A 42,027-nucleotide genomic window follows, 5' to 3' on the forward strand; every position below is an offset into this window, starting at 1 on the left:
CGGCATCGTTCCATCAAATTGCGCAAGCCTTTGCAAATACACAATAATGAGGAGTTCAGCATGCAAACATTTGTGCTGGTAGTACATATTATCTTAGCCATTTTAATGATTGGACTAATTTTGGTTCAGCATGGTAAAGGTGCAGATGCAGGCGCTTCTTTTGGTGGCGGTGGTGCGGCAACCGTATTTGGTGCGTCAGGCTCAGGTAACTTTTTAACCCGTTTAACGGCAATTTTAACAGCCTTGTTTTTTGCAACCAGTTTAACTTTAGCGGTGTTTGCCAAGAAACAAACCACAGGTGCATATAGTTTGCAGACTGTACAAACGACTGCACCTGCACAGCCAGTATCGCCTGAAACTTCACCAACTGCGCCTAAAAGCGCTGAATAATTTTATTTAGCACTTTCTTTTTTCGCATGATGCGACTAGAATGCGTCACAGCTGCGGTGGTGGTGGAATTGGTAGACACGCTACCTTGAGGTGGTAGTGCTTTCGGGCGTGGGGGTTCAAGTCCCCCCTTCCGCACCAACTTATAATCCAGAAAACATAAGTTGGTGTTAAGCAGCAAATCTGTTGATGCGGGATGGAGCAGTCTGGTAGCTCGTCGGGCTCATAACCCGAAGGTCGTTGGTTCAAATCCAGCTCCCGCTACCAATCAATCCTAAGCTTATCGTGAATTAAGCGTAGGCAACTTAAATTATTTTAGGTTGAGATAAGTATTTACATGTTGTTGCGGGATGGAGCAGTCTGGTAGCTCGTCGGGCTCATAACCCGAAGGTCGTTGGTTCAAATCCAGCTCCCGCTACCAATATTTTAAAAGTGTGATTATGCTCTAATATGAGTTTTACGCTTTATACTGACTAAGGTGCAACTTAAGTCAGGCAAAAATGCTAAGTTTGATTGAAAACTTATTCATATTTGTATATAATTTTTGCACGTTGATGCGGGATGGAGCAGTCTGGTAGCTCGTCGGGCTCATAACCCGAAGGTCGTTGGTTCAAATCCAGCTCCCGCTACCAAGTTTCTAATGGTGTGGTACGTTAGTTTTAGTTGATTGAATTCAGCATAATAAACTAGCAAAGATGGTTAGATTTAGTCTAATCCCCGCAACCAAGTTTCTAAAGAGGCTCACAACTAGGTGGGCCTTTTTGCACAGTGGATATTGGTTTTACTGTGCAAGAATAGGGGCGATTACGCCCTTTTTTATTGGCTATCGTGTAGTGTCGATACAAGCCGTGCGCGGCCTAAAGTCAAAGTGTCATGTTTCACTACTACTATAGTTTGTATGAATGTGTAGTGGTCAAATAAGACCATTGAACCGCAGCAGAATGACGAGAGTAAATGAAGCTATCAAATAAAACTCAAGCACTTCAGGACTTAATTGCGCCAGCAGTGCAAGCATGTGATGTGGATCTTTGGGGAATCGAGTTTATTCCACAAGGTAAGCGTTCTTTGTTACGTATTTATATCGACAAAGCTGTCGATGAAAATGCAGAACCTGTCTTAAATGAAGATGGCGAATTAGAGCAAGGTCGTGGTATTGGTGTGCAAGATTGTGTACGTGTAACCCAGCAAGTTGGTGCAATGCTTGATGTGCATGATCCAATTTCAGGTGAATATGCACTTGAAGTATCCTCTCCGGGTTGGGATCGTCCATTTTTCCAATTAGAGCAATTGCCTGCATATATTGGGCAAACCATTGCGTTACGTTTAATCAGTGCTGTAGAAAACTGTCGTAAATTTCAAGCGAAATTGGTTGCTGTAGATCTGGAAAATGAAACCATTCAGGTCGAAGTGGAAAAACAGCAGGTATTGGAGATTGACAGTCACAATATTGATAAAGCAAACCTGATTTACCAAGATTAATCAAATTAATAAGAATCTGAACGAATAGGTGACTTATGGCACGTGAAATTCTTACCGTCGTTGAAACGGTTAGTAACGAAAAAGGTGTAAGTCGTGAGGCAATTTTTGAGGCGCTTGAACAGGCTCTTGTTGCTGCGACGAAAAAGAAATTCTACGAAGGCACAAACTCAGAAGAAGCACGTTTACGTGTGGAAATTGATCGTAAAACAGGTGACTACAGCACTTTCCGTCAGTGGGAAGTGGTGGCAGATGAAGATCATGAAATGCCTGCATGCCAAGATGCAATTTCTGATGTAGACCCTGCAAAGTGGTCAATTGGCGATATTCGCGAACTTGAAGTTGAGTCAATTGACTTCGGTCGTATTGCTGCGCAAATTGCCAAGCAAGTGATTGTGCAAAAAATTCGTGAAGCAGAACGCGCATTGGTTGCAGATGCTTATGAAGCCAAAGTAGGCGAGCTGATTTACGGTGAAGTGAAAAAGCAAACCAAAGATGGCTTTATTATTGATTTGGGCGACAATGCAGAAGCATATTTGGCGCGTGAAGAAATGATCGCCAAAGAAATTTTGCGTCCTAAGCAGCGTGTGAATGCAATTTTGTACAGCGTGAACCGTGAAGGTCGTGGTGCACAATTGTTGTTGTCACGTGCCAAGCCTGAAATGCTGATTGCATTGATGAAAAAAGAAATTCCAGAAATTTCTGAAGAAATCATCGAAATTAAAGCAGCAGCGCGTCAGCCAGGTGTACGTGCAAAAATTGCAGTAAAAACCAACGACCATCGTATTGACCCTGTAGGTGCATGTATTGGTATGCGTGGTACACGTATCCAAGCGGTACAGCAAGAGTTAAATGGTGAGCGTATTGATGTTGTGGTGTGGTCTGATGATCCAGCACAATATATCGCCAGTGCTTTAGAGCCAGCCGATGTATCGGGAATTGTGATTGATGAAGAAGAACGTACTGCCGACATTATTTTCGCAACCAGCGATCAGTTGGCACGTGCAATTGGTTCACAAGGTCAAAACGTACGTTTAGCCTCTGAACTCACAGGTTATAAGCTGAACATGATGCTTGAAGAAGAGTATCACGCACGTCAGCAAAATGAAGCGCAACAATACTTAGACTTGTTTGTTTCACGTCTAGACATTGCTGAAGATTTGGCGATGGCATTGGTAGAAATGGGCTTCACTTCATTAGAAGAAATTGCGTATGTTCCTGCGGAAACATTTGACGAAATTGATTTAGATGAAGAACTTGTTGAAATGTTACAAGGCCGTGCCAAAGAAGTGGCTTTGGCAGAAGCATTGCAACAGCAAGAAAATATCCAAGATCCGAGTGAAGAACTTCTAGCAATGGAAGGCATGACACAAGAGATCGCTTATGCGCTTGCCGCTCGTGGTGTCATTACAGTTGATGATTTAGCTGACCAAGCGACTGACGATATTGAAGATATAGAAGGTTTAGGTACAGAAAAAGCGGGTCAATTGATTATGAAAGCGCGCGAATCATGGTTTAACTAGGAGGTAATATATGACGGACAAGTCGATTAAAGAGTTAGCGCTCAGTGTAGGTCGTCCAGTTGAGAAACTCCTGGAACAGGTTCGTGACGCAGGTTTACCACAGCGTAACGCTGACGATATTATTTCCACGGAACAACAAAGTACCCTAGTGAACCATTTAAAAAAGGTTCACGGTCAAGAGGGTAAAGCAGGACAAATCACGTTGAAACGTAAAACCACCAGTACCGCTAAAGTGGCAAGTACTTCGGGCAAAGCGAAAACGATTAATGTAGAAGTTCGTAAGAAGCATACATTTGTAAAGCCTGATCCTGAACAGATTAAAGCGGAAGCACTGGCAAAAGCACAGGCGGAAGCAGCTGAAAAAGCACATGCAGAACAGCAAGCACGTGACGTGGCAGAAAAGAGCAAAGCGAAAGCAGACGCGCCTCAAGCAGGTGCTGCAAAAGCGAAACAAGCTTTAGATGCAATGCGTGCAGCAGCGAAGCAAGAAACAGCCAAGCAAGAAGTTGCGAAAGCTGCGGTTGTGGTGAAACGTAAGTCAACCAACAAGCCAATTGTGAAGCAAGCAGTGAAAGTCACTGAAACACCTGAGCAAAAGAAAGCGCGTGAAGCGCAAGCAGCTCAGTTGAAAGCGACTGAAGAAGCAGCACGTCGTAAAGCTGCTGAAGAAGCGCAGCAACGTACGCTTGAGCAAATGCGTCAGATGGCATCTAAATACTCAAATGAAGATGCAACCGCTACCATTCGTGTGGTAGATGATTCTCCATTGGCGGCTGGTCTTGTGGGTCAGGCTTATGAAGATTCATTTGCCAAAGAAGACCGCGAAATCAAGCGTGGTACCAGTACCACCAATACACGTTCACCGAAAAAAGGTGGTCGTCGCGGTCAGGAAGAGCAATCTTTCAGCCAAAACCCACATAAACGCGGTTTGAAAACGAGCCAAGCCAACAAGCACGGCTTTGAAAAACCAGTTAAAAAACAAGTTTATGATGTTGAAATTGGTGCAACGATTGTGGTTGCAGACTTGGCTGCAAAAATGGCAGTTAAAGTACGTGAAGTGATTAAATCACTCATGAAAATGGGTGAGTTAGTTACGCAAAACCAAGCGATTGAGCAAGAAGTTGCGGCACTTGTAGTTGAAGAAATGGGCCACAACCCAGTTCTAGTATCGGATACGCAAGCTGAAGATAACTTACTCGAAGCGGCTGAAGAGGCACGTGGTGTTCAAACGACACGTCCACCAGTGGTGACCATCATGGGTCACGTTGACCATGGTAAGACATCATTACTTGACCGTATTCGTCGTGCCAAAGTGGCTGCAGGCGAAGCGGGTGGTATTACCCAGCACATTGGTGCATACCACGTACAAACCGATAAAGGCATTATCACCTTCTTAGATACACCAGGACACGCAGCGTTTACTGCAATGCGTTCACGTGGTGCGAAAGCGACAGATATCGTGGTATTGGTCGTTGCGGCAGATGATGGTGTGATGCCACAAACTGCAGAAGCCATTGACCATGCGCGTGCAGCGGGTACGCCAATTATTGTTGCCATTAACAAAATGGACAAAGAATCGGCTGATCCAGACCGCGTATTGAATGAATTGACCACCAAAGAAATCGTACCTGAACAATGGGGCGGTGACGTACCTGTTGCAATGGTTTCGGCGCATTCAGGTCAAGGTATTGATGAACTTCTTGACTTAATTTCAATTCAAGCAGAAATGATGGAATTGAAAGCATCTGAAGAAGGTGCAGCGCAAGGTGTGGTGATTGAAGCGCGTGTAGATAAAGGTCGCGGTGCAGTGACGTCAATTCTGGTACAAAACGGTACTTTGAATGTAGGTGACTTGGTACTTGCAGGTTCATCTTATGGTCGCGTACGTGCCATGACTGATGAAAACGGTAAGCGTATTAAATCTGCAGGTCCTTCAATTCCAGTTGAAATTTTAGGTTTACCTGAAGCGCCAATGGCAGGTGACGAAGTTCTTGTTGTAAATGACGAGAAGAAAGCACGTGAAGTTGCCGATGCGCGTATGGATCGTGAGCGTCAAAAACGTCTAGAGCGTCAAAGCGCGATGCGTCTTGAAAACATCATGGCATCAATGGGCAAAAAAGACGTTCCATTTGTCAATGTGGTATTGAAGACCGATGTACGTGGTACTTTGGAAGCCTTGATTGTTGCATTGGGTGAGTTGTCTACCGATGAAGTACGTGTACGTGTGATTGGTTCAGGCGTAGGTGCGATCACCGAGTCTGACGTTACGCTTGCAGAATCTTCAGAAGCCGTATTACTGGGCTTTAACGTACGTGCTGACAATACTGCGCGTCAAAAAGCCGATGCGGATGGTATTGACATTCGTTACTACAGCATCATCTATCAATTAATTGATGATGTGAAAGATGCGATGAGCGGTAAGCTTGCACCTGAACACCGTGAAACTATTTTGGGTGTTGCAGAAGTGCGTGAAGTGTTCCACTCAAGTAAGTTTGGTGCAGCTGCAGGTTGTATGGTACTTGAAGGCGTACTTCACCGTAACAAACCAATTCGCGTATTACGTGATGATGTGGTGGTATTCCAAGGTGAGCTTGAGTCACTTCGTCGTTATAAAGACGTGGTGGAAGAAGTTCGCGCAGGTATGGAATGTGGTCTTGCAGTAAAAGGCTATAAAGACATCAAACCACTTGATAAGATTGAAGTGTACGATGTTCAATTGATTAAACGGAGTCTTTAATGGCGGGTAGTCAACGTCTGAAGCGTATGGCGGATACAGTACAGCGTGAGCTGTCAGAACTGATTCGCCAAGAGCTGAAAGATCCACGCTTAGGTGGTCTTGTGACCATCTCTGCAGTGAAGGTGAGCCCAGACTTAGGATATGCGGAAGTGTACGTGACCGTCATGGGACGTGAATTAGGCGATGAGCAAAGCGAAACGGCAAATAAAGAAACCTTGGATGTGTTGAATAAAGCATCAGGCTTCTTGCGCCATGAGTTAAGCCGTCGTATTAAGACACGTATTACCCCGCGTTTGCGTTTTCACTACGATAAAACCAATGCCTATGGTAACTATATGTTTGGTTTGATTGCAGAAGCGGTAAAAGATTTACCTCCTGCAGCACCTAAGCAAGATGAAGAATAAATCAGTGATGATAAAAAATGCCACCTTCGGGTGGCATTTTTTTGTCTATCATGTTTGAGCTTTTGCAATGTAAGCAAGGTTATATCGGATACGATGCTTTTTTTAATGCCTGACTAATATTCTAGACCAAATCATCATGGGACTTTTTTTCATAACGACGTAAATTACGACGTTGGCGTTGCCACGGTAATGGACGGTCTAAGGTTTCAGGCACATTGCCACTCATCGAACGTAAACGTAAATGCAGTGCTGCCTGTGCCATTAAATTGGCAGAAACAGGCGCGGTAATAAACGCAAATAGGGTGATTAATACTTCTGCAAAGCCAAATCGTCCTTCAAATGCCGCATAAATAATGGCTGCAATTAAGAAACTGCCTAGTCCTAAAGTGCTGGATTTTGTAGGGGCATGCAGTCGCATAAATAAGTCGGGTAGGCGAACCATGCCAATGCCGCCCACCAACATGAAAAATGCGCCAATAATTAAAAAGAATGACACTAAAATTTCCATGAGTAATTGCATGTTCATTCTCCTTAATCAATCACATGACCACTGGTGAAGTAACGCGCCAGTGCTGCAGTAGACACAAAGCCTAGCATCGCCACCAATAACGCACCTTCAAATAATGAGGTACTGGTCCAATAGATACCCAGAACCACCACCAAGCAGGTCGCATTTAAAAACAAGGTATCCAAGGCCAACAGGCGGTCTACAATTGAAGGGCCAATAATCAGGCGATATAGGCACATAAACATGGACAGTGTAATCGCAACCATGCAGATTCCAAGTGCATAAGGCAGAATCATCATTGCTTTTCTCCTGACTGTGCACCAAAAATTTCAATCAGCGGTTTTTCATAACGATTTTTGATGTCTTGAATATCTACACTTTCATCTGCAGTGTTTAAGGCATGCACCAAAATATCGCCACGGTCTTGGTCAATACCTGCTGTAACCGTGCCTGGTGTGGTGGTAATGATCATCGCCAAAATACTGTTGACCTGTTCGTGTTGTGTTTCGAGAGGGACACGGAACCATTTTGGCTGCATACGGTCTGTTGGGCCAAGTACCAGTTTTGCGACACGAATATTACAAATCATAATATCCCAGACCACCACGAAGAATAAGCGAATGGCTGCAGTCCAGTTGATGTCTGGTGTACGCGCAATAAAGGGCTGGATCAGTTTGGGAATCAAGAGCGCCAAGACCAGTGCCATCAACAGATTCCCTGCAGAAACACTATGCGCCAACATCAGCCAACTCAGTGCCACCAAGACAGATACAAACGGGTGTGGCAGCAGGTTATCCCAAAACGAAGTTTTTGGTCTCGTTTTTTGCATGTTTAGGGCTCCGCAGGTTTGAGTTGAGTATCGCTAGGTTGCTGTGCTTCCTCACGATTTTGCTGTTGAATCTGACGTTGTTTATAGTCAGAAATATGCTCGCCTTCCAAGGTGTTTGGATCAATCACATAGGGAATTAAATGTGCATTGGTGTCAATTGCTTCGCCACCGTACTTGGTTTCAGGTAAGTACAATGGATCATAAGGTTGTACGCTAATCACATTTGCAGCACGGTCTTTTTTCAGAATCAGTGCTTCATAGGCCGCATTATGTTGAATCTGCTGTGCAGTATTCAGCATATATTGTTGAATTGGATTGGCAAATACCACGTACAGCACTAAACCCGTCAGCAGTAAATAAATGACACGGTCATTGCGGGGCGGTGCAATCGCAGGTAGTGCCTGATATTCATAATAGGCTTCAGTTTGCGCATCATCTTCAGGTTTGGTCGCGCGCCAAAATAAAATAAAGCCGACACGGGTGAATGCAATAATACTCAGCAAGCTGACCAAGAGAATAATGCCAATAATCCAGCCTTGATGTGCCATATTGGCGGTGGCTTGCAAAATAAAGACCTTGCCCAAAAAGCCACTAAACGGTGGCAAACCTGCCATCATTAAGGCAATCATGAAGTATGTGATTGCCAGTACTTTGTGTTGCTTCATTTGCGGGGCAATATTGAAGTGATCTTTAAATGCGCCACGTTGTGAGGTAATCCAGCCACACAGCAAATAGAAAGCCGCTGCAATTAAGGTACTGTGTACTAAGTAATACAGTGCGGCTGACCATGCCTGTGTGTTCAGCATCGAAATGGCAATCAGGATCGTACCAATTGAAGACAGCACCATAAAACCGACAAAACGACGTAAGCGCTCTGCACCAATTGCGCCTATGACCCCATACAGTGAGGTAATTAGACCAATCGGCAGTAACCAGTCTTGTAGGATTTTATGGCTCAGCGCATCATCAAATACGGTTCCATTGACCCGCAAAATGGCATACACACCGACTTTGGTCATGATGGTGAATAAGGCTGCCACAGGGGTTGTCGCCACGGCATAGGTTTTAGGTAGCCAGAAACCGACAGGAAGCATGGCGGCTTTAATACCAAACACCACAAATAACAGTAAGCCACCTGCCACCGCAATTTTATGTGCATCAGCATCGAGTAGCGGAATCAGACGCGCCACATCGGTCATATTTAAACTGCCGACACTGCCGTAAATCATCCCTAAACCAATTAGGAACAGGGCAGAGGCTAACAGGTTGATGGTGACGTAATGAATCCCGAGTTGAAAACGTGCTTTGCCCTGACCGTGCAATAACAACACATACGAGGCGAGCAACAAGATTTCAAAGAATACGAACAGGTTAAATAAGTCGCCTGTGAGGAATGCACCGCAAAGTCCCATGAGTAGGAAATGCACCATGGTATGAAAATAGCGACCACGTTCATCCCATTTTTTGCTGGAAAACCACAGTAATGGCAAGGCAAGTGAATAAGTCAGTACCAACATGAGGGCAGACAGTTGATCTAGCACTAAAATAATGCCAAACGGGGCGGCCCATTCGCTCAAATTATAAATAATAATTTGCCCACTGCTGACCTGAATTAAATAGCTGATCGCCGTGATTAAACCGAGCGTGGCAGAAAGATAACTAATGCCACGACGCCATGGCTGACGCCAGTCATGTGAGAGTGAACCAAAGCCCGGATTGCCTAATAGCACTAAAATAAATGCGGTAAAGGTTGGAATCAGGATGCTAAAAATAGGTGAATGCTGTAGCCAAAATTGGAGGAAATCAGTCATTATGGCTCATCCTCACGTGGGTCGAGCAGTGGATGTTCTTCTTTGGCATCGACGTGGTCTGTCCCTGTTTCATAACGGCTACGCAGCGCCAATTGCACAATAAATGCGGTGGTGGCAAAACCAATCACAATTGCGGTTAATACCAAGGCTTGTGGTAATGGGTCGGTGACTTTTGAAGCTTCAGTCAAAATTGCAGGTGCATTGAGCTGAATACGCCCCATGCTGAATAAGAAAATATTGACGGCATAACCAATCATCGCCAAGCCCAAAACCACTGGAAAGGTACGGGCACGTAAAATTAAATAGATTCCTGTCGCGACTAACATTCCAATGGCAGACGCAATTAAAAACTCAATACTAATCATTGCATTACTCCTTTGGAAGTGGGCCAGACATGCCTGAGTGACGTGAGTCGCCCAAGACAGAAATCATCAACATTACCGCACCAACCACCGTGACATACACGCCTACATCAAATAAGGCAGCCGAAGCGAGGTGCATTTCACCAATAATCGGAGGATTGACATAAATATGTGCGCTGGTGAGGAATGGACGTCCCCAGAACCATGCGGCAAGTCCTGTCAGACCTGCAATACTTAAACCCACGCCAATCCAGATTTCGTATAAACGTCCAGATTTAGCTTTGAGCATTTGTTCGGTGTGGTCTTGACCAAGCGCAATGTATTGGATGATCAACGCCATTGCGGTAATTAAGCCCGCAATAAAGCCACCGCCTGGTAAGTTATGACCGCGCAAGAAAATATACAGGCTGACCACAAGGGCGATAGGTAAAATCCATGAGGCGGTAATCCGCAGCATCAACGGTGAAGGATTAAAGCGATAGGTTAAACCTTGGGTCATGATAGTGCCGTGCGCACGCATACCATCCATTAAACACAGCGTACCAATCGCAGCAATGCCCAAGACGGTAATTTCACCAAAGGTATCGAAACCACGGAAGTCCACCAAAATGACGTTGACCACGTTGGTTCCGCCACCGAGTGGAATGGATTGCTGATTAAAGAACCATGAAATTGAATTGTGGTTGCGAGTCATAACCAGCCACGCAATCCAGCCGATACCAATGCCGCCACCAATCGCAATGAAGGCATCTCGCCAACGACGTGAACGGCTAGATTCATACGGGGTCAATTGTGGGAGCAGCGATAGACTCATCAGCAATAAAACAGTGGTGACGACATCAACCGTGATTTGAGTTTGTGCCAAGTCGGGAGCAGACAGTCCGACAAACATCATGGTGACGACCAAGCCAACTGCACCGCTGATTAAGACAGCTTTGATGCGCTCATGGTGGAACCACAGCATCATCCAGCAGGCAGAGAACAGCAATAACCATAAAACAATGGCAATCATAGGCGCATGTGTGAGTTCACGTGTGCCAGTTGTTAATCCCTGATTGAATAATGGTAGCGCGACCATGAATACCGTAAAAGCAATGATCCACACCAAATAGCTTTGCAGTGAACCATTTTCGGTTTTACGTTTGATTTTGCGTGAAACCTGTAGCAAATGTTTTAAGAATAATTCAAACAGCAGTTTGCCTTGGAATTGACCTAAATGTGGGTCGAGGTCAATTTCACGGATTTTTCCACCTTTGGCGAGCGAGAAATAGAAAATGATCCCGCCAAGCAGTGCAATAACACTCATCAGCAGGGGAAGATTAAAGCCATGCCAAATTGCCAGATGTATGCCTTCAAACTGCGACAGTTGGGTACTGGCACGAGTCGTGCTATTGACAATATGCTCGACCAATAAGGCAGGCATCAAGCCGACTAAAATACATAAAACAGCCAATAAAGTTGCGGGTGCACGCATGCCAAACGGAGGTTCTTGAGCTTCTTTGTTTGGGACATCTTTACCAATTGGACCATCAAAGAAAACGCCGTGTACCAAACGTATTGAATAGGCCACTGCAAAAATACCCGCCAGTGTCGCAACAATTGCAGAAACCAACAGTACAGGGCCAGATAAGTTTGCTACCAGTTCAGTGAAGAACATTTCTTTGGACAAAAAGCCGTTGGTCAACGGTACGCCAGCCATAGAGGCCGCGGTAATCATAGTGAGGGTGGCGGTAAAGGGTAATAGTTGCCATAAGCCACTAAGTTTGCGTAAATCACGTGTGCCTGATTCGTGGTCGATAATTCCTGCAATCATAAACAGGGCCGCTTTAAAGGTGGCGTGGTTGATGATGTGGAAAATTGCAGCAGCTACTGCTAACGGTGAACCAATGCCGAGTAAGCACATGATCAGACCTAAATGACTGATGGTGGAATACGCCAATAAGCCTTTTAAATCTTCTTTGAAAATGGCAAAGAATGCTGCCATACACAGGGTAAATAGACCAATAAAAGTGACTAGGTTGTGATATAACGCTGCGCCTGCAAAAATTGGCAATAAGCGCGCCAGCAAGAAAATCCCTGCTTTGACCATCGTTGCCGAATGTAGATAGGCAGAAACAGGCGTGGGTGCAGCCATGGCATTGGGTAGCCAGAAGTGAAACGGAAATTGCGCACTTTTGGTAAATGCACCCAATAAAATCAGCAATAAAGTTGGTACAAATAAATGATGACTTTGAATTTGTTCAGTCATCATTAAGATTTGGTCAATTTGATAGGTGCCTGTGATTTGCGCCAATAACACAAAACCACCGAGCATGGCGAGTCCGCCCATGCCTGTAATGGTCAGTGCCATACGTGAGCCGCGTTGTGCTGCCTCGTAATTGCTCCAATAACCCACCAATAAGAAAGAGGAAATACTGGTCAGTTCCCAAAAAGTCAGCAACAAAATCAGGTTGTTGGAGAGCGAAATTCCCAACATGGCAGCCATAAACAGCATGAGGAGAACATAGAGTTTACTGAGCGAGTTTTGTGGACTTAAATAATAATAGGCATAAATAAAAATGAGTGTGCCGATCCCCGTGATCAGCAAGGAGAATAATAAACCAAGCGCATCTAGACGGAAGCTTAAATCAATCCCCAACTGTGGCAGCCAAGACCATGTTTGAATGATCGTTTCGCCATTAAAGACTGCTTTTGCTTGAGTCAGGAGCAGAATAAGACTGCTCAGACTGACGCCAATCGCCCCTAAAGCCGTTACCCCGCGTGAAAATTGTTTCAGCCACGAGACAAGGGTTGTGCCCAGTACTAACGGTAACAATATAATAATCGGTAGCACACTCATATCCATTGTCGTGAATAGGTTGAAAACCTAAAGGATGAATCTTATCTTCCAAGGATTACAGGACAGCAACACACCATCCAAAAGATTCAATCTTGAAAGCCAATCAGTCGTGTCAGTAAACACGTAGTCTATTGTTTTGATGAGCGTATTGTCGCAACTTAAACTCAAAACAAGATCATGCAAAAATAATTTTACATGGCTAGGCGGCTCAAGCAGCAAAAAATATGCTGATCTTTCGCTGACGATGCAGCGAATAAGGTTGTGCTTGGTTTGGTTAAAGCTGTGTTAAAAATATTGAGATGCGTCAATCTACAACCTAGTTGAACTATGGATGAAGTTGATCTGCATCTGCTGCATTTTTACAGCATTCACCGTGTTTGAAAGGTCAATAGACACTATTCAAGGTATAAAAAAAGTTGTATTGCGCAACTTTAAAAACTACAGCAAAATCGGATTTTACTATAAAAGTTCAAAATTAATCTGATTTTATTACATGAATAAAACAACATCAATTTTTTTTGCATACAGCAAAGTCATTATATACCGTCTGTTATATGCGGGATAAAGTATTTCCTTGCTTTTTGCCCAAGTATGCGTTGAAAGACTTCGGCAATTAAGATTCAGGCAATTGATCAGGTGTTGGCTCACTATCCAATTGCTGTAAGCGTTGCAGCAATTCCTGTTTTTGTTCGGCAGTTAAATGGTTTTGAATCTGCTGCAAAATTTCAGCCGTGCATAATTGTGTTGGGTTTTGTTCTTGTAGGCTGACGTCTTCTGTCGTGTGAGTGGTTTCTAGCACATCAGCATAAATTTCTGCAAACTGCGGTTGTAAACTTTGCCATGCGATGGGATGCAGCTGTTGATGTTCCAGTTTTAAACATTGAAAGCGTTCCGCTTGTTCCAAAAGTTCGCTGCGGTTGCCTGTGGCAATAATTTGTAAGCGCGGAAAAGCTTGATGTAAACGAGTCAGTATTTGTGCGGCCTGTTGTTGATCGAGCTGATGATCAATCTGGTCAATCAACAAAATACCATCTCCCTCGCGACACGGATACAAACTGTTTGGGTTTAGCAAACAGAGGCGACGTACAATATCGCCTACTAGAGCAATCCAGTTGCGCTGACTGTTCGACAATTGCTGATACAGCATATCTTTGCCCTGACAGCGCACCATGAGTTGTAATTTAGGCAGATGTTGTAGATATAGGTCTTCAATTTCAGGCAGCACGATTTGTAAGGCATCTTTCAGTGCTTGTAAACTCGGTGCATGCATTTGGGTATAGGCATGCAATAAGGACTGATTCAGGGTTTGTGCGAGTTCGCTTTGTTGTTGCTGATATAGCTTGTGTAAAAGCTGCGCACTTTGGGCATTTTCAATATCGGAAATTTCCCGCAACCATTCAAAAAAACGAGTAAATGTCGTGAATGGAATCGCAGCAATTTCGTAGGCATGTCCAGGTTGTAAAATCAGCGGATTATTTTTATTGAGTAAATTAACTTCATTCACGAAGCGTTCTGCAGGGTAGTAGGCAATCAGCGGTAGACCTTGCATCGGGTCATGTTTAATGGCGTGTTGATAGAGCTGCACCATTTTTTCAAGCTTGGCGGTTTCTGCTTTGCTTACTCCTACGCCGCTACTATTCAGGGTTTTATATAATTGCCAGTCACAATGTTGGGTGCTTTCAATTTGCGTGTTGCTTGATTCTGCCAAACTGCCTATTTCTGCTGGAATTTCCACACAAACATCAATTTTAGCTTGCAAGCGGTTGAACAAAATATCTTGATCTTGCATCACCAAACCCGCAGTGCGTAAGTCTTTATAGCGAGCGGCAAACCAAGTCAGTGCTTGATAACTAAATCGTAACAGCGAGGTTTTACCCGCGCTTTGGTCTGCCAAAATAAGCGTAATGGGCAGGTCGTGATAATTGAGTTCGAGTTTTAGGTCTGCAAAATGGGTGATGTGTCTGAAATGAACCGATGTAATTTTCATAGCGCACCTGCTGCAATTACCCCACCGCTTTGCGTAACGATGTCGGCATTTTTATTTTCAGTTGTTGTACCAAATCGTAAATATGATGAATATTTAAACTGACTTTAGCACGTGTGCATGCCACGTACAGTAATCTTAATTCTTCATCGCTAATTTTATGCTCTTTGTCGTTCAGTTTAAATTGGTAGTCGTCTTCAATATGTACCCGATTCCATTCTAAACCTTTGGCTTTATGCGCTGTCGAAATAATATAGTCGGCTTGGTCAATTGGGGTGATTTTTGCCAACGCCCGTTTGAGTGGATTAGTACCATGATCATCCACCAGTTTGACCAAAGGTTTAATGTCGCTGCCATCGTTGGTTTCACAATATTCATGTACATCATGCCAAGAGTTAAACCATGCCAGTTCCGGAACGTCGGTCACACGTTTGCCTTGTTTGAGCATCGCGGCAGCATCCACAAAACGGTTTAAGCGCACATGGTCGGCTTGCAGACTGACTTTATCGCCATGCACTAAACCTGCCAGTAGCAGTTCCATGGCACGGGCGTTGGTACGGCATAAAATCGCATCACGCATTTTGGTATGCGGTTTGTTGACCACTTTGGAATGTAATTCTGGATTGCCCAAGAGTGGCACGGTTTCATTCAGCCCACCTAAAATGGCATTGGCGGTCAGGGCAATTTCTTCACCAAAACGGAACGATGTGGTCAGTCGTGATTCAGGCAAAGGTAATTGCTGCATGGCATTGATTGCACCACGCCAAGCATAGATTTGCTGATGCGCATCGCCCACATAAATCACTTGAGTATTACGTTGCTTGAGTAAAATGCCCAGCATGAGCGGGTCGGCATCTTGAGCTTCGTCAAACAGCACATAATCGGCAGGAATGTTGGGTTCAGACAAGGCCCAAAGTTTCAGATAAATATCGTGTCCAATGCCTGCCTGATGATTCGGGTCAATTGACTCCAACCAGCGTCGTTCTACCGCAGGATAAAGATGCTTTTGTAAGGTGTCGATGTCATCTGGATGCAACCAACTGGGTGCTTGTAAATGTCGTGGGGCAGGGTATTGCGAACTGGTCGAGCAGAAATGACTCACGGCATTGGCCACCAAACTGGCTAAACGACTTGGCATCAACACATATTTTTCATAGCGTCCGCCCATCATACGTCTAAGGGTAATCGGTTCTAAACGATACTCTTTGGCAATAAAACTTGGACTTAAACGGGGTAGGCGTAATTTGTCGGTGACTCCACGTGGAACGCTGCGATATGCAAGCGAGTGAAATGTACGACAATCGACCTGACGATGAAATTTACTTTGTGCTTCTGCGGCAATGGCTTTGTTAAATGCCAAGTACATGCCACGCCGTTCTGGCATGGCATCACTGATCATTTGTAAGGTCGTGGTTTTACCTGTACCTGCATAGGCAATCACTTTAAAAGATTTGCCCAGACGTGCATTATCTATAGCAGTGGCTTGCTCATAGGTCGGGCGAGGCTTGGTGATTACAGACACAGATCAGGGTTGGCTTTTCGCGTTAATGGCTACGGTTGGCTTTTTCAACCAAGCCTGATAAACCTTGACGACGAGCCAATTCATTCAGTACCACTTGCGGTTCAATATCGAAATAACCCAACATGACAATGCTGTGGAACCATAAATCGGCCACTTCATAAATCAGGTCATTTTTGTTGTTGGCATTGGCTTCGGTGTTGAAATCTTTGGCGGCAATAATTGCTTCCACGGTTTCTTCACCGACTTTTTCCAAAATTTTATTCAAGCCTTTATGGTATAGCTTGGCTACATAAGATGAGTCAGGATTAGCGGTTTTGCGCTCGCTCATCATTTGCCCTAAATAAGCCAAAACTTCAACCTGTTCAGCTTGTGCCTTTGATTGGCTCATGGCTAAGGTGTGAGCATTGGCGGCTTGTTCACCATAAATTTGATTCGGGTCTTTCAGCTGTGCATCTACAATTTCCCAACCATTGGCGGTGAGTTTGCGATAGAAACAAGATTCACGCCCTGTGTGGCAAGCAATTCCACCATGTTGTTCAATTTGCAGTATAATCACATCGGCATCGCAGTCCAGACGAATCTCGTGCACAGTTTGAAAGTGTCCAGATTCTTCACCCTTGTGCCACAATTTATTGCGTGAACGTGAAAAATACACCGCCTGATTTTTTTCGGCAGTCAGTGCCAAGGCTTCACGGTTCATCCACGCCACCATCAACACACGTCCTGTTTGATGATGCTGTGCAATGGCAGGCACTAATCCTTGTTCGTTAAATTTTACTTCATCGAGCCATTGCAAGTTATTCATGAGTTGTTCACCAAAATTAATTTAAATTGTATGGACGCTATTTTCTGAGCGCACGATTTTGCATCGTCCCTATAGTGTACGTGATTCAAGACAATTTACCTAAATTATCTTGCCAGATTTGTACTGTCAAAGCGTTTGCATAAATTGAGGGAAGTTTTGTTTTTCCACCATTTCCAGAAATTCATCGCCCAAACGCTGACTTTCTGCCACCGATTGTTTCCATAAGCGAATGCGCTGTGCCTGATCTAAACCTTTTAAGGTGAAGTCTTTACGATCGGGCAAACGGCCTAAAGGCAAGCTGCTTAAATATTCTGCCGAAGGTGATAGCAAGAGTGTCCGGGCCTGATTTTCAGGATTGGCTTTACGATGCTTCAACATTTTATCAAACCAGCCAGGGGTAATGCTGTCGGTAAAGTGTGGGTACAGCACAATGCCCTGACTTTGGTAAGGTAAATCTAGATGGTAGTCAATTAAGCCACCATCCCGATAACTGCCCACGGGCGCATCAGGAATGTCACGAATAGCAGACATCACCCCGGGAATAGACGCTGAGGCGAGCAGCCACGGTGCGACATTCTGCTCATTCAGGGCTTGGTAATGGGTGACAAAATCATCCTCTACCATAAACTGCTGACCTTGCGCAGGTTGGCTGATGACGCGTTGCATAAATAAGCGGTTGTGTTTGCGCGCAATGGCATTGCTACCAATAATTCCAGCCACAGATGCTAGCAAAGGCAAGGCTTGGTCACTTTGGAAAATATGTTGAGCTTTGACGGAAATGACCGTGAGGTGATAGTCAGGATGCTGAATCAGTTGTTGTTGCTGTCCCTGAATCAGTTCAAACAGCATATTTTGACAAATCTCAGCGACTTCTTGGCGCGACATTTTTTTATGAAAATACAAGTTGGTATATAAATCGGACAGGCGTTCAGTGCCTTGTTTTGCGCCCCACGCCAAAATACTGGCAAAGCGCCAACTGCCAATTGAAGAACCGACCACAGTACGACGCTTTGGGGCTTGGGCAAAAAACTCGCCAAAAATAGCTTGGTCTAAGCCTTGAATGCCAATACCTTTGGGGCCGCCTGCTGCACCTGGAATAATATCGACGTGTTGGGCATGTAAGCCTTCTTGTTCAATCAGTTGGCGTGCCAGATGTCCTGCGCGAATACTGAGTGCAGGGGCACGTTTATGCAAAAGCTGAGTCATGCTTGATCTATAACGCTACAAATGTGCATTAATTGTAGGCGTGGTGATTTTTGCAACAATGGCGAGAGGCATCATTTGGTGACTGATGAGTCATGCGGTAGTTTTTAGGATGAGTTAGAGAAAATCAGCGTGATAAAAAAGCCTGCTTTAAAACAGGCTTTCTAATTTTTTTATCGTCTAATCAGTTTGTTATCAAGCAATGTGGCTTTATTTAGCTATACGCCAAATCGCCAAGAAACTTGCCAACGCGATTAAAACAATAGAGACATACCACGGTGCAATAATCGCAATGGAGAGGAAAATGGCCATAATGCTGCCAAAAATCCAGCTGCGTTTTTGCTGATGTTCCATTTGTAGACGCATGCTTTGTAATTCATGCAATTGTTTGGAATGCCAAGCCGATTGGTTTTTTAAACCATTTAAACTGTCAATCATTAAACTTGGTAAGTCTTGCGCACCCAGTAACAGGTCGGGAATTTGCTGCCCAATTTCTTTGACATTTTTGACTGGATTCATATTGGCTTTAATCCAATCCGTTAAAATTGGTTTTGCCAGTTTCCAGATATCCAGTTCTGGATATAAGTCTGTGCCCAAGCCTTCAACATGCACCAATGTTTTCAGGAGTAGCATCAATTGCGGTGGAATTTCCAAATGGAAACGACGTGCAATATCCATGACCTGAATCAGAATGCCTGCAAAGTCCAATTCGTGCATCGGTTTAGACACCATTGGCCCGACAGTACGGCGCATTTCACGGGCGAGAGCATCTTGATCTGTGCCCGGTGGAATCCAGCCAGCTTGGTGTACCACTTGAATCAGCTGCATAAAGTTGCTGTTCATCACCGCCAGCAACATACGTGCTACGGTCATTTGGTCATGCTTGGACAGCTCGCCCATAATCGCACAATCTAGCGCAATAAAACGCGGATTATTCGGATTGATGGTTTCCACAAAGACGTTGCCAGGATGCATATCGGCATGGAAAAAGTTGTCACGGAACACTTGGGTAAAGAAAATCGTGAGGCCTTTTTCTGCCAAATCGGCACGATTCATCCCCAAACGATCAAAGGTTGCCGTGTCGGAAATTGGCACACCTGTAATGCGCTCTGCCACCATCACATCTTTACTGTCCATATAGACTTCAGGCACGTACATCATGCTTGAGCCTGTAAAGTAGTGACGCATGCGGCGGGTGTTATCCGCTTCTAAGGTCAAATCCAGTTCGTTGAGAATAATTTGACGATAGTCCTGAATAATTTCAGATAAATGTAGAGCGCGTGCCGCTTCCAGACGTTTTTCCAGTGCTGCACCGAGCCATTCCAGAATTTCAAAATCTTGTAGAATTTGCTGGCGAATATCGGGACGGGTGACTTTAACGACGACTTCACGACCATCATGCAAGGCAGCGGTATGGACTTGCGCAATGGAGGCTGCTGCTAAAGGTTGCTCATCAAAACGGGCAAACAGGGTGTTGATGTCTGCCTTGAGCGATTGCTGAATTCGCATTTGTGCCACGTCAGAACCGAATGGTTTGACACGGTCTTGTAGCAACACCAATTGCTGTAAAACTTCAGGCGGAATCAGGTCACGACGCGTAGACAGCAATTGCCCAAGTTTAATTGCCAATGGTCCCATTTCTTCTAAAGCTTCTTTGAGCTTCAGCGGGTTTTTACGTTCTTTACTTGACCAAGCCGCAGGGTGCATGCGAATAAAACTGAGCGCATGACGTGCCTTTTCTGGTAGTTCTTCCGCAGGAAACAACGTGTCGAGTCTATAGTGCGCGGCAATGCGCCAAAGTTCGAGTAAACGTGAAACGTGCGGAATCATAAAGACTTATTCCCTAGGGTTGAGTGGAGTTTAAGGTGTCAGAAGCGGTATCTGGCTGTGCATCAAGCTGCGCTTGTAGCTGTTGAATTTTGGCTTCGGCGCGGTCTAAATTTTGTTGAAAAATGCGCGTGTCTTGTTGTAAGTCATCCATTTGCCAGCGTGGGGCAAATAGACCACTGTCTTCTTTTAGGGCATCTTCAGCAAAGAACAAATGGCTGTGTAGACTGCGTTTTAAATGCTTGGGTGCAAGCTGAATTTTGCCAACTTCATGAGCCAAAGCAGGACCAATCCAAGGGCTTAAATGTGCGGCCAAGTCTAGTTCAGCCTGCTGCATAATGCGCTGAATATCTTGTAAAAGATGATAGTCACCTTGTAGGGGAATATTGCCCACTTCATCGGATAGCAACAGTTTGAGCAATTGCACCACATTTTTAACATGCAAAGTGGTCGTTGCGGGGCTGATATTTTGCGCTTGATCAAACCTTGCGAAGCTAGAGCGCTTCTCATGCTCAAAAATAGAAGGCTGCTCGCTGTGACCTGTTGCAGTAGGTTCTAAACGAACTTTGTTGTCATCAAAAAAGACATCTACAGAAAGCTGTGGCGAATCGAGCACCACACGCAACATTTTGCCGTGTAGTTGGTTGAGCTGGATGCGAGTAATCGCATCCAAATCAATAACATGATGAATCAGTTTCTCAACTGCACCAAGGGCGAGAATTGACCACATTGCGGTACGCCTTAGAGTTTAAAACCACGGTGAACGGCAACAATACCACCAGTCAGGTTGTGGTAATCACAGTTTTGGAAGCCTGCCTGTTCCATCATGCCTTTTAAAGTGCGTTGATCTGGGTGCATACGAATAGATTCAGCCAAGTATTTGTAGCTTTCTGAGTCGTTTGCGACAATTTTACCCATCAATGGCAATGCTGTGAATGAATATAAATCGTAGAGTTTTGAGAACGGTTCAAATACTGGTTTTGAAAATTCTAAAATCAATAAACGACCACCCGGCTTGAGTACGCGGTACATCGCTGCCAAAGCTGCATCTTTATCGGTCACGTTACGTAAACCAAATGAAATAGTCAGTAAGTCAAAGCTGTTGTCTTCAAATGGTTCTAAAGTTTCGGCATTCGCCAACACGAAATCGACATTGGTACAGCCTGCATCAATTAGACGGTCACGGCCAACATTCAGCATAGATTCGTTAATATCTGACAGTACCACATGACCTGTAGGGCCAACTTCACGGCTAAAGACTTTGGCTAAGTCACCCGTACCGCCTGCAATGTCCAGTACGCGCTGACCACGACGTACACCTGACATATTAATCGCAAAGCGTTTCCATAAGCGGTGAATACCAAATGACATTAAGTCGTTCATAATGTCGTATTTGCTTGCAACCGAGTGGAAGACTTCTGCGACTTTCTGGGCTTTATCTTCACTGCTGACGGTTTGGTAGCCGAAGTGTGTGGTTGCACCGACATTGCCTGTGTTGGCACCGCGCGGCAAATTATATTTTGGCACTGAACCCGTAACAGGTGTATCCGTTAATTTTTGTTCTAAAGATTGTTGCTGACCTTGTGGAGCGCCTTGCGGTAGAGGTTCGGTTAAGAATGGACTCACTTTGTCTGTTGGTTGTGCCGACTCGGGAGTAGCGGTAGGCGTTTGATTTTCATTCGACATTGGAGTCACTCCTCAGGATAAAAAGGCTTAAGGCTGCAGTGTATGCATGATGACAGATTCTAAGCACTTGTACAGTAATCATCATGCAATTGTTATGAATAATATACAGAAAAAACCAAAGATAGCGTAAGTGTGCTGAATAAGTGTTGGTTATTTCACACATTGGGATTATGAAAATGGATGTAAATCACCTGCATGTACTTTGGCAATAATTTCCCGTTCTGTGGTAGTAAATTGCTTCACAAATTTCTCTGCAGACTTTAATGGTTTCATGGCTAAAAAGCCATCTTGCATGAACTCATACATAATTTGAAAACTGTATTTTTGCGCCGCGCCTTTACACATTTTAAAAGCGGTATAGACCACAAAAGAGCGCATATATTTATCTAGGTTTTTACCCAGTTCATCCAACATATTTAATTGTTTTAAGCGTGCTTCGCCCTGATCGAGCTTTAAATAAGTCAGACGCATCATCTCATCATTTAAAGGCATATTTTCAGGATAGTCCTGTAGCAATTGTATCGCGACTTGTTCATCTAACTGCACTGCCAAAATCGCCAGACTTACCCCAGAAGTCCCTGTTTTTATTGCATTTTCAGGGATGATTTTTTCAGCTTTGTGTGCATATTTCAGTAGGCGAGCAATTTGACCTGCCAAAGCGTCAAAATCTGGACCGCCATATAAGCGGTTTAAAAAATATTCGGCCATCAAGACATTGTGCTTTTCGGCAAACTGTGTGGCATGGGTGCGTTGCATACGCTGTTTTTGCCATGCTTGAACATCTTGTAAGCGTTGAAAAAGCATAGGATTTTTATGATATTTAAATTGATAATACAGTTCTAACAGCTCATCTAAAGCAGCAAGTTTAGACATAGGGTGTCTCATTATTGAGTTGAATGGGCAAATCTTAATGTGAGTTTGATCTCGTCGCTATGACAAATTACACAGAATTCCAAACGGCAAAGGTCAGTGTGTGAGATTAATCTACAAAAATAAGCGAAAAGTTGTTAAAAAATGGGTCGATATTCGTATACTGATCAAAGTCTGTCGCTCATTCTAATATCGTAAATATAGATGAATGATCAGCAGAGCTTAAATAACACAACAATAGGGTAGATGATGTCACAAGCACATACTGAATTTAAACTCATGGAAGAAGAACAACTTTCAGTCGAGCTAATTGAAGCCCAATATGCTTTAAAAAACACCAAAGGTGAAAAAAATGCCAAAAGTTTGCTGATTTTAGTGAGCGGCATTGAATTGGCGGGTAAGGGTGAATCGGTTAAACAATTAAGAGAATGGGTCGATCCGCGTTATTTAAGGGTAAAAGCCGATGCGCCGCACCCGTTTAATCCCAAACAGACACTTTGGCAGCCTTATGCACGTTTTATTCCTGCCGAAGGTCAAATTATGGTGATGTTTGGCAATTGGTATAGTGACTTATTAAGCACAGCCATGCATGTGTCTAAACAAATTGATGACACCATGTTTGATAACTATGTCGAAAAAATGCGTGCCTATGAAGAAGACTTAAAAAATAACCATGTGGATGTCATTAAAATCTGGTTCGATTTATCGTGGAAATCACTACAAAAACGACTAGATGATATGGAACCGAGCGAAGTGCATTGGCATAAATTGCACGGCTTGGATTGGCGCAATAAAAAGCAATATGACAGCTTGCAAAAGCTGCGCCAACGCTTTACCGATGACTGGATTATGATTGATTGCGAAGATGAAACCATCCGCGATCAACAATTTGCACAGCATATTTTACGTGCTTTAGAGCATTGTCCTGTGCATCCGACCAGTTCGGGCATCACTTGGCAAGCTGCAGAAATTCCAGAAGTTTTGCTTAATCCTGTATCTGAATCGGTCAATGAGGATGACTATAAAGCAGAGTTAAAGAAACTCACGAAAAAAGTGGCAGATGCACTGCGTTTAGATAACCGTAATGTCAGCATTGTTTTTGAAGGAATGGACGCAGCAGGCAAAGGCGGCGCGATTAAACGGATTGTAAAAAAACTGGATCCGCGTGAATACGAAATTTACACCATTAGTGCACCTGAAGCCTTTGAAATCAGTCGTCCTTATTTGTGGCGTTTTTGGACGAAAATTCTGCCTGAAGAAAAAATCAATATTTTTGACCGTTCTTGGTATGGGCGGGTATTGGTAGAACGTGTAGAAGGTTTGATTAGCCCACTGGAATGGCAGCGTTCTTATGACGAAATCAACCGTTTTGAAAAAGACTTAAATGATCATCAAACTGTCGTCATCAAATTTTGGTTAGCCATTAGTAAAGATGAGCAGGAGCTGCGTTTTAAAGCACGTCAGGAAACCGCACATAAGCGTTTTAAAATTACAGATGAAGACTGGCGCAACCGTAGCCGTTGGGATGATTATTTGGTGGCAGCGGCAGATATGCTGCAACGTACCAGTACCGAATATGCACCGTGGCACATCATTCCGAGTAATGACAAAAATGCAGCACGTTTGGAAATTTTAAGAACCATCTTGAAACAACTCAAGGCAGAATAATCTGCCTCGAGGATGCAAAGACTGCGTGTTAAGTTAGCTGAATTTGAGCCTGTTTAGTTTAAAAATTAAGCATTCACAACTTTGGCTTGTTTAAGCTGAATGCTTTTTGCCAGTTTATAGCTTTCTTCAACATGCGTTTCGGCAATTTTTTTCATAATAAAATAACCCAAACCTGCTGCCACCATTTGTCCACCCAATGGAATAAACTTGGTGACTTGTTTGGTGATGTACTTGGCTGCGACATTATTCAGGGATTTTTTTACTGCAGTACGCGCCACGACTAAGCCTGAAAATTCCACACCGCGTTTACGCAATTCGCTCCAGTGGACTTTTCGGGTTTCAGGATCATACACGCTGACTTGCTCAGGAGATAAGCCAAAACGTGCATTAATTTCTGGAATCAGTTGCGACAAGATGCCCACATCAATGACAACGTCTAAGAACGGCACAGGAATGATGGCTGCACCTGCAGAAAAATAGGCACGTTTTTTGACCAGTTCTAGGCATTCTGCACGAATCATTTCCAAGTCTAGGCTTGGATCAATACTGTCTGGAATTGTCTCTCTTTTTATCATAAGTACAACCTTAAAATGGCGGATAATCGTATGCTGTTTGGTAAATTAAACCACTTTATTCAAAGCACTTTTTGAATAAAGTAGGCAATAAAAGTATGCTTGTAAAGTGTCATACACCGTTGTAAGTGTATAGCCAATAATCTTTATTCTTTTGTTGTGCTTGAGGCAAATGATAGATCAACGGCCTTCTAGTACATTTAATACATTCTTATTCAAAATAAATTAAAGGATACCTTATGGCGATTCATGTCATACAAAGCCAACGTATAGAAGTTTTAGTCAATGAAATGCTGAAAACCATACGTCAACCGACATCGAATCCGCTTCAGGTGCTACAAACCCAGCATTTTATTGTGCCTTCAGTGGCAGTAGAAAAGTGGCTGACGGAAAAAATAGCCGAGCAAAAAGGCATTAGTGCCAATACTGAATTTCATCATCGTATTCGTGCCTTTCAATGGGCCGCTTATCAGGCAGTTTTAGACGATAAAGATCGGGTGCGTCAGGCAAATATTCCGCGTATTGTGATGCAATGGCGTGTGTTTTATGACTTACAACCGTGGATACAACACGAACAAAACCCACTTCCTGCCGAGCATGCTTTACATCGTTTGATTCAGCGAATTTATGACAGCGCAGAGCAATTGTCACAGGGTTTAGAAAAGCAGCTCAAAAAGCAAAACATGCTGTATTGGGTGGCAGATAAAGTTTCACGTTTATTTAGCAATTACATGGTTTATCGTGGTTTTTGCCAAAAAGGCTGCGAGGGTGTCTGCCAATGTCAAAGCAATTGGTTAGCGGTTTGGGGACAGCAGAAACGCCTGAACTTAAAGCAGCAAATTTATATCCCTAAAAACTTTGAGAGCGAAGAAGAAAAACAAGCGGCATTGGAAATAGCCGCATTTACTCAAGAGCAAGCCGAAGAATTAGAGCAATGGCAAAGTTGGTTGTGGTTGCATATTTTTCATGCAGATTTTGAAAAAATGCAGGAGATTGATCTGCAATTTTGGCAAGCTTTGGGCGAGCCTGAAAATCCAAATTCGTGTATTAACAAATTACCCAAACAGTTGGTGATTTTTACCTTATTGGATTTGCCGCCAAGTCAGTTGCTGTTTATCCGCCGTTTGGCGCAGTATATGGATATTTTTATTCTGCATTACAACCCATCGCAAGAATATTGGGCAGACATGGTCGATCCTAAGTGGAAATTAAACATGGATGCGCGAATCAAAAGTCGTTTTATTCGTGAGATGGAAAGTCAAAATAAAACCGTAAGTGATGATGATATTGCTGCATATATCAAAAAATATAATGGCGAATTTAATGCCGATATGCGCGAGTCACATCATCCCTTGCTGACACGCTTTGGTAAGCAGGCACGCGATCACTTTTCTTTATTGGCGGCGTTGTCGAGTGGTGATGAAGGCGAGTGGTATGATCTTTTCCCTGAAGAAGAGCCGCAACATTTACTTGGCAAAATTCAATCGGATGTATTGAATTTGGTTGAGCCAGTCGCGCAGGCGTATGACTTAGACCCTGCCGATGAGTCATTGCAAATTCATGTGTGTCATTCAAGTTTACGTCAGCTTGAGGTACTTAAAGATCGTTTAATTGCATGGCTAGGACAAGATGACAGCCGCCAAGCCAGTGATATTTTGGTGTTGAGTCCGAAACTCAAAGAACAAGAATCTTTAATTCGCAGCGTATTTGCTGCACCGCCAAGTGAACGTGATCTCTATCAGAAAGGACAACAAAAATCACAGCAGAATCAAGCCGCTTTAGGGCATCAACTCAGTCAAGATAGTGTGTATTTGCCTATTCAAATTGCAGGCATCAGCTCTTTAGACATTCATAATGCTTGGCGTGCGGTGGTTGGGCGTATAGCGCTAGTACAAGGACGTTTTAGCTTTGAGGAGTTTGGCGACTGGTTGAGTTTGGCTGCCACACAACAGCGTTATGCCTTGAATTTAAACAACATTGAGCGCATGAATGAGTTGTTGGCCAATGCGGGTTTTAAACGTGGTTTAGATGCCGAGCATTTAAAACGCAGCCTGAGTGCAGATGATCAAGATTATCGGTTCAGCTTAAAGTTTGCTTTAGATCGTTTGGCTTTGGGTGTTGCAGTGCCAGAGCATTGCGTGGTTCAGCACACTTTAAGTTATGCCGATGTGCAAAGTAGCGATTTTGAATTGATCTTTAAACTGATTCAAATTTATCAGGATTTTGCACAGCGCCGTGATTGGCTGATTCAGCATGAATTGGGGCAAGCCAAAACGGTGGAATATTGGCTCAAACAACTGATGCAAGACTTGAGTGAGTTTCAGGATGCAGGAGTAGATGTGTTGGCATCGGTGTTTAGTTTGGTGCAAAAACATGACCGTATGCTGACCTTAGCCAGTTATTTTGATGTGCAGTCGGGTCAAGATTTGCGTCATTTAAGCTTACCGCTGGATTATATTCTGCAAGAAATTTCAGCCCAGCTCGAAACTCAACTCGAACAAGCCAGTCCATCGGGCGCCATTACCTTTAGCCAAATTGGTGCAATTCGTCCACTGCCGTATAAGCTGATTGTGATGCTGAATTTGGACAATGGCGTGTTCCCAAGTCGTGACCAGCAATTGGCTTTTGATTTGATGCAATTATTAAAACCACAACTCGGAGATCGTTCACGCATTGAGGATGATCAAGGGGCATTTTTAGATAGTTTATTGTTGGCGCAAGACAGTGTTTGGTTATTTTATAACGGTTTTGATGTCAGCGATGGTGAGGTACGTGATCCATCCGTGCTGGTGCAGGAATTTGTGCAGCATTTGGAGTTGATTGTGAAACATCCCGATGAAGCTAGCGATTCACGCTTAAATTTGAATGGTGTCGAGATTCCCGCACAATTGAAATCTCTTTATCACTTACATAGTTTGCAACCTTTTGATCAACTGCGTTTTGCCGAAAGCCGTGAAGTTCGCTTTAAAGATCAATGGTATCGGGTTGCCAAACAAATGCAGCAAGAAACCACACCACGCGAAGCATGGTTTGGTGAATATCCATTATTGCCACAAGACGTGGTGGTACTCGACAGTATGCAATGGATTCGAGATGTATGTTTCCCTGCACGTGCCTATTTAAAAGCGATTGGAGTCGAAAATTTACAATCCGACACTGCTGCAATGAACCATGAGCCATTGATTTTAAATGGCTTGGAAAAATATAGTGTGCGTGATTTTTTACTCCAACATGGCACGCAAGATGCAGAAAGCTTGTTGCAAGATACTTTACCTGTGGGCAAAACTTTAAATGCCACGTTTAAAACGGGACTGCAAGAACAGCAATATTTACGTGACATACTGCAGCAGTTTGCAGATGAGGCAACCGCAACAACGCAACAGCTTTGGAAAATGAATCCGCATTTGCATATCCGTATTCAAGTGCCTGAACAGCCTACAAAGCTTTGGTGTAGCGTGGTGGCAGCGAGTGCCAGACCAAAAAAATATGCCGAAGTATGGTTGGAATATCTGTTCTGGGTGGCTTATCAGAACACAGAACAGCAAGATTTAGAGCGGATTGTGGTGTGTAAAGATGCGGTGATTCATTTTGCCAATATCCATGCACAGCAAGCACACGAGTATTTAGCCCAGTGGTTTGAGTTCTGGAAACACGCACAGCAATATCCTGTGTTATTGCCTGCGGCTTTGGTTTTAAAAATGAAAGATAAAAAAGAATTTGAAATTCAGTGGGATGAAGCTCAGTCCGATCAAGTTTTGAATATGGAAAGCTTCGTAAAACATTGGCATGACGGTGCTAGGAGGAGCTTTATTGATGAAAGTGAGAAAAATCACCCAGACTGGTCATTTATTTTTCAAGACAGTGAAACTGAACCGTTGTTGATTGAGGCATTTCAGCAATATAGCCATCGACTGTATCAGCCCATCATTGAAAATTATGAATCTGCGAAAAATCTTCAAAAACAAGGGGAATCTGCGTGAACTCATCTAGCCCATTCCCAATTTGTTATGACCCAATTCAAGAGATGCAATTTAAAGGCTTGCATTGGATTGAAGCATCGGCAGGTACAGGAAAAACCTATACTTTATCTAGTTTGATGGTGCGGATTTTCCTGAAAGATTATTTGCCTAATCAGGTGATTGCGACCACATTTACCCGTGCCGCAGCAGCCGAGCTAAAAAGTCGTATTCGTGCACGTTTGCTTGAAACCCAACAATATATCGATCAGTGTTTAAACCAGTCTTTAGATCAGCGTGCCCTTGCAGAGAAAATTACACAACTACAAGACCCTTTACTCAAACATATTTTGCAGAAATATCGTTTAAAACTGGACTATGCCAGTTCACGTTTGAAGTTGGTGAGTGCGCAACTGGATGAGCTATTTGTAGGAACATTAGATAGCTTTAGCCAAAAATTATTGCGTGAATTTTCCTTTGAAAGTGGCAAAATTGAGCGCGCCAATATTACTGACCAAGCATCGGTCTATACCGAACAATTGGTGCATGATGTGCTGCGTGAATGGATTCATGCACAGCCTCAGCATGTTGTGGACTATATGCTGTTATGTGGGCGGTTGAAATCGGCAGCCGATTATGAGGGTTTGGTCAATACCAGTTTAAATTTTGCATCGGCAGAGATTCAAGGCATAGATCAGGCACAGTTGGAGGTTCAGGATTTAGCAGAGGCGTTGCAGAATTTAGCCAGTATCACCATGACGCAAATTGAAGAATTAAAAGAATATTATGATGGTGAATATAGCTTTAATTTTTCCCATTATGTCGCGGGGAGTGATAAGAAGGGGTTGCAGCCACTATTTACAGTGACTTTGCCAAAACTGATTGAAAAAATTAAGCACAGCCCTTTAGAACATTATTTTAATTCACATCTTGCCGCATTGTTTAATGCGGTCTTTGCACTATATTTGAACCAAGACGGCAAGCTCAGAAAATCAATTTTTAACAAAGCGAAAGCACCATGTACGCAAGAGGTGCAAGATGCTTTTTTTGATCATCCTGTGATCCGAAAAATCAAAGCAGTGGTGGATGCCAAACTTAATTTTGAGCATCAAATTGAATTGGTGGAGACCAATTTAAAATTCTATTTGGTACAACACGTCAAACAGCGTTTACCGCAACTTTTACAGCAAAAAGGGGAAACCACTTTTTCCCAACAAATTCGCAGTTTAGCTGAAGCTTTGCAGGGAGAACGTGGGCAGCGTTTTGCACAGTTTGTGCATACGCGTTATCCACTGATTTTGGTGGATGAATTTCAGGATACCAACCAAGATCAAGATGACATGCTGGCACAAATTTGGCGCAATCCAAAGTGGTATGCGCGTGGTTGTATGATTATGGTGGGCGATCCTAAGCAGGCGATTTATGGTTTCCGCGGTGGTGATATGCTGACCTATAACAATGCCCGCGATGATGTGCTGAAAAAACAAGGTCGCATTTACTCGCTCAGACAAAATCATCGTTCAGTGAAAGAGCTGGTCAGTGTGGTGGATGAGTTATTTCAACGCCAACCCGCTTTTGGTGAAAAAGTGATTTATGATCCTGTCATTGCAGGTTCACGTCCTCATCCTGCTTTAATGGATCGGCAACAGGCCAATCCTGCACCGCTGCGTTGGGTAACGGTGGAACATGATCAGGATGAGTCCATTCAAATTGCACGAAAAATTCGCGAGTTATTAAATCAAGGCATTGCAGGCGATTTATATTTTGATCACTCTTCAGGCAAAGTCGCTTTACAAGCCGATGATATTGCCATTTTATCGACCAGTCATCAAAAGCTTGATCAAGCCCAATACGAGCTTGAACGGATTGGAATTCAGGTCAATAGAAGTAGTCAGCGCAGTGTTTTTACAGGCTTTTTAGCCAAAGATGTGGCGGCAATTTTAACTGCAATTTTACATCCTTATGATGAAGCCAAGGTCAAGCGTGCCTTACTGACACGTTTATTGGGTTATAACCTGCAACAGTTGATTGAACTTGAGCAACAGGGGTTAGGTCAGTTTATTTATGACTTCGACTGCATTCGGGAAATGTGGGTCAATAAAGGCTTTTTAACCGCATGGAATTACTGCCTGAACTTATTTAAAATTTGGGAAAATTTGGTGGCAAAACGCAGTTTTGACAATGAACGGCATGTGGTGAATTTACGCCATTTAACCGAATTGCTGAGTCGTCAAAGTGAACGCCATCAAGGGGCTTACATGCTGTATTACTGGTATTTACAGCAAGTTGAATCACCTGCCAAACGCGATTGGGAAATTGAACGAAAACTTTCTAATGCGGCAGGCGTGAAATTGATGACCATTCACCAGTCCAAAGGCTTGGAGTTTAAAGTGGTCTTTTTGATGTCGGCAGATCAGCCGCCCAAATCTGACAAGTCTGCTTTGGTGTTTGCAACGCAGGAAGAGCAAGGCATTGAGCAACGTATCATTGCCATTAAACATAAAGACATAGATGCCACAGCAATGCAGCAGCACAGTGAGCGCCGTTTGGCAGAGTTGAATCGGCTTTGGTATGTGGCACTCACCCGTGCCAGTTATCGGGTCTATGCGATGCTAAAACAGCCTACGCCTGCAAAAGAAGGTAAAAAAGAGGCTGCACCAAAATCTGCTGGTTTAAATGTCTGGCGTTTACAAGCGCCAAGTTCAGCAGAAATTGCAGCAGCATGGAGCTGTGATGAAGCACCTCTGACACAATTGGCGGCAGCATTACAACTTGAACAAGTGCAAGAAATTAAGATTGAAGCTGCAGATTTTCCGCAGCGTCGCTTTTATCCACGAACCAAAACCAGTTTTAGTGGCTTGGCACAACATTTACCTGCCGCCATGCGTAGCGATACTTTGGCATTGGCAAGCGAGGAGCAGGCTGCTGCTGCCGACGAAATCAATCAGGAACCTGTCGAAACGGAACAGGAAATCGTACAGGTGGCTCAACCGATTGCATGGATCAAAGCTAATTTTCAGCGTGGTACTCAAGCGGGGAGTTTTTTACATAAACTCTTTGAATATATCGACTTTCAAGCCAGTCATGATGACATTTTTGAAGAAGTCAAACGCCGTTTTCATAACGACAAAGAGTTTAATTCAGATGTGTTATTGGTAGATTTGATTGCAAAACTCGACACTGCCAAAGGCAGCGCGACTGTGCAGGAAGCAGATATTTTTGCGCACATGACCGAGTGGCTGAAGGATGTGTTGAATACTCCTTTGCACGATACTTTCCAGCTTTCCGCCTTATCTACTGCACATTATTTATCAGAGTTTCCATTCTATTTGGCGTTGGCAGATCAGCGCTTATTTATTCAAGCAATTCAGCAATTGTTTGAAGATGCGGGACATCCTATTCAAGATTTAAATGAAGCCGCTACTGCGCGTTATCTGACAGGCTCAATTGACTTGGTTTATTTTGATGGGCAGTGTTATCACATTGCCGACTATAAGAGTAATTATTTGGGTGCCGATCAGCGCGATTATGAAAAAACCAACCTTGAACACAACATGACCCAATCGAGTTATTGGTTACAAGCGGCCTTGTATTTGGTGGCGTTGCACCGTTATTTGAGCAGTCGTTTGCAAGATTATGATATTCGGCAACATTTGGGTGGAGCCAGTTATTTGTATTTGCGTGGTATGCAGGGGCAAGCAGGGCAAGGGGTTTGTCATTGGCGGCCAGATGCGGAATTTATTCTGCAACTAGATCAAATATTGGGTTACTTTGAACTTAAAAAATAACGCTAAGTCAGCTTATCGACTTAATAAAACAATTGCTTATCCTGTGGATAACTTTGAGGATAACTGTGTGGAAAACAAGCATATTCATTTAAATTCAGCGCAAACCCCAATGCAGGCGTGGATGGATTACCTATGTCAGCCGCCATTTAGCAATGTCACTTTTGATGCTTCAGCGCAAATTTTGATGCAACAGGTACTCGATGCTATTCAGCAAGGGGATAGCTGTATTCCTGCAACCGCAGAACAAGTGGCGGCATTGCAACATTTGCACATGAACTTGCAGCGTAGCGCTTTAAATCCTGATCCACAAATTGCACCGTTTGTATTTGATGGGCAGCGTTTGTATTTGTATCGCTACTGGAAACTGGAACATCAGGTTGCTAGCGATATTTTACGGATTCAGGCGCAGCCGCCTTTGTCCTTTGAATTACAAGCCGAACAGCTTAATTTATTGCAAGATCCACAGCAGCAAAAAGCGTTACAGACTGCGGCAACTCAAAGTTTAAGTATTATCACTGGTGGGCCAGGTACAGGAAAAACCTATACTTTGGCGCATATTGTTGCGGTGCTTAATCAAGCTTTGCCAAATATTCGGATTGCGATGGCTGCACCAACAGGCAAAGCGGCACAGCGGATGGATGAAGCTTTGCAAAATGCCTTGAATAGTCAAGCTTTACAAATGTTTAATGTCGATGCTTTACGTCAATTACGACCCGTGACTTTGCATCGTTTATTGGGCTTAGGCAATACAGGCAAGCCACGTTTTCACGCTAAACAACCTCTACCTTATGACGTGATTGTGGTCGATGAAGCGTCGATGCTGGATTTAAGCCTGTCACAGATGTTATTGGCTGCCATTCCTGCGCAGGCACGTTTAATTCTGTTGGGCGATGCCAATCAATTGGCTTCAGTCGATGTCGGTACAGTATTGGCCGATTTACAGCAAGTGCCTGAACTCGCAAATAACCGTGTCAATTTAGTGACCACACGTCGTTTTGCTGAAGGTGCAAAAATTGGCGCAATGGCGAAGTTTATTCAGCAAGAACATTCTCCTGCACAGGTTTTGGCTGAGTTTGAACAGCAAGTCGTGGCAGCAGGTGAATTAAAGCCAATTCAATTTAAGCAAGTCGAAATAGATGCCCTACAACTGCAATATTTACCTCAGCAAAATGGGCAAATTTCAGCGGAAAATTTAGCGCATTATTATGATCAGCTGATGTATGGTTATCAGGCTTATGTAGCGGTATTAAAAGCACATACTTTGGGCTTGGAACAATCAAGTACAGCATTTCAAGCGCATGTTGAGAATGTGGTGAATGTATTTGATGATTACCGTATTTTAACCGCAATTCGTCATGGTCATTTGGGTTTACAACAACTGAATTTGCAGATTGAAAAACGCTTGTTGCAACAGTTAAAACAAACCAAACATGGCGATTGGTATGCAGGACGCCCCGTCATGATGACCTATAACGATTATCAACTGGGGTTGTCGAATGGTGATATTGGCATCTGTTTTATGCGAGAGCAGAATGATCAGCGCCAGTTTGAAGTATATTTTCCAAGTTTAAATAAGTGGGTGCCTGCAACACGCTTACCTAAAAATATTGAAACCGCATTTGTACTTACTATTCATAAATCGCAAGGTTCTGAATTTACTCATACAGCTGTGGTGTTGGATGCTGCGGCAAAAAACTTGCTGAGTAAGGAGCTGATCTACACTGCCATTACCCGTGCTAAAAAAGTCGTAAGTTTGTTGGTTGATGCGCAAGCTTTGCAGCAAGCTTTGATGATTCGTACCCGTCGCAGCAGTGGTTTATTAGCCAGAATTAATGACGCTTTGGATTGTTAAGTAAAACTGAATAAGAGATGGTTTTGTACGAAATGGCTTACATTGATTCGAGAAATTTGCGCATAGAGATTTCAAGATCTTTTTGAGAAGATGACTTCACATAAAAAGCTCAATAGGGATAGTTGAGCATAATCGCAGAATAATAACGATAAATGTCGAAAGACAGCGAACTGACAGGACGTGAGTGAGAAGAGGAAACTTACAGCCGCTAAGCCTTGTAGTTTTGGGAGAGACTACAGGGCTTTTTTATGCCTGTAAGTTTGGGTGATTTGCAAAATGCTGACAATGCTTACCTGTTGTAAGAAAAAGCTTACAAACAGATACGAGAAATACGACTTCTTTCACTTTAGTATTGTGGCAAAATCTACCACACAAGGACGTGAAAGCAAGAACAGGAATGTTCAGAGAATAAGACGCGAAAACGCGCAAATAACCACAATAAACAAGACAATAAGAATAATAAGACAAGAAACTACAGCGCAAAAAACAGCCCGAGCTATGCTCGGGCTGTTTTATTTTAACGGCAAAATATTCCAGTGGATGAAAAGCAGTTGGCAAAATATTACATATTATCAATCATATACAATTGTATATTTATTTTCCTTAGACACTTTATACCTAACATGATGTGTATACCCTTAGCATAAATCATACTTTTATTGGTACATCTCAAAATTAAAAGTGCTTGTTTGTCGTTCTGTTTTGCAATCGGCACGTTTTTGCCTTAAAATAATGCCCTTGCTGTAGTGATGCACGGCAGTCAATTGAGCAATCAATTGATCGGTATCAAATCTTTTTATTAAGCATCTCGGAGAAATCGAATGGCTTTAACAAACGCAGATCGCGCAGAGATCATTGCTAAATTTGCTCGTGCTGAAAACGACACTGGTTCACCAGAAGTTCAAGTAGCACTTTTAACTGCTCAAATCAATGACTTACAAGGTCACTTCAAAGAGCACAAACACGACCACCATAGCCGTCGCGGTCTAATCCGTATGGTTAACCAACGTCGTAAGTTACTTGACTACCTTAAAGGCAAAGATGTGACTCGTTACAGCGCATTGATTGCTGCTTTAGGTTTACGTCGTTAATTCGATTTAAGCTTTTATTTTCGGACTATTGCATGTTGAATGCTGTATTACTGAAAACTAAAGTATATCTAGCCTTGGCTAGATCAGTGGAAGGGGCGAATGATTCGCTCCTTCTTTGTGTTTAAAAATCGTGTTTCATTCGAGTGAGGTCGGCTTCTAAGCTTTGTCATTTACCTAAACAATTGTATTGTGAATGCCAAACCTTAGGGGTCTCCACGAGAATAATTGTTCACAAGAACTAGGAAAAAATAAAACATGTCGATGTTTAATATTATTCGTAAAGAATTCCAATTTGGTCAGCACCAAGTTGTACTTGAAACTGGTCGTGTAGCGCGTCAAGCCAACACGGTGATGATTACTATGGGCGGCGTGACTGTATTGGTTGCAGTGGTTGCTCAACCAACAGCAAAAGCGGGGCAAGATTTCTTCCCACTGACTGTTAACTATCAAGAAAAACAATATGCTGCAGGTCGTATCCCAGGTGGTTATGGTAAGCGTGAAGGCCGTGCTTCTGAAGCAGAAACTTTAATTTCACGTTTAATTGACCGTCCAATTCGTCCGTTGTTCCCAGAAGGTTACTACAACGAAATTCAAGTCACTGCGACTGTTGTATCTTCTGACAAAACAATGGAAGCTGACATTGCTGCAATGTTAGGTACCTCTGCTGCACTTGCAATTGCAGGTACACCATTCCGTGGCCCAATTGGTGCGGCGCGTGTGGGTTTAATTAACGGCGAATATGTACTGAACCCGAACTTTGAACAAATGGCGCAATCTGACCTTGACCTTGTGGTTGCAGGTACAGAATCTGCTGTATTGATGGTTGAATCTGAAGCGAAAGAACTTTCAGAAGACCAAATGTTAGGCGCAGTGCTTTACGGTCATGACGAAATGCAAATCGCGATTCAAGCGATCAAAGAATTTGCTGCGGCTGCAGGTGCAACTGAGTCAACTTGGATTGCTCCAGAGAAAAACGAAGACCTTCGTGCAAAACTAAAAGAAGCGTTTGAAGCAAAAATTTCTGAAGCGTACACCATTGCGATCAAACAAGACCGTTATGCTGCATTAGATGCACTTCAAGCAGAAGCAGTTGCGCAATTCGTTCCTGAAAATGACGAAACTGGCATTGCAGATGACTTGAACGAACTCTTTGAAGATCTTAAATACCGTACCGTACGTGACAACATCTTGTCTGGTAAACCACGTATTGATGGTCGTGACACCAAAACCGTTCGTGCGCTTGACGTACAGGTTGGCGTTCTAGACCGTGCGCACGGTTCTGCATTGTTTACCCGTGGTGAAACTCAGGCTTTGGTTACCACCACTTTAGGTAATACACGTGATGCCTTGATGGTTGATACCTTATCGGGTACTAAAACTGACAACTTCATGTTACACTACAACTTCCCTGCATATTCAGTAGGTGAAACAGGTCGTGAATCTGGCCCTAAACGTCGTGAAATTGGTCATGGTCGTTTGGCACGTCGTGGTGTGCAAGCAGTTCTTCCTGCAGCAGATCGCTTCCCGTATGTGATTCGTATCGTATCGGACATCACTGAATCGAACGGTTCATCTTCTATGGCGTCTGTTTGTGGTGCATCGTTATCACTTATGGATGCAGGTGTTCCATTGAAAGCACCAGTTGCGGGTATCGCAATGGGCTTAGTGAAAGAGGGCGAGCGTTTCGCGGTACTTTCTGACATTTTGGGTGATGAAGACCACCTTGGCGACATGGACTTTAAAGTTGCGGGTTCTGCCAACGGTATTACTGCATTGCAAATGGACATCAAAATTGAAGGCATCACTGAAGAAATCATGGAAGTTGCATTAAACCAAGCTTATGCAGGTCGTATGCATATCTTAAATGCAATGAACCAAGTGATTTCACGTGCGCGTCCAGAAATTTCAATGCATGCACCAACTTTCCAAGTGATTAACATCAACCCAGACAAGATTCGTGACGTGATTGGTAAAGGTGGTGCTACCATCCGCCAAATTACTGAAGAAACTAAAGCGGCAATTGATATTGAAGACAACGGTACAGTGCGCGTATTTGGTGAAACCAAAGCTGCTGCACAAGCTGCTGTTGCAAAAATTCAGGCTTTAACTGCTGAAATCGAGCCGGGTACAATTTACACAGGTAAAGTAATCCGTATTGTTGAATTCGGTGCGTTCGTAAATATCCTTCCGGGTACTGACGGTTTACTTCACATTTCTCAAATTTCAAATGAGCGTATTGCCAACGTTGCAGACGTGTTGAAAGAAGGTCAGGAAGTGAAAGTACAGGTTGCTGATGTAGACAACCGTGGTCGTATCAAATTAACTATGAAAGATATCGAACAAGCGTAATGCTGTGTTGATGATCTGAAATGGTCAAAAAACCCGTATTCAATCTGAATGCGGGTTTTTTTATGCTAAAAATTTTGTTGCATCGTACAAACCATCTTTGTTGTATGAAAAGCGGCATAAATTACAGCATGTATTTGAAAAGAAGCCTGATCCATGCTTAAACTGAGTACATCTTAAAATCTCAAAAAACCGTACAAGAAAACTGAAATAGAGTGCCCGTTCTATGCAAAGTTATTATTTTTATCTGCATACCAATCATAAAACCAATATTTATGTGCAAAAACAGCCAATTGAAGGGCTTGAGCCTGAATTTATCTGGATTGATTGCACCCGTGATGATGTGCTTAACCGTGCAGAACAGTGGCAACAAGAGATTTTTCAGTACAGTCAATTATCGCTCAATGAATATCATGTGCGCGATATTTTAAATATAGAGCATCCATGTGCGTTTGATACTTTAGATGATTATGACTTATTGATTTTCCGTAAACTGATCACACCCGAAGACCGTATTGCAACAGGGCAACAAGTCGGGGAGAAACATGAACGGATTTTTGGACTGGCCACTACGCCGATGAGCTTTATTATGACACCGCAGATTTTGATTAGTGTGCGGGAACAGGGCAATAAAGTCATGGAAAGCTATTTGTCACGTGTGGAAGCAGCGGTACAACGCCCGATTGAAGAACAGAATAAAGCACGCAAACTGGCAGCAACACCGTTAGACTTAACCTTGCGTTTACTGAATTTGGTAGCGGATGATTACTTGGATATTCGCATGCCGCTAACCCGCCGTGTGGAATATTGGCAACAAGAGTTGTTGCAGGGACATCGTCGTTTTACCCGTTGGCATCAATTGCTGCAAGAAAATATGGCGTTTCAGCAAGTTGAAAATTTATGTGAAGAGCAAATAGAAGCCTTGCAGGAATTGCGTGATGAAATTGTCGATAACTACCCACATTTACGTGGCAAAAAACGTAGTGAACGGCAGGATATTATTTTGGTACGTTTGGATGATTTGACCAGTCACATTGAACGAATTCAAAAGCATACCATTCGCTTACGCTCTGCAGTGCAAACCGCAATTGATCTGCATTTTTCTGCTATTGCCAACCAGACCAATGAAAACATGCGGATTTTAGCCATCATTACCGCAGTTTTTGCACCTTTGACTTTATTTACAGGGGTGTATGGTATGAACTTTGAGTTTATGCCGGGGCTGAAACACGCACAGGCCTTTTGGATCATGCTTGGGGTAATGGTGATGACTACTTTGTTGTTGCTGTATTATTTTTATCGTAGGCACCTTGTCGGTCTGGGTGAAAAAAGTGTGATTGATATGTTGGCACAGCAACATAATGACCAACCCATGAATTTATTTTGGTTTTTAGACTATGAACCCATTAAGCAAACCGTGAAAGGCACCATTAAAGAAGTCGAAAAACTGACTAAAATTAAATAATCCAGAAGATAGACTTGCAGATGTGGTGATAAATTGAGTTCCACATCCAATATATGTCACAAGATAATTCGTTGATAAAAGTTGTCCACAGACCTCAAAAGTTATCCATAGGACTGATAAGCTTATCCACAGATTGAACCAGATAGGCAGACACTTAGCTCAAGATGGCAGTTTTTTGAATGCTGTTTTCAGACTTGAATACGCCATCTTGTTTTGCTTTTTGTCTTTTCTTGCTGTGTCCTGCATTTGATCGTATGAGGATTTGCAGTTCAGACTTGTATGTATTTTTAAGCCAATTGATCATTTTGTGCATTACGCAGCAAGTGATACATTTCATCTTTTAGTCTTAATTTTTTGCGTTTCAGCGCTTCAATGTCATCATTAATTTGATGCACAGGATCAAGCTCTAACTGGCTGATTTCACGGTCTAGCTGTTCGTGATCTTCAAAAATTTTTGAAAAATGTGGATTGCTGTCGCGTAATCCCTGAATTAAATCACGAAACTCAGGAAACATATTTTTAATCTTCTTGTTGCAGTCTTTAGTTTTCATTGTGTAGATCATTCTCATCAAAAAAAAAATTTACGGGCATAGAAAGAAAAACGCTCTAGCAAGGTGATGAATCACACAGCTAGAGCGTGAGGATTAACTATGTTGAAAATTCAGATGTTTAACTTCTTTACGTAATTTTTGTACTTCATCAATCAGGTCAAGCATCATGGCGACAGCTGAAAAACTGGCATCAAAATCACGTTGCAACCGATAGGCTTGGCGTGCACGGCTGACATCTTCACCAAAAAATTGGTGGATACGTTCGGCAGGGCGGGAAGGCAGGATGTCATATTCTAAAAGTTGTAAGACCCATTCAGGGCTTTGCCCACACGCTTCGGCAAATTTTTTTAAATCTAACTGGGTAAATTCTTCAATAATTTCTGTGTGCTGTCCGTCTGAAGTGATTTCACGATATAAAATAGTGGTCATGGCATACTCCTTCTGATCGAATTCAAACGAGTTGGCTCGCCTGAAATGAGGGATTGCTTTACATCAATAATTGGTGGATATCCAATAAGTGATTCTCTTTAATTTAGCCTGTGTACGCTGTAATAGAATCTTTTATTTGTATTCCTTTGGTGAAATTCAGCCAACCCTTTGCTGTGCTCACGCCTGTTATATTGATGTGTCAATTTGGCTTGTGCGTATAGATGTCTTATAGATATTAGTCTATTTTTTATTCAATGCCATCCTTTATTTCAATATTTTGGATTGAACGGTCGTATGGTGTTTAAAAGGATTGTTTCAAAATTTGGTAATAAAAAGGGTTCTTAAAAAGAACCCTGTAAATCAATGTTTTAGTTTTTGGAATTAGTATTTTACCCAAGTCACGCTGCGACCAATCACTGAAACACCTACATAGCCACGTAAGGTGAGGCGCTTACCGTTAGCGCTTAAACGAGCTTTGCCTTTATAAACTTTACCGCCAATTGGGTCTAAAACATGACCTTGGTTAAATTCACGTGGGTTTTTAGCATCTTGTTTAAAGCCCCAAATAAATGGCAAGCCAATAAAAGGTTTATTCTTTAAGTTACCTGGACAATTGCTACAAATCACCATTTTTTCTGCACCCGGAATATTACGGGTTTCCACGATAATGCCTTCATACGTGCCATCTGGCTTTTTGCGAATTTCGACATCGGCACGCGAATAACCAGTGCGGTCATCAATGGTTTTCCATTTACCGACCAGTAGATCGCTTTCTGCAAAGCCAACACTTGAGAGGGTTGTTAAAACTAAACCCACAAAAATCCCTCTGAAATTTATTTTCATGAACAGCATCCCCAAAATTGTTATTTAAAAAAATAGAGTAAAAATTCTATTTCGGGTTTTATAGCAAGAATGTAATAAACAAGCAAATTGAGCAGTGTGAGATGTCAGGCAGGAAAAGATATAAGTGTTATGGAGTTGGTAATTTAAATCTAATCATTCCGATAAAAGTGTGCAGAACACAGCTTTTATCGTATTGGTGAGGAATAATATCAGTATTTCACCCACGTCATTTTGCGGCTGGCATTGGTGGCAAGGTCTACATTATAAAGGGTTAAATGTTTGCCATTGCTGCTTAAACGTGCACGAGTTTTATATTGTTTACCTGTGCGCGGGTCTAAATAGTCACCTTCATAAAATTCAATTTGATTGCTTGGCGTAGCTTTTAAGTGACTTAATGGCACAAAACCTAACAGTGGCTTATCTTTATTTTTACCCGTACAGAGTGTGCAATTTTCCAAACGCGGTGCGCCAGGAACCGCACGTAGTTCTATAATCGTAGCGGCATACGCACCTTGTTTATCTTTACTCATGACTACGTCAGACAATGAAAAACCTGTGCGGTAGTCTAACCCCAGTTACGGATAAGCCAAAGATTTAATCACATGAATTTTAGGCTTATTCTTTTGGCAAAGTTGATACGCACATAGTGAAGAAAATACGCCTGCTAAAAAACCAGCAATCGAACGATGTTTA

General features: G+C 43.0%; 32 protein-coding genes, 4 tRNA genes and 1 pseudogene (1 of these 37 cut by a window edge). 17 read left to right on the forward strand and 20 right to left on the reverse strand.

All coding sequences use genetic code 11. From position 1 onward, the window contains the following. From tpiA to FTU35_RS07730, 10 genes are all read left to right on the forward strand, one after another. On the forward strand, positions 1 to 47 hold the 3' portion of the coding sequence (tpiA, locus tag FTU35_RS07685; protein WP_004975867.1) for a triose-phosphate isomerase. The gene continues 745 nt to the left of window position 1, outside the view; the window shows 47 of its 792 coding nt (coding positions 746-792); its start codon lies beyond the left edge, outside the window; it ends in the stop codon at positions 45 to 47. Between the two features lie 13 nt (positions 48 to 60). Further along, positions 61 to 390: a preprotein translocase subunit SecG gene (gene secG / locus FTU35_RS07690; protein WP_004975868.1), complete on the forward strand. Its 330-nt coding sequence runs from the start codon at positions 61 to 63 to the stop codon at positions 388 to 390. Positions 391 to 443: 53 nt separating this feature from the next. After that, positions 444 to 528: transfer RNA gene (locus FTU35_RS07695), tRNA-Leu, on the forward strand. A 49-nt stretch (positions 529 to 577) separates the two neighbouring features. Next, positions 578 to 654 (forward strand) — tRNA-Met (locus tag FTU35_RS07700). 77 nt (positions 655 to 731) lie between these two features. Next, positions 732 to 808: transfer RNA gene (locus FTU35_RS07705), tRNA-Met, on the forward strand. Positions 809 to 942: 134 nt separating this feature from the next. After that, positions 943 to 1,019: transfer RNA gene (locus FTU35_RS07710), tRNA-Met, on the forward strand. A 322-nt stretch (positions 1,020 to 1,341) separates the two neighbouring features. After that, positions 1,342 to 1,866, forward strand: coding sequence for a ribosome maturation factor RimP (rimP, locus tag FTU35_RS07715; protein WP_154321111.1), 525 nt, complete (start codon positions 1,342 to 1,344; stop codon positions 1,864 to 1,866). A 35-nt stretch (positions 1,867 to 1,901) separates the two neighbouring features. Beyond that, positions 1,902 to 3,386: a transcription termination factor NusA gene (gene nusA, locus FTU35_RS07720; RefSeq protein WP_154321110.1), complete on the forward strand. Its 1,485-nt coding sequence runs from the start codon at positions 1,902 to 1,904 to the stop codon at positions 3,384 to 3,386. A gap of 10 nt (positions 3,387 to 3,396) precedes the next feature. Continuing rightward, positions 3,397 to 6,123, forward strand: a complete 2,727-nt coding sequence (gene infB, locus FTU35_RS07725) for a translation initiation factor IF-2 (RefSeq protein ID WP_154321109.1) — start codon at positions 3,397 to 3,399, stop codon at positions 6,121 to 6,123. Then, the gene (locus FTU35_RS07730; RefSeq protein WP_004975876.1) at positions 6,123 to 6,527 is read left to right on the forward strand and encodes a ribosome-binding factor A; all 405 of its coding nucleotides are present in this window, start codon (positions 6,123 to 6,125) and stop codon (positions 6,525 to 6,527) included. The genes infB and FTU35_RS07730 overlap by 1 nt, the downstream gene beginning before the upstream one ends. Before the next feature lie 121 nt (positions 6,528 to 6,648). Here FTU35_RS07730 and FTU35_RS07735 read toward each other — a convergent pair whose 3' ends face one another. The 14 genes from FTU35_RS07735 to FTU35_RS07800 all read right to left on the reverse strand — a co-directional run bounded on the left by FTU35_RS07735 (position 6,649) and on the right by FTU35_RS07800 (position 22,776). After that, on the reverse strand, positions 6,649 to 7,047 hold the full coding sequence (locus tag FTU35_RS07735) for a Na+/H+ antiporter subunit G (protein ID WP_004975877.1): 399 nt from the start codon (positions 7,045 to 7,047) through the stop codon (positions 6,649 to 6,651). An 11-nt stretch (positions 7,048 to 7,058) separates the two neighbouring features. Continuing rightward, positions 7,059 to 7,334 carry a monovalent cation/H+ antiporter subunit F gene (locus FTU35_RS07740; protein ID WP_004975880.1) on the reverse strand — a complete coding sequence of 92 codons (276 nt, stop codon included), beginning with the start codon at positions 7,332 to 7,334 and terminating at the stop codon, positions 7,059 to 7,061. After that, positions 7,331 to 7,864, reverse strand: coding sequence for a Na+/H+ antiporter subunit E (locus FTU35_RS07745; protein WP_004975882.1), 534 nt, complete (start codon positions 7,862 to 7,864; stop codon positions 7,331 to 7,333). The genes FTU35_RS07740 and FTU35_RS07745 overlap by 4 nt, the downstream gene beginning before the upstream one ends. 2 nt (positions 7,865 to 7,866) lie before the next feature. Then, positions 7,867 to 9,675 carry a monovalent cation/H+ antiporter subunit D gene (locus tag FTU35_RS07750; RefSeq protein ID WP_180064642.1) on the reverse strand — a complete coding sequence of 603 codons (1,809 nt, stop codon included), beginning with the start codon at positions 9,673 to 9,675 and terminating at the stop codon, positions 7,867 to 7,869. Further along, entirely contained in the window at positions 9,675 to 10,040 is a 366-nt protein-coding gene (locus FTU35_RS07755) for a Na+/H+ antiporter subunit C (RefSeq protein WP_004975886.1), read from the reverse strand. Before FTU35_RS07755 ends, FTU35_RS07750 begins: the two co-directional genes overlap by 1 nt. A 4-nt stretch (positions 10,041 to 10,044) precedes the next feature. Further along, on the reverse strand, positions 10,045 to 12,882 hold the full coding sequence (locus tag FTU35_RS07760) for a monovalent cation/H+ antiporter subunit A (RefSeq protein WP_180064643.1): 2,838 nt from the start codon (positions 12,880 to 12,882) through the stop codon (positions 10,045 to 10,047). 607 nt (positions 12,883 to 13,489) lie between these two features. After that, on the reverse strand, positions 13,490 to 14,863 hold the full coding sequence (locus tag FTU35_RS07765; RefSeq protein ID WP_180064644.1) for an AAA family ATPase: 1,374 nt from the start codon (positions 14,861 to 14,863) through the stop codon (positions 13,490 to 13,492). 16 nt (positions 14,864 to 14,879) lie between these two features. Next, positions 14,880 to 16,382, reverse strand: coding sequence for a UvrD-helicase domain-containing protein (locus FTU35_RS07770; RefSeq protein WP_004975892.1), 1,503 nt, complete (start codon positions 16,380 to 16,382; stop codon positions 14,880 to 14,882). A gap of 22 nt (positions 16,383 to 16,404) precedes the next feature. Next, positions 16,405 to 17,187: a bifunctional phosphoribosyl-AMP cyclohydrolase/phosphoribosyl-ATP diphosphatase HisIE gene (gene hisIE / locus FTU35_RS07775; RefSeq protein ID WP_004975893.1), complete on the reverse strand. Its 783-nt coding sequence runs from the start codon at positions 17,185 to 17,187 to the stop codon at positions 16,405 to 16,407. Positions 17,188 to 17,313: 126 nt separating this feature from the next. Next, positions 17,314 to 18,393 carry a patatin-like phospholipase family protein gene (locus FTU35_RS07780; RefSeq protein ID WP_131261096.1) on the reverse strand — a complete coding sequence of 360 codons (1,080 nt, stop codon included), beginning with the start codon at positions 18,391 to 18,393 and terminating at the stop codon, positions 17,314 to 17,316. Positions 18,394 to 18,600: 207 nt separating this feature from the next. Next, positions 18,601 to 20,220 carry an AarF/ABC1/UbiB kinase family protein gene (locus FTU35_RS07785; protein ID WP_096901336.1) on the reverse strand — a complete coding sequence of 540 codons (1,620 nt, stop codon included), beginning with the start codon at positions 20,218 to 20,220 and terminating at the stop codon, positions 18,601 to 18,603. A 13-nt stretch (positions 20,221 to 20,233) separates the two neighbouring features. Beyond that, positions 20,234 to 20,947, reverse strand: a complete 714-nt coding sequence (locus FTU35_RS07790) for an SCP2 domain-containing protein (RefSeq protein WP_154321106.1) — start codon at positions 20,945 to 20,947, stop codon at positions 20,234 to 20,236. 11 nt (positions 20,948 to 20,958) lie between these two features. After that, a complete protein-coding gene (ubiE, locus tag FTU35_RS07795; protein ID WP_004975907.1) occupies positions 20,959 to 21,903 on the reverse strand; it encodes a bifunctional demethylmenaquinone methyltransferase/2-methoxy-6-polyprenyl-1,4-benzoquinol methylase UbiE in 945 nt (314 codons plus the stop codon). 168 nt (positions 21,904 to 22,071) lie between these two features. Continuing rightward, the gene (locus FTU35_RS07800) at positions 22,072 to 22,776 is read right to left on the reverse strand and encodes a hypothetical protein (RefSeq protein ID WP_004975910.1); all 705 of its coding nucleotides are present in this window, start codon (positions 22,774 to 22,776) and stop codon (positions 22,072 to 22,074) included. 246 nt (positions 22,777 to 23,022) lie between these two features. Between FTU35_RS07800 and FTU35_RS07805 the strand changes: the two genes are divergently transcribed. Next, positions 23,023 to 24,441 (forward strand): phosphate--AMP phosphotransferase, encoded by a 1,419-nt coding sequence (locus tag FTU35_RS07805; RefSeq protein ID WP_104852966.1) that lies wholly within the window; start codon positions 23,023 to 23,025, stop codon positions 24,439 to 24,441. 65 nt (positions 24,442 to 24,506) lie between these two features. Here the strand turns inward: FTU35_RS07805 and FTU35_RS07810 are convergent, their stop codons facing one another. Then, on the reverse strand, positions 24,507 to 25,016 hold the full coding sequence (locus FTU35_RS07810; protein WP_218944916.1) for a hypothetical protein: 510 nt from the start codon (positions 25,014 to 25,016) through the stop codon (positions 24,507 to 24,509). 236 nt (positions 25,017 to 25,252) lie between these two features. Between FTU35_RS07810 and FTU35_RS07815 the strand changes: the two genes are divergently transcribed. From FTU35_RS07815 to FTU35_RS07840, 6 genes are all read left to right on the forward strand, one after another. Beyond that, a complete protein-coding gene (locus tag FTU35_RS07815; protein ID WP_154321105.1) occupies positions 25,253 to 28,993 on the forward strand; it encodes an exodeoxyribonuclease V subunit gamma in 3,741 nt (1,246 codons plus the stop codon). A 44-nt stretch (positions 28,994 to 29,037) separates the two neighbouring features. Then, entirely contained in the window at positions 29,038 to 32,757 is a 3,720-nt protein-coding gene (locus FTU35_RS07820; RefSeq protein ID WP_154321286.1) for a UvrD-helicase domain-containing protein, read from the forward strand. A gap of 109 nt (positions 32,758 to 32,866) precedes the next feature. Further along, entirely contained in the window at positions 32,867 to 34,609 is a 1,743-nt protein-coding gene (recD, locus tag FTU35_RS07825) for an exodeoxyribonuclease V subunit alpha (RefSeq protein WP_218945015.1), read from the forward strand. An 821-nt stretch (positions 34,610 to 35,430) separates the two neighbouring features. Continuing rightward, complete coding sequence (rpsO, locus tag FTU35_RS07830; RefSeq protein ID WP_004975922.1) at positions 35,431 to 35,700, forward strand: 30S ribosomal protein S15; 270 nt, start codon at positions 35,431 to 35,433, stop codon at positions 35,698 to 35,700. Positions 35,701 to 35,961: 261 nt separating this feature from the next. After that, a complete protein-coding gene (gene pnp / locus FTU35_RS07835; protein WP_171501141.1) occupies positions 35,962 to 38,049 on the forward strand; it encodes a polyribonucleotide nucleotidyltransferase in 2,088 nt (695 codons plus the stop codon). Positions 38,050 to 38,272: 223 nt separating this feature from the next. Beyond that, complete coding sequence (locus FTU35_RS07840) at positions 38,273 to 39,511, forward strand: magnesium transporter CorA family protein (protein ID WP_004975927.1); 1,239 nt, start codon at positions 38,273 to 38,275, stop codon at positions 39,509 to 39,511. A 287-nt stretch (positions 39,512 to 39,798) separates the two neighbouring features. Here the strand turns inward: FTU35_RS07840 and FTU35_RS07845 are convergent, their stop codons facing one another. The 5 genes and pseudogenes from FTU35_RS07845 to FTU35_RS07865 form a co-directional block, all read right to left on the reverse strand. Then, positions 39,799 to 40,062 carry a YdcH family protein gene (locus FTU35_RS07845; protein WP_026438326.1) on the reverse strand — a complete coding sequence of 88 codons (264 nt, stop codon included), beginning with the start codon at positions 40,060 to 40,062 and terminating at the stop codon, positions 39,799 to 39,801. 93 nt (positions 40,063 to 40,155) lie between these two features. Continuing rightward, the gene (locus FTU35_RS07850) at positions 40,156 to 40,491 is read right to left on the reverse strand and encodes a chaperone modulator CbpM (RefSeq protein WP_004975930.1); all 336 of its coding nucleotides are present in this window, start codon (positions 40,489 to 40,491) and stop codon (positions 40,156 to 40,158) included. 381 nt (positions 40,492 to 40,872) lie between these two features. Continuing rightward, positions 40,873 to 41,334: a DUF2147 domain-containing protein gene (locus tag FTU35_RS07855; RefSeq protein WP_154321103.1), complete on the reverse strand. Its 462-nt coding sequence runs from the start codon at positions 41,332 to 41,334 to the stop codon at positions 40,873 to 40,875. A 209-nt stretch (positions 41,335 to 41,543) separates the two neighbouring features. Further along, a complete protein-coding gene (locus FTU35_RS07860) occupies positions 41,544 to 41,864 on the reverse strand; it encodes a DUF2147 domain-containing protein (protein WP_257224310.1) in 321 nt (106 codons plus the stop codon). A gap of 45 nt (positions 41,865 to 41,909) precedes the next feature. Next, positions 41,910 to 42,027, reverse strand: a pseudogene (locus FTU35_RS07865) (IS982 family transposase); the annotation flags it as partial.

Origin of the sequence: Acinetobacter sp. YH12095 (assembly GCF_013419245.1) — a bacterium.
Classification (GTDB): Bacteria; Pseudomonadota; Gammaproteobacteria; order Pseudomonadales; family Moraxellaceae; genus Acinetobacter; species Acinetobacter towneri.

What these genes read in the sequence shown, in the direction of transcription:
- secG (WP_004975868.1), top strand. Translation starts at nt 61, where the DNA reads ATGCAAACATTTGTGCTGGTAGTACATATTATCTTAGCCATTTTAATG.
- rimP (WP_154321111.1), top strand. Translation starts at nt 1,342, where the DNA reads ATGAAGCTATCAAATAAAACTCAAGCACTTCAGGACTTAATTGCGCCA.
- FTU35_RS07815 (WP_154321105.1), top strand. Translation starts at nt 25,253, where the DNA reads ATGGCGATTCATGTCATACAAAGCCAACGTATAGAAGTTTTAGTCAAT.
- recD (WP_218945015.1), top strand. Translation starts at nt 32,867, where the DNA reads ATGCAGGCGTGGATGGATTACCTATGTCAGCCGCCATTTAGCAATGTC.
- FTU35_RS07745 (WP_004975882.1), bottom strand. Translation starts at nt 7,864, where the DNA reads ATGCAAAAAACGAGACCAAAAACTTCGTTTTGGGATAACCTGCTGCCA.
- FTU35_RS07750 (WP_180064642.1), bottom strand. Translation starts at nt 9,675, where the DNA reads ATGACTGATTTCCTCCAATTTTGGCTACAGCATTCACCTATTTTTAGC.
- FTU35_RS07785 (WP_096901336.1), bottom strand. Translation starts at nt 20,220, where the DNA reads ATGATTCCGCACGTTTCACGTTTACTCGAACTTTGGCGCATTGCCGCG.
- FTU35_RS07810 (WP_218944916.1), bottom strand. Translation starts at nt 25,016, where the DNA reads ATGATAAAAAGAGAGACAATTCCAGACAGTATTGATCCAAGCCTAGAC.
- FTU35_RS07765 (WP_180064644.1), bottom strand. Translation starts at nt 14,863, where the DNA reads ATGAAAATTACATCGGTTCATTTCAGACACATCACCCATTTTGCAGAC.
- FTU35_RS07805 (WP_104852966.1), top strand. Translation starts at nt 23,023, where the DNA reads ATGTCACAAGCACATACTGAATTTAAACTCATGGAAGAAGAACAACTT.
- pnp (WP_171501141.1), top strand. Translation starts at nt 35,962, where the DNA reads ATGTTTAATATTATTCGTAAAGAATTCCAATTTGGTCAGCACCAAGTT.
- FTU35_RS07780 (WP_131261096.1), bottom strand. Translation starts at nt 18,393, where the DNA reads ATGACTCAGCTTTTGCATAAACGTGCCCCTGCACTCAGTATTCGCGCA.
- infB (WP_154321109.1), top strand. Translation starts at nt 3,397, where the DNA reads ATGACGGACAAGTCGATTAAAGAGTTAGCGCTCAGTGTAGGTCGTCCA.
- ubiE (WP_004975907.1), bottom strand. Translation starts at nt 21,903, where the DNA reads ATGTCGAATGAAAATCAAACGCCTACCGCTACTCCCGAGTCGGCACAA.
- FTU35_RS07740 (WP_004975880.1), bottom strand. Translation starts at nt 7,334, where the DNA reads ATGATGATTCTGCCTTATGCACTTGGAATCTGCATGGTTGCGATTACA.
- FTU35_RS07755 (WP_004975886.1), bottom strand. Translation starts at nt 10,040, where the DNA reads ATGATTAGTATTGAGTTTTTAATTGCGTCTGCCATTGGAATGTTAGTC.
- FTU35_RS07850 (WP_004975930.1), bottom strand. Translation starts at nt 40,491, where the DNA reads ATGACCACTATTTTATATCGTGAAATCACTTCAGACGGACAGCACACA.
- FTU35_RS07760 (WP_180064643.1), bottom strand. Translation starts at nt 12,882, where the DNA reads ATGGATATGAGTGTGCTACCGATTATTATATTGTTACCGTTAGTACTG.
- FTU35_RS07735 (WP_004975877.1), bottom strand. Translation starts at nt 7,047, where the DNA reads ATGCAATTACTCATGGAAATTTTAGTGTCATTCTTTTTAATTATTGGC.
- nusA (WP_154321110.1), top strand. Translation starts at nt 1,902, where the DNA reads ATGGCACGTGAAATTCTTACCGTCGTTGAAACGGTTAGTAACGAAAAA.
- rpsO (WP_004975922.1), top strand. Translation starts at nt 35,431, where the DNA reads ATGGCTTTAACAAACGCAGATCGCGCAGAGATCATTGCTAAATTTGCT.
- hisIE (WP_004975893.1), bottom strand. Translation starts at nt 17,187, where the DNA reads ATGAATAACTTGCAATGGCTCGATGAAGTAAAATTTAACGAACAAGGA.
- FTU35_RS07855 (WP_154321103.1), bottom strand. Translation starts at nt 41,334, where the DNA reads ATGAAAATAAATTTCAGAGGGATTTTTGTGGGTTTAGTTTTAACAACC.
- FTU35_RS07820 (WP_154321286.1), top strand. Translation starts at nt 29,038, where the DNA reads ATGCAATTTAAAGGCTTGCATTGGATTGAAGCATCGGCAGGTACAGGA.
- FTU35_RS07860 (WP_257224310.1), bottom strand. Translation starts at nt 41,864, where the DNA reads ATGAGTAAAGATAAACAAGGTGCGTATGCCGCTACGATTATAGAACTA.
- FTU35_RS07790 (WP_154321106.1), bottom strand. Translation starts at nt 20,947, where the DNA reads ATGTGGTCAATTCTCGCCCTTGGTGCAGTTGAGAAACTGATTCATCAT.
- FTU35_RS07800 (WP_004975910.1), bottom strand. Translation starts at nt 22,776, where the DNA reads ATGTCTAAACTTGCTGCTTTAGATGAGCTGTTAGAACTGTATTATCAA.
- FTU35_RS07845 (WP_026438326.1), bottom strand. Translation starts at nt 40,062, where the DNA reads ATGAAAACTAAAGACTGCAACAAGAAGATTAAAAATATGTTTCCTGAG.
- FTU35_RS07730 (WP_004975876.1), top strand. Translation starts at nt 6,123, where the DNA reads ATGGCGGGTAGTCAACGTCTGAAGCGTATGGCGGATACAGTACAGCGT.
- FTU35_RS07840 (WP_004975927.1), top strand. Translation starts at nt 38,273, where the DNA reads ATGCAAAGTTATTATTTTTATCTGCATACCAATCATAAAACCAATATT.